Source organism: Burkholderia sp. Ax-1720 (assembly GCF_011753035.1).
Classification (GTDB): domain Bacteria; phylum Pseudomonadota; class Gammaproteobacteria; order Burkholderiales; family Burkholderiaceae; genus Burkholderia; species Burkholderia gladioli.
Genome location: NZ_VWWK01000008.1, coordinates 56989 through 103881 on the forward strand (window position 1 = coordinate 56989; position 46893 = coordinate 103881).

General features: G+C 69.1%; 45 protein-coding genes, 1 tRNA gene and 1 pseudogene (1 of these 47 only partly in view). 16 read left to right on the plus strand and 31 right to left on the minus strand.

Annotation, left to right across the window (positions count from 1 at the left end; genetic code table 11):
* Nucleotides 1–61 carry the start of a hypothetical protein gene (locus tag F3J18_RS04590; protein WP_166911616.1) on the minus strand. It extends 134 nt beyond the left edge of the window, so only the first 61 of its 195 coding nucleotides appear in the window; it begins with the start codon at nt 59–61; its stop codon lies off the left edge, out of view.
* 157 nt (nt 62–218) lie between these two features.
* On the opposite strand from F3J18_RS04590, the gene F3J18_RS04595 reads away from it, so the two are divergent.
* Nucleotides 219–389: a hypothetical protein gene (locus F3J18_RS04595; RefSeq protein ID WP_013697423.1), complete on the plus strand. Its 171-nt coding sequence runs from the start codon at nt 219–221 to the stop codon at nt 387–389.
* Nucleotides 390–508: 119 nt separating this feature from the next.
* Here F3J18_RS04595 and F3J18_RS04600 read toward each other — a convergent pair whose 3' ends face one another.
* Nucleotides 509–1312 carry a GNAT family N-acyltransferase gene (locus F3J18_RS04600; protein ID WP_025101580.1) on the minus strand — a complete coding sequence of 268 codons (804 nt, stop codon included), beginning with the start codon at nt 1310–1312 and terminating at the stop codon, nt 509–511.
* Between the two features lie 148 nt (nt 1313–1460).
* Nucleotides 1461–1919: a phosphohistidine phosphatase SixA gene (gene sixA, locus F3J18_RS04605; RefSeq protein WP_124093971.1), complete on the minus strand. Its 459-nt coding sequence runs from the start codon at nt 1917–1919 to the stop codon at nt 1461–1463.
* Between the two features lie 109 nt (nt 1920–2028).
* Here sixA and F3J18_RS04610 point away from each other — a divergent pair.
* A tRNA-Pro gene (locus F3J18_RS04610) sits at nt 2029–2105 on the plus strand.
* A 190-nt stretch (nt 2106–2295) separates the two neighbouring features.
* On the opposite strand, the gene F3J18_RS04615 is transcribed toward F3J18_RS04610, so the two are convergent.
* Together F3J18_RS04615 and F3J18_RS04620 are read right to left on the minus strand one after the other, a co-directional pair.
* Nucleotides 2296–2667 carry a DUF1493 family protein gene (locus tag F3J18_RS04615; RefSeq protein ID WP_166911618.1) on the minus strand — a complete coding sequence of 124 codons (372 nt, stop codon included), beginning with the start codon at nt 2665–2667 and terminating at the stop codon, nt 2296–2298.
* A 1-nt stretch (nt 2668) separates the two neighbouring features.
* A pseudogene (locus F3J18_RS04620) lies at nt 2669–3100 on the minus strand (STM2901 family protein).
* 567 nt (nt 3101–3667) lie between these two features.
* Between F3J18_RS04620 and F3J18_RS04625 the strand changes: the two are divergent.
* Nucleotides 3668–5830 (plus strand): TonB-dependent receptor, encoded by a 2163-nt coding sequence (locus F3J18_RS04625; protein WP_166911620.1) that lies wholly within the window; start codon nt 3668–3670, stop codon nt 5828–5830.
* Between the two features lie 341 nt (nt 5831–6171).
* Entirely contained in the window at nt 6172–7980 is a 1809-nt protein-coding gene (locus F3J18_RS04630) for an ABC transporter transmembrane domain-containing protein (RefSeq protein ID WP_166911622.1), read from the plus strand.
* Between the two features lie 27 nt (nt 7981–8007).
* On the opposite strand, the gene F3J18_RS04635 is transcribed toward F3J18_RS04630, so the two are convergent.
* The 5 genes from F3J18_RS04635 to F3J18_RS04655 form a co-directional block, all read right to left on the minus strand.
* A complete protein-coding gene (locus tag F3J18_RS04635) occupies nt 8008–8943 on the minus strand; it encodes an SMP-30/gluconolactonase/LRE family protein (protein WP_025101585.1) in 936 nt (311 codons plus the stop codon).
* Between the two features lie 8 nt (nt 8944–8951).
* Nucleotides 8952–9920 (minus strand): ABC transporter permease, encoded by a 969-nt coding sequence (locus F3J18_RS04640; RefSeq protein ID WP_166911624.1) that lies wholly within the window; start codon nt 9918–9920, stop codon nt 8952–8954.
* The gene (locus tag F3J18_RS04645) at nt 9917–10849 is read right to left on the minus strand and encodes an ABC transporter permease (RefSeq protein ID WP_025101587.1); all 933 of its coding nucleotides are present in this window, start codon (nt 10847–10849) and stop codon (nt 9917–9919) included. The genes F3J18_RS04640 and F3J18_RS04645 overlap by 4 nt, the downstream gene beginning before the upstream one ends.
* Nucleotides 10846–12321 (minus strand): sugar ABC transporter ATP-binding protein, encoded by a 1476-nt coding sequence (locus F3J18_RS04650; RefSeq protein ID WP_166911626.1) that lies wholly within the window; start codon nt 12319–12321, stop codon nt 10846–10848. Before F3J18_RS04650 ends, F3J18_RS04645 begins: the two co-directional genes overlap by 4 nt.
* 67 nt (nt 12322–12388) lie before the next feature.
* A complete protein-coding gene (locus tag F3J18_RS04655) occupies nt 12389–13423 on the minus strand; it encodes an ABC transporter substrate-binding protein (RefSeq protein WP_345791202.1) in 1035 nt (344 codons plus the stop codon).
* Between the two features lie 485 nt (nt 13424–13908).
* On the opposite strand from F3J18_RS04655, the gene F3J18_RS04660 reads away from it, so the two are divergent.
* Nucleotides 13909–15168 carry a divalent metal cation transporter gene (locus tag F3J18_RS04660; protein ID WP_166911628.1) on the plus strand — a complete coding sequence of 420 codons (1260 nt, stop codon included), beginning with the start codon at nt 13909–13911 and terminating at the stop codon, nt 15166–15168.
* A 48-nt stretch (nt 15169–15216) separates the two neighbouring features.
* Here the strand turns inward: F3J18_RS04660 and F3J18_RS04665 are convergent, their stop codons facing one another.
* Nucleotides 15217–16149 carry a LysR family transcriptional regulator gene (locus F3J18_RS04665; RefSeq protein WP_166911630.1) on the minus strand — a complete coding sequence of 311 codons (933 nt, stop codon included), beginning with the start codon at nt 16147–16149 and terminating at the stop codon, nt 15217–15219.
* Nucleotides 16150–16280: 131 nt separating this feature from the next.
* Between F3J18_RS04665 and F3J18_RS04670 the strand changes: the two genes are divergently transcribed.
* Entirely contained in the window at nt 16281–16556 is a 276-nt protein-coding gene (locus tag F3J18_RS04670) for a DUF2798 domain-containing protein (RefSeq protein ID WP_166911632.1), read from the plus strand.
* Nucleotides 16557–16619: 63 nt separating this feature from the next.
* On the opposite strand, the gene mmsB is transcribed toward F3J18_RS04670, so the two are convergent.
* From mmsB to F3J18_RS04685, 3 genes are all read right to left on the minus strand, one after another.
* Nucleotides 16620–17534, minus strand: coding sequence for a 3-hydroxyisobutyrate dehydrogenase (gene mmsB / locus F3J18_RS04675; protein WP_240156359.1), 915 nt, complete (start codon nt 17532–17534; stop codon nt 16620–16622).
* Nucleotides 17531–19057 carry a CoA-acylating methylmalonate-semialdehyde dehydrogenase gene (locus F3J18_RS04680; RefSeq protein WP_166911636.1) on the minus strand — a complete coding sequence of 509 codons (1527 nt, stop codon included), beginning with the start codon at nt 19055–19057 and terminating at the stop codon, nt 17531–17533. The genes mmsB and F3J18_RS04680 overlap by 4 nt, the downstream gene beginning before the upstream one ends.
* 83 nt (nt 19058–19140) lie before the next feature.
* Nucleotides 19141–20448 carry an MFS transporter gene (locus F3J18_RS04685; RefSeq protein ID WP_025099613.1) on the minus strand — a complete coding sequence of 436 codons (1308 nt, stop codon included), beginning with the start codon at nt 20446–20448 and terminating at the stop codon, nt 19141–19143.
* 122 nt (nt 20449–20570) lie between these two features.
* On the opposite strand from F3J18_RS04685, the gene F3J18_RS04690 reads away from it, so the two are divergent.
* Nucleotides 20571–21521, plus strand: coding sequence for a LysR family transcriptional regulator (locus tag F3J18_RS04690; RefSeq protein WP_166911638.1), 951 nt, complete (start codon nt 20571–20573; stop codon nt 21519–21521).
* Between the two features lie 7 nt (nt 21522–21528).
* Here the strand turns inward: F3J18_RS04690 and F3J18_RS04695 are convergent, their stop codons facing one another.
* Together F3J18_RS04695 and F3J18_RS04700 are read right to left on the minus strand one after the other, a co-directional pair.
* Nucleotides 21529–22590 carry a nitronate monooxygenase gene (locus F3J18_RS04695; protein ID WP_166911640.1) on the minus strand — a complete coding sequence of 354 codons (1062 nt, stop codon included), beginning with the start codon at nt 22588–22590 and terminating at the stop codon, nt 21529–21531.
* 2 nt (nt 22591–22592) lie between these two features.
* The gene (locus F3J18_RS04700; RefSeq protein ID WP_166911642.1) at nt 22593–23147 is read right to left on the minus strand and encodes a cytochrome b/b6 domain-containing protein; all 555 of its coding nucleotides are present in this window, start codon (nt 23145–23147) and stop codon (nt 22593–22595) included.
* A gap of 357 nt (nt 23148–23504) precedes the next feature.
* On the opposite strand from F3J18_RS04700, the gene F3J18_RS04705 reads away from it, so the two are divergent.
* The 3 genes from F3J18_RS04705 to F3J18_RS04715 all read left to right on the plus strand — a co-directional run bounded on the left by F3J18_RS04705 (nt 23505) and on the right by F3J18_RS04715 (nt 25375).
* Nucleotides 23505–23981, plus strand: coding sequence for a hypothetical protein (locus tag F3J18_RS04705; RefSeq protein ID WP_025099617.1), 477 nt, complete (start codon nt 23505–23507; stop codon nt 23979–23981).
* 63 nt (nt 23982–24044) lie between these two features.
* Nucleotides 24045–24665, plus strand: coding sequence for a superoxide dismutase (locus F3J18_RS04710; RefSeq protein ID WP_166911644.1), 621 nt, complete (start codon nt 24045–24047; stop codon nt 24663–24665).
* A 140-nt stretch (nt 24666–24805) separates the two neighbouring features.
* Nucleotides 24806–25375 carry a TetR/AcrR family transcriptional regulator gene (locus F3J18_RS04715; protein ID WP_166911646.1) on the plus strand — a complete coding sequence of 190 codons (570 nt, stop codon included), beginning with the start codon at nt 24806–24808 and terminating at the stop codon, nt 25373–25375.
* Nucleotides 25376–25391: 16 nt separating this feature from the next.
* Here the strand turns inward: F3J18_RS04715 and F3J18_RS04720 are convergent, their stop codons facing one another.
* The 5 genes from F3J18_RS04720 to F3J18_RS04740 form a co-directional block, all read right to left on the minus strand.
* Entirely contained in the window at nt 25392–27044 is a 1653-nt protein-coding gene (locus tag F3J18_RS04720) for an efflux transporter outer membrane subunit (RefSeq protein WP_240156358.1), read from the minus strand.
* Between the two features lie 8 nt (nt 27045–27052).
* Nucleotides 27053–30217 carry a multidrug efflux RND transporter permease subunit gene (locus tag F3J18_RS04725; RefSeq protein WP_025099621.1) on the minus strand — a complete coding sequence of 1055 codons (3165 nt, stop codon included), beginning with the start codon at nt 30215–30217 and terminating at the stop codon, nt 27053–27055.
* A gap of 15 nt (nt 30218–30232) precedes the next feature.
* Nucleotides 30233–31474, minus strand: coding sequence for an efflux RND transporter periplasmic adaptor subunit (locus F3J18_RS04730; RefSeq protein WP_166911650.1), 1242 nt, complete (start codon nt 31472–31474; stop codon nt 30233–30235).
* Nucleotides 31475–31830: 356 nt separating this feature from the next.
* A complete protein-coding gene (locus tag F3J18_RS04735) occupies nt 31831–32265 on the minus strand; it encodes an SRPBCC domain-containing protein (RefSeq protein WP_166911652.1) in 435 nt (144 codons plus the stop codon).
* Nucleotides 32262–32612, minus strand: coding sequence for a metalloregulator ArsR/SmtB family transcription factor (locus F3J18_RS04740; protein WP_166911654.1), 351 nt, complete (start codon nt 32610–32612; stop codon nt 32262–32264). Before F3J18_RS04740 ends, F3J18_RS04735 begins: the two co-directional genes overlap by 4 nt.
* Nucleotides 32613–32710: 98 nt before the next feature.
* On the opposite strand from F3J18_RS04740, the gene F3J18_RS04745 reads away from it, so the two are divergent.
* The gene (locus F3J18_RS04745) at nt 32711–33367 is read left to right on the plus strand and encodes an NAD(P)H-dependent oxidoreductase (RefSeq protein ID WP_166911656.1); all 657 of its coding nucleotides are present in this window, start codon (nt 32711–32713) and stop codon (nt 33365–33367) included.
* Between the two features lie 46 nt (nt 33368–33413).
* On the opposite strand, the gene F3J18_RS04750 is transcribed toward F3J18_RS04745, so the two are convergent.
* A complete protein-coding gene (locus F3J18_RS04750; RefSeq protein WP_205194236.1) occupies nt 33414–34634 on the minus strand; it encodes an MFS transporter in 1221 nt (406 codons plus the stop codon).
* Nucleotides 34635–34917: 283 nt separating this feature from the next.
* Between F3J18_RS04750 and F3J18_RS04755 the strand changes: the two genes are divergently transcribed.
* Both F3J18_RS04755 and F3J18_RS04760 read left to right on the plus strand, forming a co-directional pair.
* Nucleotides 34918–35826, plus strand: a complete 909-nt coding sequence (locus tag F3J18_RS04755; protein WP_025099627.1) for a LysR family transcriptional regulator — start codon at nt 34918–34920, stop codon at nt 35824–35826.
* Nucleotides 35827–35912: 86 nt separating this feature from the next.
* Nucleotides 35913–36794: a class I SAM-dependent methyltransferase gene (locus tag F3J18_RS04760; protein WP_166911658.1), complete on the plus strand. Its 882-nt coding sequence runs from the start codon at nt 35913–35915 to the stop codon at nt 36792–36794.
* Nucleotides 36795–36866: 72 nt separating this feature from the next.
* Here F3J18_RS04760 and F3J18_RS04765 read toward each other — a convergent pair whose 3' ends face one another.
* Complete coding sequence (locus tag F3J18_RS04765) at nt 36867–37028, minus strand: DUF1328 family protein (protein WP_013697398.1); 162 nt, start codon at nt 37026–37028, stop codon at nt 36867–36869.
* Between the two features lie 103 nt (nt 37029–37131).
* On the minus strand, nt 37132–38589 hold the full coding sequence (locus F3J18_RS04770; RefSeq protein ID WP_025099629.1) for an RNA polymerase factor sigma-54: 1458 nt from the start codon (nt 38587–38589) through the stop codon (nt 37132–37134).
* 511 nt (nt 38590–39100) lie between these two features.
* Here F3J18_RS04770 and F3J18_RS04775 point away from each other — a divergent pair.
* Entirely contained in the window at nt 39101–39877 is a 777-nt protein-coding gene (locus F3J18_RS04775; protein WP_025099630.1) for a DUF4397 domain-containing protein, read from the plus strand.
* 122 nt (nt 39878–39999) lie between these two features.
* Here F3J18_RS04775 and F3J18_RS04780 read toward each other — a convergent pair whose 3' ends face one another.
* The 3 genes from F3J18_RS04780 to F3J18_RS04790 all read right to left on the minus strand — a co-directional run bounded on the left by F3J18_RS04780 (nt 40000) and on the right by F3J18_RS04790 (nt 41859).
* Nucleotides 40000–40491: a DUF3005 domain-containing protein gene (locus F3J18_RS04780; RefSeq protein WP_166911660.1), complete on the minus strand. Its 492-nt coding sequence runs from the start codon at nt 40489–40491 to the stop codon at nt 40000–40002.
* A 92-nt stretch (nt 40492–40583) separates the two neighbouring features.
* Nucleotides 40584–41438, minus strand: coding sequence for a MipA/OmpV family protein (locus F3J18_RS04785; RefSeq protein WP_200873220.1), 855 nt, complete (start codon nt 41436–41438; stop codon nt 40584–40586).
* Nucleotides 41439–41631: 193 nt separating this feature from the next.
* Nucleotides 41632–41859, minus strand: a complete 228-nt coding sequence (locus tag F3J18_RS04790) for a hypothetical protein (RefSeq protein ID WP_166911662.1) — start codon at nt 41857–41859, stop codon at nt 41632–41634.
* A gap of 299 nt (nt 41860–42158) precedes the next feature.
* Between F3J18_RS04790 and F3J18_RS04795 the strand changes: the two genes are divergently transcribed.
* A complete protein-coding gene (locus tag F3J18_RS04795) occupies nt 42159–42437 on the plus strand; it encodes a hypothetical protein (RefSeq protein ID WP_166911534.1) in 279 nt (92 codons plus the stop codon).
* A gap of 47 nt (nt 42438–42484) precedes the next feature.
* Complete coding sequence (locus F3J18_RS04800) at nt 42485–43021, plus strand: PRC-barrel domain-containing protein (protein WP_017921074.1); 537 nt, start codon at nt 42485–42487, stop codon at nt 43019–43021.
* A gap of 13 nt (nt 43022–43034) precedes the next feature.
* On the opposite strand, the gene F3J18_RS04805 is transcribed toward F3J18_RS04800, so the two are convergent.
* The 4 genes from F3J18_RS04805 to F3J18_RS04820 form a co-directional block, all read right to left on the minus strand.
* Complete coding sequence (locus F3J18_RS04805; RefSeq protein ID WP_205195303.1) at nt 43035–43736, minus strand: hypothetical protein; 702 nt, start codon at nt 43734–43736, stop codon at nt 43035–43037.
* A gap of 63 nt (nt 43737–43799) precedes the next feature.
* Nucleotides 43800–44432, minus strand: coding sequence for a DUF4142 domain-containing protein (locus F3J18_RS04810; protein ID WP_166911664.1), 633 nt, complete (start codon nt 44430–44432; stop codon nt 43800–43802).
* A gap of 128 nt (nt 44433–44560) precedes the next feature.
* Nucleotides 44561–44962: a BON domain-containing protein gene (locus F3J18_RS04815; protein ID WP_036052021.1), complete on the minus strand. Its 402-nt coding sequence runs from the start codon at nt 44960–44962 to the stop codon at nt 44561–44563.
* Between the two features lie 259 nt (nt 44963–45221).
* Nucleotides 45222–46893: ATP-binding protein (locus F3J18_RS04820; protein ID WP_166911666.1), on the minus strand; the 1672-nt coding region annotated here is incomplete at its 5' end.

Below are 46893 nucleotides of genomic sequence, written 5' to 3' on the forward strand. Positions count from 1 at the left end.
GATCGCCCACGCAGCCGGCGAGCATCGCCGCGACCAGCGCGGCCAGAATGAAACGGGACATCCGTCACCTCGAAAAAGTCGGAACGGCACGATGCAGCCGCATCGCGCGATCGACGGAGTCTAGCGGAAAGCAGCGGCCGGCGTCGGACCCTGCCCGCCCGCGCCAGCGGATTGACTATCATGAAGACATGGCGCTGAGCATTTCCAGGAGGGCTGCCATGAACGTCGAATCGATCGCCGGCCTCGTCGGCCTGGGTATCGGCCTGATCATCCTGATCGGGCTGTCCATCTTCGAATCGCGCGAATACCGCCGCGAGCATCATGGCGAGGGCCGGATCCATCACTGGCTCGCCGCGCATCACCTGCTCGACTGGCGGCACCGCCACTGATCTAAATCGCGCCCGCCGCCCGGCAATCGGCGCACCACAAAAAACAACGGCACGACGATCGTCTCGTCGTGCCGTTGCTTGCGGCTTGCCGCCGCTCGCGCGGACCGGCTGGCGAACGCTCAGGCCAGGAAGTGGCGGGCGTAGCGCGCGTTGATGTCCGACAGGCGGAACAGCGTCAGGAAATCGGCGCAGTTGAAGTCGGGATCCCAGGCCGGCGCGCCGCAGATCTTCGCGCCCAGGCGCAGATAACCCTTGATCAGCGGAGGCGGTGCGACCTTGGTGCCGGTCTGCAGCTCGTCCACCGGCAGCGGCGTGTGCGCAAAGGCGTGGTACTCGGGCGCCGTCAGCGAACCGCCGAGCGACTGGTAGAGGTTGGCCGCGTAGTGGCCGCCGTCGGCCATCGACACGCTCGCGCAGCCGAGCATGGTCTCGTAGCCGTTCTGCATCATGTAGGTGCCCAGGCCGCCCCAGAGCGCCATGATCACGGCGCCGCTGCGGTAGTCGCGATGCACGCAGGAGCGGCCCACCTCGACCATCTTCGAGCGCAGGTGCGCCAGGCGCGACAGGTCGAACTCACCTTCGGCGTAGAGGCGGCCGATGCGAGCGGCCTGGTGCGGCGGCAGCACGCGATAGGTGCCCACCACCTTCAGCGTGTCCAGGTCGCGCACCAGCAGGTGGTCGCAGTAGGCATCGAAGGGATCGACGTCGAGACCGGCCGGGCCGCTGACCGCGGCGCCCATCTCGTCGGCGAACACGCTGTAGCGCAGGCGCTGCGCCTCGCGCAGTTCGTCCTCGGTACGCGCCCAGGCGGCGCGCAGGCGGAATTCGGAGGTGACCGTTTCGGCCGCGCGCGGCAAACGGCGACGCGACTGGTCAAGCGGGAGCGAAGCAAATGGGAGCGTAGGCGTCGGCAGATCTCGCATCAGGCTTTCCTGGTCGTAAGGAATGGAACGACATGGTCGCCAATGTAGTAACCGGCCGTGACGCTTGCGTGGCGAATCGGTGTCAATTGGGTGACATGTCGTCCAAATGACTTTAGCAGAAAGTCGGAAGAAAGATACTTTGGCTCTCTCAGACCAGCTCGGGCGATAGTGCGGCACGCAGGCTGGCCTGTCCGCCGCCCTCGCGGGAACGACTCTGCAGCCAGATCAGGCCGCCCTTTTTCAGCGACCAGCTGTCGTCGCTGCCGGCCAGCAGGCGCGCGGCGACCGCGCCTAGCGTCGGCTGGTGGCCGACCACCACCACCGTGGGCGCGATGCCTTCGGGCCAGCCGGCGGCGGCCAGCACTTCGGCCACGCCGCCGCCCGGCGCCAGCTCGCGCACGGTGCGGTACTGGTCGGTCAGCGCCTCGACCGTCTGCACGGTGCGCACGGCCGGGCTGGCCAGGATCACCGCGCTGCTCTCGAGCCGCAGCTTGAGCCATTTCGCGACCGCCTGCGCATCGCGGCGCCCGCGCGCGGTGAGCTGGCGTGCCAGGTCGCTGGCGGCGTAGTCCTCGGCTTCGGCATGACGCCACAGAATCAGGTGCATCGCGATGCCTCCTTGCGGGGTTGCCAAAGGTCCATGCTAGCGCGGCTTCGATGACATCTGTACGAGGGATTGACCCGAGTGCGCCGATGATGCACAATCTCTGGCTCGTCGGAGCGTAGCGCAGCCTGGTAGCGCATCTGATTTGGGATCAGAGGGTCGTAGGTTCGAATCCTATCGCTCCGACCAAAGGAATCAAGGGGTTACATGCCACAAGCGTGTAACCCCTTTTTCTTTTCCGACTTCGTGTAGGCGCTGTGTAGGCATTTCCATTCAACTCAAATGCACTCGCCACAACATCATCCCGCTGTAGCGTCGCGCGCGGTTTGACACCATTTGGCGCCGGATTTGGCACCGCGCCGACTGAACGCTTCGCAGGCTATTTGGCCCGCCCGGCTGCCGCCTCAATCTCCTCCGTATCCCAATGACCCCGTCGCATCGCCTCGGCCAGCATTCGAAGCGTCAGTGGCATCCGCTCGGGGCCGCGCGCACGCTTTGAGAACAGCCCGACGAAGAATCCAGCGACATCAAGGCTCTCCGGCCCAAAATATCGGCTGTAGGGGAACTCCTTGACCGAGATATCAAACCGCTCCACCCACTTATCGATAAATTCGACAGCATCCAGGCCAGTCATGCGCAGGTCCGCGTCGAGCGTCGTTTCGGGCCGAAGCGTCAGCTTCCCGCCTAAAAGCGGTCGCCCCAGCTCCTCGCGGGCGAAGTCTTCGAGTTGCTGCCAGTTGGGATCCACCATGTCAAAGCACCCGATCTTCCGGTTTCACAATGTGGTTATCGGTGGATACGGAACGCTCCATGATCAAAAACACGTCCCGAGCCAATAGGACAGTCCCGACGACCGGTACCGCTCAGCCGATGAATGCGCCGGCACTCCTCGTCATTGCAATGCGGACTCCAAGGGCTCCGCCCTTCGTCAACGTTGGCAAACGCCGCGCGAGCCGGAATGGGAGCAGTTTCCGCGCAGCGAGGGATGCGACTGACGTTCCTTCTACCGCGCCACCGACTTTCCCCGAGACGGGGACGTCGTTCTGGCCGAGCAAGATTGCCGCAGCCGACGCGAGATCGTCCAGCCCGAGTTGTTTGCGGGTTTCGTTCAACGCGATCCAGACGAATACTTCCGGGGGTGAAAGATTCTGTCGATGGTCGTATGTGTATCGGTTTTCGCTCATTGACCTTCTCTGAAACAGCGCGACGTTGCTCTCTCAACGTGTGCCAAAACTCCCGCGAAGCCGATACTTTAACGCACCGCCCAGAACAAACCGCCGCTGCAACCCGCATCCCAATTCGTGATCTTCTGCAGTGGCCTATCCTTTGCCGGCACGCGCCCACAAAGCGAATCGGCGAAAGCCTGGTCCTCTATGTCGACGAACGTCACCTCGACGGGCTCGTCGCGCAGTACGGCCACAACGGCCTCACGCCGGCAAGATAGGCGACCGAGTACCATCGCAGCATATCGGCGGTGACCTTGGCAGCAGACCCCAGCCGGCCGCTACCACGCCCTCTCATCGATCCGGTTTCATCCGAATCAATATTCGCCTTTCAAAACAGATGCGGATCGACTTCCGACATCCATCAATTTGAAAGAAAAAAACTTTCCAAATCGCCGCTGAAGCCCGCCGTTCCAAGCGCGAATATTATGTTTTTCATCTCGAATTGATACGTTATATCATCTCGATCCCGAACATTAAGAACTCGCTGCCGGTGCGCGCCGTGCCGCACACCAGTGCCCGCCATCCATGACCACACCGACTCCGATCTCGCGTGCCGTGCTGCTCGCTTTCCTTGCATTCGCCTCTCTCGATGCCAACGCGCAGAGCCCGACCGGCACCGTCGACAATGGCACGCCCGCGGACGCGGCAAACACGGCGCCGGCCACCGAGCAGAAACTCTCCGTCGTCAACGTGACGGCGAAGCGGCTCGACGATGCACGCAATGGCCTGCTACCGGAAACCGGCAGCAGCGTCTATCGCATCACGAGCGAGGACATCGATGCGATGCCGCAAGGCGCGGACACCCCGCTCAACCGCGTGCTGTTGCAGGCGCCGGGGGTGGCCAACGATTCATACGGACAACTGCACGTTCGCGGCGATCACGCGGACCTGCAGTACCGTATCAATGGCATCCTGATCCCTGAACCGATCAGTGGCTTCGGCCAGGCGCTCGACACACGCATCATCGACCACGTGAACCTGCTGACGGGCGCCCTGCCGGCTGAATACGGCTACCGCACCGCCGGCATCGTCGACATCCATACGAAATCGGGCGACGAGCTCGGCAATGGCGGGTCGATCGACGTGTTCGGCGGAAGCCACCAAACGCTGAAGACCAGCGCCGACGTGTACGGCACGAAGGGTGCTCTGAGCTATTACTTCACGGGCTCGCTGGGCGTGAACAATCTCGGCATCGAATCGCCCACCTCGTCATCCAGCCCGCTTCACGACCACACGCGCCAGGGCGATGCGTTCGGGTACCTGTCCTACGTGCTCACCCCACAAACGCGTTTGAGCCTGATGTTCGGCACCACCTCGAATCAGTTCGAGATTCCGAACACGCCCGGACTGACGCCCAATTTCTCGCTGGCAGGCAACTCGGGCTTCAATTCGGCCAACCTGAACGAAACGCAGTCCGAACTGAACAACTTCGCCGTGGTGGCCCTGCAAGGCACCAACGGCGCGGCGCTCGACTACCAGGTCGCATTCTTCACGCGCTACACACGCACCCAGTTCAACCCCGACCCGATCGGCGACTTGCTCTACAACGGGGTGGCCTCCCAGGATTTTCACAGTGACGTGGCCAACGGCATTCAGGCCGACACGACCTACCGCCTGAGCGATCACCATACGCTGCGCGCGGGCCTGTTCCTGCAGCAGGAGCACGCGCAGTTCCGCGACAATGTCTCGGTGTTCCCCGCCGACGACGACGGCAATCAAACCTCCGACGTACCCTTCTCCGTTGCCAACGCGAGCGGCAAGACCGGCTACCTGTATAGCGCGTACCTGCAGGACGAGTGGAAGATCAATTCGCGCCTGACGATCAACTACGGCGTGCGATACGACGGCATGGACCAGTACGTCACCGCCAACCAGTTGAGCCCGCGCATCGGCCTGGTGTTCAAGGTCGCCGATGGCACCACGCTGCACGCCGGGTATTCTCGCTACTTCACGCCCCCCTCGTTCGAACTCGTGTCGAGCTCGACGATCGGCAGCTACGCAGGCACCACCAATGCCAGCGCCGTCACACAAAACGACCCGGTGCAGCCGGAGCGCGACGATTATTTCGATCTTGGCGTGATCCAGCAGGTGGGTTCGGACCTCACGCTCGGTATCGACGGCTACTACAAGAAGGCCCACAACCTGCTGGACGAAGGACAGTTCGGCAGCGCGCTGATCTACACGCCGTTCAACTACGAGTACGGCCGCGTGTACGGACTCGAGCTCACGGCAAACTACAGGCATCGCAACCTGTCCGCCTATCTGAACGTGGCCTTGAGCCGTGCAATGGGCAAGAACGTCACGTCGGCGCAGTTCAATTTCGATCCCGACGAACTGGCTTACATCTCGAACCATTGGGTCAACCTCGATCACGACCAGCGTGTGACGATCTCGTTCGGCAGCGCCTATACATGGCACCAGACGACCTTTTCGTTCGACGGCATTGTCGGCAGCGGCCTGCGCGAGGGCTTCGCGAACACCGGCAAGCTGCCGTGGTACGAGCAAGTGGATCTGTCGGTGTTGCAGCGCATGAACCTGCCGTGGATCGGCAAGGTGGATGGACGTGTCGTGCTGGTCAATGCGTTCGGCGATTCGTATGCGTTGCGCGACGGGTCGGGCATCGGGGTCTTCGCGCCGCAGTACGGCCCGTACCGTGCCGTCTACGCAGGCTTCACCAAGTACTTCTGACGCGACAAGCCGGCCGTTTCGATGCGGCGGCATTCCTTGCGATTGTTCCGGGACGCAAGCTTCCCGGATCCGGTCCCATGCGAGCGGCGCTCGGCGTGATCGAGCGGGCTCGCTGACTCCAGCGCAGCCACCCGGCTGACCTGTCCTCAGGGCAGCGGTGCTGCTCCCGCCACGTCACGGGCCGTTGCGGCCCGCCTCCCCCCGCGGATCAGTTCGACCCTGTCGACGCTCGGCATGGCCAGGTCCGATTCGTTCGACCGACCGATTTAAGCGCTATGCTGTCACGCCGCCAGGAGCGCCGCCGCGCCCCGGCGCTTGATCCATGCCCCCCAGGACCTTCCATGCCGGACACCGCTCCCCGCGCCGCTCGCATCACCCCGCTGCTGGCCCTGCTCCCCTTCCTGCGCCCCTACGCGGGACGCTGGGCGCTGGCCTTCCTGGCCCTGGTGACCTCGGCCGGCGCGACGCTGGGGCTGCCGGTGGCGTTCCGCTACCTGATCGACCGCGGCTTCGCGAGCGGCGAGCGCGTGCATATCGACCGCTACTTCATCGCGCTGTTCGTGGTCTCGCTGATCCTCGCCGCCGCCACCGCCCTGCGCTTCTACTGGGTCTCCTGGCTCGGCGAGCGCGTCACGGCCGACCTGCGCCGCGCCGTGTACGACCACGTGATGCGCATGAGCCCGCAGTTCTTCGAGACCACCCAGACCGGCGAGGTGCTGTCGCGCCTCACCACCGACACCACCCTGATCCAGGCGGTAGTCGGCAGCAGCCTCTCGCTCGGCCTGCGCAACCTGCTGCTGGCGGTCGGCGGGGTGGCGATGCTGGTCACCACCAGCCCGGTGCTGTCGGCCTACATCATCGCCACCCTGGTCGTGGTGGTGGTGCCGATCGTCACCTTCGGGCGGCGCGTGCGCAAGCTCTCGCGCGCCAGCCAGGACAAGGTGGCCAATGCCAGCGCGCTGGCCGGCGAGGTACTCAACGCGATGCCGACGGTGCAGTCCTACACGCAGGAGGTCCACGAGGCGCAGCGCTTCGGCGCGGCGGTGGAGAGCGCCTTCGATACCGCGCTCACGCGGATCCGGGCGCGCGCCTCGCTGACCGCCGTGGTGATCGTGTTCGTGTTCGCCGCCATCGTGTTCGTGCTGTGGCTCGGCGCGCAGGCGGTGCTGGCCGGGCGCATGACGGCCGGCCAGCTCTCGCAGTTCATCCTCTATGCCGTGTTCACGGCCGGCGCGGTGGGTGCCATCGCCGAGGTATGGGGCGACCTGCAGCGCGCCGCCGGCGCCACCGAGCGGCTGCTGCAGTTGCTGGCGGCGCGCTCGCCGGTCGAGCAGGCGGCCGAGACGACGGCGCTGCCCGCGCGCGGCGCCGGCATCCGCTTCGACGCGATCGGCTTCTCCTATCCCTCGCGGCCGGGCACGACCACGCTGGCCGACTTCACGCTCGAGGTGCGTCCCGGCGAGCATGTCGCGCTGGTCGGGCCGTCGGGCGCGGGCAAGACCACCCTGTTCCAGTTGCTGCTGCGCTTCTACGATCCGCAGTCGGGCCGCATCCTGATCAACGGCGTGCCGACCAGCCAGGTGCCGCTGGTCGACTTGCGCCGGGCGATCGGCATCGTGCTGCAGGAATCGGTGATCTTCTCCGGCAGCGTGCTCGACAACATCCGCTACGGCCGGCCCGACGCGAGCCTGGCCGAGGTGCAGCGCGCCGCCGGCATGGCTGCCGCCGCCGGCTTCATCGAGCAGTTGCCGGAAGGCTATGACACCTTCCTCGGCGAGCGCGGCGTGCGCCTGTCCGGCGGGCAGCGCCAGCGCATCGCGATCGCGCGCGCGATCCTCAAGGATCCGCCGATCCTGCTGCTGGACGAGGCCACCAGCGCGCTCGACGCGGCCAGCGAGCGCCTGGTCCAGACCGCGCTGGACAACGCCGCGCAGAATCGCACCACCCTGGTGATCGCGCATCGGCTCGCCACGGTCCAGCAGGCCGACCGGATCGTGGTGCTCGACCACGGCCGCATCGTCGCCCAGGGCCGGCATGCCGAGCTGCTCCAGCACTCGCCGCTCTACGCGCAACTGGCGGCGCTGCAGTTCGGCGCGACGCCGCTGGACGAGAACCGCGAGCCGCCGCCGGCCGACACGGCGCCCGCGTGAATCCGCGGCGCCAACGCGCCCGGCGATTCAGGGCGTCTGGATCCCCCGCGCATTGACGCGGATCCGGTACAGCGAACTCGAGGCCGCGATGAACATCTCGTCGCGGTTCACGCCGCCGAAGGTCAGGTTGGCGACCTTCTCCGGCACCGGGATCAAGGCCAGCTTCGTACCATCCGGATGAAACACCTGGATGCCGATCGCGCTGCTGGTGAACACCCAGCCCCGGCTGTCCAGGCGGAAGCCGTCGGCGAGCCCCTCGCCCTCGGCGATGGTGGCGAAGATGCGCGGCCTGACCAGCGAGCGCCCGTTCACCACCTCGAACACGCGGATGTTGTGGAAGCCCTTGTCCTCGTAGGGAACCATCGAGGTGTCCGATACGTAGAGCAGCGACTCGTCCGGCGAGAAGGCCAGCCCGTTCGGGCAGATCAGCAGGTCGGTCATCACGTCGAGGGTGCCGTCGCGCGGATCGAAGCGGAACACGTAGCGGCCCGGCAGCTCCTGCTCGGCCTGGTGGCCCTCGTAGTCGGACAGGATGCCGTAGGGCGGATCGCTGAACCAGATGGTGCCGTCGCGCTTGACCACCACGTCGTTGGGCGAATTGAGGCGGCGGCCGTGATAGTTGTCCACCACGATCTCGTCGTGCGTCTCGCTCAGGTCGCGCCCGAAGCGCGTGCGCACCAGCGCGCGCTGGCCATGCGAGCAATGCAGCAGGCTGCCGTCGGCCTCGCGGAAATGGCCGTTGGTGTATTCGACCTGGTCGCGCCACACGCTCGCGCCCGTCTCGGGATGCCAGCGCATCATGCGGTTGTTGGGGATGTCGCTCCACAGCACCGAGCCGTCCTCGTGCATCCAGACCGCGCCCTCGGACCAGATGCAGCCGCTGGCCAGTTGCTCCAGCTCGGCGCCCGGCGCGAGCAGCTCGCGCGCACGTTCGTCGTAGATCTCAATGACTTCCTGTTTCATCGGCTTTCCTAGAGAGATTTGCGTTTTTCGGTCAGGGCCACCACCGCCACGATGATGATGCCGGTCAGCACGGTGCGCAGCCCGGCGCTGGCGCCGGCCGAATTCAGCAGCGCGACCAGCAGGAACATGAACAGCGCCGCGCCCCACACGCCGCCCAGCGAGGCGCGTCCGCCCGACACCGAGGTGCCGCCGATCACCACCACCGCCACCGTCAGCAGCAGGTACTCGTTGCCCTGGTCCAGCGAATTGCCGCCCGAGAAGGTCGCGATCAGGCAGCCGGTCAGCCCGGCCAGCGCGCCGCAGATCACGTAGGTCAGCCAGACGTGGAAATCGGTCCTGACGCCGGCCAGCCGCGCGGCATTGGTGTTCTGGCCGAGCGCGGCGAGCGCGCGGCCGTACAGCGTGCGCGTGAGCAGCAGCCAGGCCAGCAGCGTGAGCGCGATCGCGAAGATCGAGAACAGCGGCAGCCAGCCGATGCGCACCACCATCATCTGCGCCAGCAGCGCGGGCGGCGGCGTGCGCACGCCGCGCCCGTAGGCGATCGCGCAGGACAGCACGATCAGCGCGCTCGACAGCGTGGCGATGATGGGCGGAATCCGCAGGAAGCGGATCAGCACGAAGTTGAAGCCGCCCACCACCGCCCCCGACAGCAGCGCCACCGCGATGCCCGGCACGATCATGCCGTTGGCGCCGTTCATCACGCTCATCGACAGCGCCCCCGACAGCGCGATCACCGAGGGAATCGACAGGTCGATGTTGCCGGGGCCGCTGGTGATCACCAGCATCTGCCCCAGCGAGACCAGCACGGTGAAGGTCGAGAAGCTCAGCGCGGTGCTCAGCAGCGGGCCCAGGCTCGGGCCGCCCTTGCCGGCGTTGAACAGGGCGGTGGCGACCAGCACCAGCGCGGTGGCGATCCAGGCGCTGAGCCAGTGCCGGCCGCCCGGCGCGCGCGCCATCTTGCGTTGCACGGTATTCATGCCGGCCTCCCCGGGCGCGCGACCACGGTGCGCAGGCTCAGGGCGACGATCAGGATCACGCCCTGCATCGCCACCTGCCAGTCCGACGACACCTCGTAGAAGTTCAGGAACGAGGTGGCCAGGGTCATGCTGAGCGCGCCGAACACGCTGCCCAGCGCGAACACCTTGCCGCCGACGAATTCCCCGCCACCCAGGATCACGCCGGCGATCGAGATCAGCGTGAAGCCGGAAGCCTGGTTGGCGTCCGCCGAGGTGGTCTGGCCCAGCATCAGCAGGCCGGCGACGATGCCGAACAGGCCCGCCAGCGCATACACGCCCATCCGGATCGCCAGCGCCGAATGACCGCTGCGCTGGATCACGCGCGGATTGCCGCCGAGGCCGCGCACGATGGTGCCGAACACGCTGACGTTGAAGATGAAATAAGCGATCAGCGCGCCGACGATGGCTACCAGCACCGGCAGCGGAATCAGCGGCGAATGCCAGGACAGCAGGTCGACCAGGGCCTGGGGCGCCTCGCCGCCGGGGCTGGGCACCAGCAGCAGCGCGCAGCCGAGCCAGACGAAGGACATGCCGAGCGTCACCACGATCGCCGACAGCCGGCGCAGCTCGATCAGCGCGCCGCACAGCGCGTAGGCGGCGATCGCCAGCAGGTAGAGCAGGATCGCGAGCCAGGGCGAGGACGGCAGCACGATCGCGCCGATCGCCGCGTTCATCGACACGAAGGGGCCGATCGACAGGTCCAGGTCGCCGATCGAGATGAACATCATCTGCGCGAGCGTGGCGAAGATCAGCGGGATCGCCGAGCCCAGCAGCAGGGTCAGCCCCATGTAGGACAGCGACATCGGCTGGTTCCTGACGATCAGCGCCAGCAGCACCACGAAGGTCAGGGCCGACAGCAGCCGCGACGCGGGAAAGTGAATGCGTTTCATGCGGCCGCCTTGAAGGAAAGACGCAGCACCTCGGCCTCGCTCAGCTCGTCGGCCGAGATCTCGCCGACGATTTCGCCCTCGTTCATCACGTAGATGCGGTCGCAGTGGTACAGCTCCTCGAACTCGGTGGTGTACCAGAGGAAGGTGCGCCCCTCGTCGGCCTGCGCGCGGACGATGCCGTAGACCTCGTGCTTGGTGCCGATGTCGACGCCGCGCATCGGGTCGTCCATCAGGATCACCGAGGCGTCGGTGCCGAGCGCGCGCGCGAACAGGATCTTCTGCTGGTTGCCGCCCGACAGCGAGTCGATCGGCAGGCTCGTGTCGGGCGTCTTCACCTTCAGCGTGTTCACCCACCGCGCCACGCGCCGCTCCTCCTCGCGAAACGAGATCAGGCCGCCGCGCACGCAGTCGCCGAGCCAGGACAGGCTCATGTTGCGCGCGATCGACCACAGCCCGAACACGCCGTCGCCCTGCCGGTCGCCGGCCACGAAGGCCGTGCGCGCCTGCCGCCGGTTGCCCTGCCGGTCGGCGCGGCCTTCGCGCAGCGCGTGGATCAGCTTGAGCAGGCGTGTCTGGCCGTGCCCGGCCAGGCCGGCGAGGCCCACCACCTCGCCCTCGAAGGCCTCCAGCGCGGCGCCGCGTTCGCCGAGCCGCGCCTTGATGCGCGGCACGCCCGAGGCGGCCGCCGCGCGGCTCGCGCGGGCGCCGCGCTCGACATGCCCGAGCTCGTGCCCCATCGCCGCGACCAGCCGCTCCACGCTGGTGTCGGCGGTCGCGCTCTCGTAGACGAGCCTGCCCTCGCGCATCACCACCACGCGATCGCTGCGCTCCATCACCTCGTGCATCTTGTGCGAGATCAGGATGCAGATGCCGCCGCCCTGCACGAAGCTGCGCAGGTAGTCGAGCAGTTGCGTGGCCGAGTATTCGTCGAGCGAGGAGGTCGGCTCGTCGAGGATCACCAGCCTGAGCGGGTAGTCGCCCGGCGTGAAGGCCATCGCGATCTCCACCATCTGGCGCTTGGTGATCGGCAGCGATTCGATCAACTGGCCGGGCGCGAGACCATGGCGCGGGAAGATCCGGTCGAGCGTCTCGATCAACTGCCGGCCGGCGGCCACGCGCCAGCGCAGGCCCTTGCTGCGTGCCGCGCGCAGGCGCATGTTCTCGGCCAGGCTCAGGTTCGGGCACAGCGACAGCTCCTGGAACACGCAGCGGATGCCGTGCCGCATCGCCTCGTGGGTGTTCCATTGCGCTCCGATCTGCTGGCCGTCCACGTACAGCGTGCCCGCGTCGTTGCGGAACACGCCGGCCAGGATGTTCATCAGGGTCGACTTGCCGGCGCCGTTGTGCCCCATCACCCCGACGCACTCGCCGGGATGGAACGACAGCGTGGCGGCATCGAGCGCGCGCACCACGCCGAAGGTCTTTCCCAATGCCTCGGTGCGGATGAATGCCGTTTGCGCAAGGGAAACCATGCGTTCTCCATTCGCTGGACCGGCGCCGCGCGCGGCGCGCGCCGGCCGATCCTCGGTCGCGGACCGATCAGTTGGCGGCGTGCTGCCTGACGTAGTCGAGCACTTCCTGGCGCGTGAAGGTCTGGTCGTAGACGCCGCCCTTGGGCGTGGCCGCCAGCGATTTCTCCAGGTCGCCCTGCGAGACCACCGCGATCGGCAGGCTCACTTCCTTGGGCAGCTTGTTGCCGGCCAGCAGTTGCTGCGCGTACCAGAACGCGAAGGTCGCCACGCCCGGCACGATCGAGGCCGACTGCGTCTCGTAGCCGTTCTTGTCGTGCTCGCTCTTCCAGAGCGCCAGTTCGTCGTAGCGATTGCCCATGTAGATCACCGGCAGCTTGCGCCCCGCGTCGAGGAAAGCGCGCGCGGTGCCGGCGCCGTCGCCGCCCTGGGTGGTGACGGCCACCACCTCGGGCAGGGTCGGCAGCAGCCCGGCCACCGCCTTCTGCGCGACGGTCTGCGTGTAGTCGCCGTTGACCGAGCCCACCACCTTGAATTCAGGGTATTGCTTGAGGCCGTCCGTGACGCCTTCGTGGATCTGGTTGTCCACCACGAAGCCGGCCAGCCCGCGCACCTCGAGCAGGTTGCCCTTGAGCTTGCGATTGTGGAAGTAGTCGAGCTCCATGCGGCCCATGCGCTTGAAGTCGATGCTGATGCGATAGGCGCAGGGCTCGGTGACGGTGCCGTCGAACGAGACCACCACGATGCCGGCGCTGCAGGCCTGGCGGACCGCGCCGTTGACGGCGCTCGGCGAGGCCGCGTCGATCACGATCGCCTGGTAGCCCTGGAGGATCAGGTTGCGGATCTGCTGGGATTGCTCGGTGGCCTGGTTCTGCACCGTGGTGAAGCTCGGCGCGGCCGCCACCAGTTTGTCGGCCACTGCCTGCTTGCTGACCTTGTCCCAATCCTGCAGCATCTGCTGGCGCCACGAATTGCTCGCGAACGAGTTCGAGAAGGCGATCTTCATGCTGCCGGTCGGCTTGCTCTGGGCCAGCGCCGCGCCACCGAACAGCATTGCGCCCGCGCCGAACAGGCAGGCGACCCATCGAGTCCTGTTGATTCCCATCGTCCGTCTCCGATATGTCGGGAAACGTGCGCGGGCCCGATTCGATGCCCGCTCGTTTCCGCTTTGCTTGCGTTTCAGAACATGTTCAGCATCGCTCGTCATCGCCGGCCGACGAAGTCGGGTCGACATGACGATCATGGACAGGAAGGTCGTTTGCCGCTGTCTCCACCATTTGCCCTTCCTGTCACGGCCATTCACCGTGGGGCATCGCATCCGGCAGGCTTGCAATCGAATCCGCCTTCACGCGGATTCGATTGGACATCAACCGAGAATTAATCGGTTACCGGTATCCGATTCGGGTGAGCCGAATGTAGCATGGGGTCAATGTGCGGACAAGACGGGATTTGCATGGCGCCTGGAGAATCTTTCCGAAAGGTCGAAAGCCGGTGGGCGCAAGCTTTCGGACTGCTATGGACAGCACGCGGGATGCGGCTGTTGTCCGAGCTTGCCCGCGTCGCGGCGCTTCGCTCGGGGAGCGCGTCGCGATGATCGCGGACGCCGATCGACGCGACGAGACGGAACGGTCCGGCCCGGTGTCAGGCGCGGGCGAAAGCGGCCGGCGATGGCACGCGGCCACCGCCTGGGGCCCCGGCCTGCTGGCCGCGATCGCCGATACCGACGCGGGCAACATCGTCGTCGCCGCGCAATGCGGCATGCAATGGGGCTACCGGCTGCTGCCCGTGGTGCTGCTGTCGATCCCGGTGCTCCATGTCGTGCAGGAACTCGCGGCGCGGCTCGGCATCGCCACCGGCCACGGCCCTTGCGGGCTGATCGGCAAACACTTCGGGCGCGGCTGGGCGATCCTGGCAGCCGCCATGCTGGCGCTGGTCACCGCCGCCACGCTGATCACCGAGCTGACGGCCGTGGCCGGCATCGGCGAGATCCATGGCGTGGCGCGAGGGATCAGCGTGGCCATGGCCGCTGCCCTGATGACGCTGCTGGTGCTGTCGCGATCCTGGCGGCGCGTGGAGCGAATCGCCCTGGCGATCGGCTCGCTCGAGCTGGCGTTCTTCTACCTGGCCTGGCACAGCCATCCCGCGCTGGGCACGCTGGCCCGGCAGGCGATCGACTGGCATCCGGCCGGCCCCGGATTCGGCTGGGCGGCGGTGGCGCTGCTCGGCGCGATCTTCAGCCCGTCGATGCTCTTCTATCAACAATCGGCGATGAAGGGACGGTTCCGGCGCTGGGACGCCCTGCGCCAGCAGCGCCGGGAAACCCTCGTCGGCGCGGTGCTGACGCAATCGCTGACCGGCGCGGTGCTGGTGGCCAGCGCGGCCGTCGCGCAAGGCACGGGCGGCATTCGCCCGCTCGATTCGATCGCCGACATCAGCGCGATGCTGGCCTCGGCGCTGGGCCCGGTCGTCGGGCAGGCGGTGTTCGGCGCGGGCGTGCTGGCTGCCTCGATGGTGGCCGCGATCGTCGCCTCGCTGGCGATGCTGTCCGGTACCCGGGAATGTTTTGGACTCCACGGCAAACCGCGCAGCCCGGCGCCGGTCGCGCTGTACCTGGCCTGCCTCGCGGCCTGCGCCTGGTTCGTATGGCGTGCTCCCGATCTCGTCTCGCTGACGATGGACATCCAGGTCGCGACGGCCCTGACGCTGCCCCTGATCTTCGCCGTCCTCGCCCGGCTGGCGGTGACCGCCCTGCCGCCCGCGCTGCGCCTGTCGTGGCCGAGACGACTCGTGATCCTGACGATCCCCGCCCTGACCTGCCTGCTGGCCGTCATGGCCTGCCTGGCGCCCTGAGGCCGCGCATCGGCACGGCCCGCGTGCCGCGAACCCGATGCGGGTCGATCAGCGACGCCCCGGCGCGTGCTCCGCCAGCTCAGCCTCCACGAAATCGACGAAGGCCCGCACCTTGGCATTGAGCGCGGCGCGCTCGGCCACGCAGGCATAGATCTCCATCGGCTCGGATTCGGCCCAGGCGCGGCTGCGCGAGCGCGCCTCGAACAAGGGCAGCAGCTTGCCGGCGTCGATCAGCGGCTGCGCGACGAAGCTGGCGAGCCGCGCGATACCGCCGCCGCTGACGGCGATCTGCGCGAGCATGTCGATGTCGTCGCAGATGAAGGCCGGGTTCACGGTCGCCTCGAAACGCCGCCCGTCGCGCACGAAGCCCCATGGCAGGAAACGTCCGTCGGTCGGGTAGCGCAGCACCAGGCAGGCGTGTTCCTCGAGATCCTCGGGCGCGGCCGGCACGCCGGCGCGCGCCAGGTAGGCGGGCGAGGCGCAGAACACGAAGGGACGCGAGGCGATGCGCCGGGCCACCAGTCGCTCGTCGAGCTGCGCGGCGATCCGCAGGCTGAGATCGATGCCTTCGAGCCGGTGATCGATACGGCGGTCGGTGCTGATCAGCTCGACCGCGATGCGCGGATAGGCGGCCTGGAAGGCCGGCATCAGCGGCGCCAGCAGGTGGCGCCCGAAGGCGGCCGTGGTCGCCACGCAAAGCGGGCCGCGCGGCGCCAGCGCCTCGGTGGCCGCCGCCTGCGCCAGGTCGAGATCGCGCGGGATATGGCGGACCTTCTCGTAGTAGTGCGTGCCGCTTTCGGTCAGCGCCATGCTGCGCGTGGTGCGCGAGAGCAGGCGCACGCCGAGGTGGGCCTCGAGGCGCGCCAGGTTCTGGCTCACGGCCGCCGCGCTCATGCCGAGCGCGCGCGCCGCCGCCGCGATGCTGCCGTTCTCCACCACGCGGATGTAGCAATGGATCAGGCCGAGGAGATTGATCGCCATGCGCTTGTCGTTCCGGGAATCGATTCGTAATTTTCTCTTACGGATGAATCCGCTACAAGCCGGCTAGTGGCGCTGCCGCGCGCTTGCTACGCTGGCGCTTCCCTGAAACCCGACACGACGAGACCGCTTCGATGATTCCCGGCACGACTCCCGACATCGCACCCAAGACCTATCGTTTCCGCTTCCCCCGCCGTTCCACGCCCTACGTGTTCGCGCTCTACATGGCGACCATCATGGCCTTCCTGATGTGCCTGGTGATCACCTTCGCCGAATTCGGCCTGGACGCGCATTACATGGAAAACGTGAAGAATGCCTATCGGGTGGCGATGCCCTCGGCCTTCGTCTGCGTGCTGATCGTGAGGCCGCTGGTGGCGCGGCTGGTGGGCTGGACCGTGCATCCGCATTGAGGCGCGGCGCCGGCGCGGGCCGCGATGGTTTGCACGCCATCGCGGCCACCGCGACGCTCCCCCTCAGGCCTTGCCGCGATAGAGCCCGATGATCGAGGAGAAGTCCAACCCACCCGAGCCCGAGGCGCTATGCGCCTGGTACAACTGCTGCGCGAGCGAGCCGAGAAAGGCCGGCTGCCGCACCGACTTCGCGGCATCGGTGGCGAGCCCCAGGTCCTTCAGCATCAGGTCGGTGCCGAAACCGCCGGCATAAGCGCGCGAGGCCGGCGCCGTCTCCACCACGCCCGGGAACGGGTTGTAGGTGTCCGAGCTCCAGCAGCGCCCGGTCGAACGATCGACGATGCCGGCCAGCACCTTCGGATCGATGCCGAGCGCCTCGCCCAGCGCCATCGCCTCCGAGACGCCCGCCATGCTGATGCCGAGGATCAGGTTGTTGCAGATCTTCGCCACCTGCCCCATCGACACGCCGCCGCAATCGATGATGTTGCGGCCCATCGCCGCCAGCAGCGGCTTCAAGGCCTCGAACTGCGCCCCTTGCGCGCCGACCATGAAGGTCAGCGTGCCGGCCGCCGCGCCGCCCGTGCCGCCCGATACCGGCGCGTCGACGAAGCGGTTGCCGCGCGCCTCGGCCGCCTGCGCCATGGCCTTGACGGTGGCCGGGTCGATCGTGCTGCAGTCGACGATCGTCACGCCCGGCGCGATGCCGGCCAGCACCCCGTCCTCGGCGCCGATCACGTGCCGCACGTGGGCCGCCGCCGGCAGCATGGTGATCACGCATTCGACGTCGCCGGCCGCTTCGCGGGGCGAGCCCGCGGCGCGCGCGCCGGCATCGACCAGCGCCTGGACCGCCGCCGCGTCGAGGTCGAACACGCGCAGCGCGTGCCCGGCCTTCAGCAGGTTGCGCGCCATCGGCGCGCCCATGTTGCCGAGCCCGATGAATCCGATCTTCATGATGTGCCTTCCTCGTGCCGGGCTCAGCGCAGGCTGATGGTGGTGTTGACGCCGTCGTTGACGGTGGCGTCGTCGAACCAGCGCGCGGTGACGGTCTTGGTCTGCGTGTAGAACTGCACCACCTGCTTGCCGTAGGGGCCGAGGTCACCGAGCTTGGAGCCGCGCGAGCCGGTAAAGCTGAAGTACGGCACCGGCACCGGGATCGGGATGTTGATGCCGACCTGGCCGATGTCGATCTCGCTCTGGAACTTGCGCGCCGCCGCCCCGCTCTGCGTGAACAGGCCCACGCCGTTGCCGAACGGATTGGCGTTGACCAGGGCGATGGCCTCGTCGAGCGTGTCGACCGCGATCACCGCCAGCACCGGCCCGAAGATCTCCTCGGTATAGATGCGCATGTCGGTCTTCACGTCGGCGAACAGCGTCGGCCCGATGAAGTTGCCGGCCTCGTAGCCCGGCACCTTCACGTCGCGGCCGTCGAGCAGCAGGCTCGCGCCCTCGCTCAGGCCGGATTCGATCAGCTCCAGAATGCGCGCCTTGGCCGCCTTCGAGACCACCGGCCCGACATCGGTGCCGGCCTCGTGCCCGGCATTCACCTTCAGCGTGCGCGCCTTGGCGGCCAGGTCGTGCACCCAGTCGCGCGCCGCGCCCACCAGCACCACCACCGAGGTGGCCATGCAGCGCTGGCCGGCCGCGCCGAAGCCGGCGCCCACCAGCGCGTTGAGGGTCTGCTCGCGATTCGCGTCGGGCAGCACCACCGCGTGGTTCTTGGCGCCCATCATCGACTGCGCGCGCTTGCCGTGCTCGCTGGCGAGCCGGTAGACGTGCGTGCCCACGCCGGTCGAGCCGACGAAGGACACCGCCTTCACGTGCCGGTGCGTGCAGAGCGCATCGACCGCCTGCTTGCCGCCGTGCACCACGTTGAGCACGCCCTTGGGCACGCCGGCCTCGATCGCCAGCCGGACCAGCTCCATGGTCGACAGCGGATCCTGCTCGGAGGGCTTCAGCACGAAGGTGTTGCCGCAGACGATCGCCATCGGGAACATCCACAGCGGGATCATGGCCGGGAAGTTGAACGGCGTAATGCCGGCGCATACGCCGATCGGCTGGCGCAGCGTGTAGGTGTCGACGCTGCCGGCCACGTTCTCGGCGAACTCGCCCAGTTGCAGCGTGCCGATCGAGCAGGCGTGCTCGACCACCTCGAGACCGCGGAAGATGTCGCCCTCGGCATCGGGCAGGGTCTTGCCCTGCTCGGCCGTCAGCACCTTCGCGATGCGCGGCATGTGCTCGCGCACCAGCGCCTGGAAGCGCAGCATCACGCGCACGCGGGCGCCCAGCGGCGTGTTCTTCCAGCTCGCGAAGGCCGCCTGCGCGGCCTCGATCGCCGCGTCGATCTCCTCGGCCGTGGCGAAGGGCACGCGCGCCAGCACCTGCTGGGTGGCCGGGTTGACGATATCGCGCCATTGCGTGCTGCGCGATTCGACGAACTCGCCGTCGATCAGCAGGGGCACGGTCTGCACGGCTGCTACGGGTTCCTGAATGACTGCGTTCATGCTCGACTCTCTCGGGTTGTCGGCGCGTCGGTTCGCGCCGGATGAGGGTTGTGCCGGGCCGGTATGCGCCAGCCGCGGCACGCTTATTCCTTGCCGTCGCGCAGGCAGGCGGCGCAGGCCAGCGCGATCACGCCCAGCGCGATCATGTAGGCCACCACGTAGCGCGGGTCGCCCGCGCCCATCGCCAGCAGCGCGGTGGCGATCATCGGCGCGATGCCGCCGCCGAGCACGCCGGCGGCCTGCACGGACACCGAAATACCGCTGTAGCGCACCTGCGGCGGGAACTGCGCGGCGAAGAACTGCGATTCGGGCGCGTAGAGGATCGGGAACACCACGCCGACGCCGAGCACCATCGCCCACCAGACCGTCACCGCGTGGCGCGTTTCCAGCATCAGGAAGAACGGCGCCGAGAACAGGCACATCAGCACAAGGCCGATCATGAACAGGCGCTTCTGCCCGACGAAATCGCTGACATAGCCGGCCAGCGGCATGGTGACGATCGACAGCGCCGCGCCGGCCGTGATCGCGTGCAGGATCTGCGGCTTGGGAATCGCCAGCTGGTTGGCGGCATAGGACAGCGCGAAGGCCACCACCAGGTAGAACCAGGTGTTCTCGGCGGTGCGCGCGCCGATGATCGCCAGCAGCGCGCGCGGATGGCGCGCGATCACCGTGACCACCGGCGACTTCACGCGCGCGTCGTCCTGCTTGAGCCGCTCGAAATCGGGCGACTCGGGCACCCGCGCGCGGATGTACCAGCCCACCACCAGCAGCACGAAGCTGGCCAGGAAGGGCACGCGCCAGCCCCAGGACAGCAGTGCCGGCTCGGGCAGGGTCGCGACCACCGCCATCGCGCTGGACGAGAGGATCAGGCCGAAGCCCACGCCGGTCTGCGGCAGGCTGCCGAACAGGCCCTTCTTGCCCGGCGGCGCGTGCTCGACCGCCATCAGCGCCGCCCCGCCCCACTCGCCGCCCACCGCCATGCCCTGGATGAAGCGCATCGCCACCAGCAGCCCCGCCGCCCAGTAGCCGATGCTCTGGAACGAGGGGATCAGGCCGATCGCCATGCTGGGGATGCCCATCATCAGCAGGGTGGCCATCAGCATCGACTTGCGGCCGATGCGGTCGCCGAAATGCCCGAACACGATGCCGCCCATCGGTCGGCCGATGAAGCCCACGCCGTAGGTGGCGAAGGCGGCCATGGTGCCGAGCAGCGGGTCCAGCGTCGGGAAGAAGATCTTGTTGAACACCAGCGCGGCGGCGGTGCCGTAGAGGAAGAAGTCGTACCACTCGATGGTGGTACCCGCCATGCTGGCCCAGCCAGCCACGACGTAGTCCTTCGCGGTCCGGCGCGTGGCCGGTGGCGCCGCGACGGCGCTCGAATGCAGGTCCATGGTGTCTCCGGTCTTTTGTCCAATCAGGGGAATCCCTATTGGGCGTCGCGCTTGGCGGCGACGTCCGGCCGAGTATAGTTCTTTGATTTTCCACACGAAATAACGCTAAAAGCCCATCCGTTATGCAAAAATCCACAAGCGAAATGCGTCGGATCAATTGGGACGACCTGCGCTATTTCCTGGCGGTGGCGCGGCTGCAGACGGCCAGCGGCGCGGCCAGGCGGCTCGGCGTCGATCACACCACGGTGGCGCGCCGCGTGCGCGAGCTGGAAGCGTCGCTGGAGGCGGTGCTGTTCGAGAAGTCGCGCGCGGGGGGCTTCGTGCTGACCTCGGAAGGCCAGCGCCTGCTGGCCTATGCCGACGAGATCGAGACTGCCGTGCAGTCGGCCAGCGAGCAGTTCAAGGGCGGCGCGAACCTGCTCTCGGGGCATGTGCGGATCGGCTCGACCGAGGGTTTCGGCTCCTTCTTCCTGGCGCCGCAACTGGCCCACTTCGCGCGCGCGCATCCGGAGATCTCGATCGACCTGCTGCCGGTGCCGCACTTCGTCAGCCTGTCCAAGCGCGAGGCCGACATCGCGATCCTGCTGGAGCGGCCCGAGCGCGGCCAGTACGTGCACACCAAGCTGTGCGACTACCGGCTCCAGCTCTACGGCACGCGCGACTACCTGCGGCGCCACCCGGTCTCGCCGCGGCTGGCCGAGCTGCGCGAGCACGCCTTCCTCAACTACGTCACCGACCTGGTGTTCAGCCCCGAGCTGCTCTACCTGGAGCGGACCATCCCGGGCGCCGGGGCCAACCTGTCGACCACCAGCATCGTCGCGCAATACCACGCGGCCCTGCAGGGCACGGCACTGGCGATCCTGCCCTGCTTCATGGCCGCGACCGACGAGCGGCTGGTGCCGGTGTTCCCCGGCGAGGTGGCGATCACGCGCCACTTCTGGCTGTGCTGCCGCGAGGACATCCGCAACCTGCGGCGCATCTCGGCGCTGTGGGACTTCCTGCGCGAGTCGGCCGTGCTGAACCGCGAGTTCCTGCTCGGGGAGGCGCCGGCGATGCGCTTCGCGACGCTGTGAGCGGCCTTCAGCGGGTTGTGTGTGCCATCGGTCGGCTCGGCTGATGCAAGGCGGGCGCCATCGCATCGGCTGAGGCCACCGACGTCGCCGAAGCCATTGACTTCGCCTCGACGGCGGCCGCCGCCATCGCCTCGCGCGTCATCGACAGGCCCGCCACCAGCTCCGCCATGCGCTCGGCCGCCGACACCACGCCGTGGATCTTGCCGACGCCCTGCCCCGCATAGAGCGACAGCTTCTCGGCCATGCGCGGCTTGTCGATCGCGCGCGCGCCGCCGCCCATGAAACGCAGCAGGTTCCAGCGGTCGCGATTCGGGATCACGCGATGCGGCGTGCCGTATTTCCATCCGTAGGAGTAACCGGTGCGGTACTCGGTATCGTCGACGCCGGCCTCGACGATCTTCTGCCGGTACAGCGGATGCGCGTTCGATTCGTGGGTCGCCACGAAGGCCGTGCCGACCAGCACGCCGGCGGCGCCGAGATCCATCGCGGTACGCACGTCCTCGCGCGTGACGATGCCGCCGGCGGCCAGTACCGGCCGGCCGCCGGCGATCTCGACGATGGCCGGCAGCAGCGACAGCAGGCCGACCGTGCCGCGGTTGAGATGGCCGCCGCTCTCGCTGCCCTGCGCCACCAGGATGTCGGCGCCGTGCCGGATCGCCAGGCGCGCCAGCGCGACGGTGCCGACCTGCACCATCACCAGCATGCCGGCCGCCTTGGCGCGCTCGATCATGGCGGGATGGTCCTCGGCGTAGAACAGCGAGAGCAGGCGCGGCCGCTCCTCGAGCAGCACGCGGAACTGCGCCTCGAACACCTCGGGGCCGCCGAACGAGGGCACCAGGTTGACGCCGAACGGCGCGTCGCTCAGCGCGCGCGTCTCGCGGATCCACTGGCGCAGCAGGCGCGGCGGCAGGCGCAGGCCGCCCAGCGTGCCCATCCCGCCCGCCTTGGCCACCGCGGCCACCAGCGCGGGCCCGGAGATCGCCGCCATGCCAGCCAGGAACACCGGATGGGACACGCCGCAGAGATCGGCCAGGCGCGGGCCGGGAAGATTGGCTTCGAACGGAATCATGATCAGAGCTCCACGTGTTTGCCGAGCATGCGGCGCAAGGCGTCGTTGCGCAGTACGAAGTGATTCTTGAGGGCGCCGAACACATGCAGGGCCAGGCCGGCGAAAAAGGCGGTGGCCCCGATCATCAGCAGCCAGTCGAGCACCGCGTGGACGCCCGCGCTGGCGGCGAACGGCAGCGGCAGGGCCCAGCCGCCCGGCAGGACGCTCGCCTCGCCCGCCGCCGCGCGCGTCAGCCAGAGCGCGAGCGGCAGCAGCACCATCGCCAGCGCGAGCGCCACCGCCACGCCGCGGCTGGCGATCAGCTCGACCGGATTCGGCGTGCCCACCGGCAGCGGATGCCAGGCACCGAGGCGCTGCCGCAGACGGTAGATCGACACCAGGAACAGCAGCAGGCCGAGCAGGTTCTGCCAGCGCGCGAGTTCGCCCTGCAGCGACGCGTCGATGGCTTGCCAGCGCGCCAGGCCGAGCAGCACGATCGCCAGCAGCAGCGCGACGACCAGCCAGTGCAGGACCAGGGTGATGGGTGAAAAGGCGAGGCCGTTGTCGCGAATCTGCATGTGCGTCTCCTGAGGGGATGACGATGCCGGCACACGGCCGGCGCGCTCGGATGCGAGGCTCGGCGCCGCGGCGGGGGATCTCGTCTCCATGCTCGTCTGCGTTCGATGCGGAAGGGAATCTCACGGTCCGACGCGGGCGCGGCCACGGTGGCAGGACACGCCGATGGCATCGGTATCCAGACGATAGGTCGATCGCGCTGCCGCTACAAACGATCGTTTCTGATAGCGGCAATCGAATCTGGAGATAGCGCGCGGCCGGGCGCCACCCCACCCGTCATGGGGTTTTTCCACTTTTCAAATAAAAATAATTATCATTTGCATCTACGAACGAAAACGCCACCTGGCGAGGAGAGCGCCATGCAGACCACCATCGTCGAAGCCGAACCGTCCCGCCCCGACCACGACGCGCTGGCGCGCTGGCGCCGCTCGATCACCTGGGGCAACCGCGCCTTCGACGAGCGCGACTATCCGACCGCGATCGCCCATTACGACGCGGCGGTCTCGACGGCCGAATCGATGTACGGCCGCCTCGACGACGCCGAGGCCGGCACGGCCGCCTGGGTGGTGGCCCATCACAACCTCGCGGATACCTACGAGCGGCTGGGGCGCGACTGCGACCAATGCCGCCATCTGTGCGCCGCGCATGCGCGCCTGTGCGACACCATGAACCGCGGCGGCCTGCCGATCCGCTGGCAAGCCGCCGCCCAGCGGCATTGCCGCCGCACCTATGCCGAGCTCACCCATTTCGCGGCGCGCCATCCCGATGACGAGGCCGCCCGCGAAGCCTGCCAGCTCGGCGCGGCCGGCGCCATCCAGGGGCTGCCGCGCCAATGACCTTCCCGCGGCGCGCCGTGCGCGGCCGCGCCGCCGTCCCGCATCCATCCAACGGAGCCTTCGATGCCCTACGCCCTGCCCCCGCTGCCCTATGCCTATGACGCGCTCGAGCCGCATATCGACGCGCAGACCATGGAGATCCACTACACCCGGCATCACCAGACCTACGTGAACAACGTCAACGCCGCGCTGGAAGGCGCGGGCCTGCCCTTCCCGCCGGTCGAGGAACTGGTCGCCGGCATCGAATCGCTGCCCGAGGCGGTGCGCGGCGCGGTGCGCAACAACGGCGGCGGCCATGCCAACCACAGCCTGTTCTGGAGCGTGATGACGCCCGGCGGCGGCGGCCAGCCGCAAGGCCGGCTCGGCACCGCGATCGACGCCGACCTGGGCAGTTTCGACTCGTTCAAGGACGCCTTCACCAAGGCCGCGCTGACGCGCTTCGGCAGCGGCTGGGCCTGGCTCAGCGTGACCCCGCAGCAGAAGCTGGTGGTGGAGAGCAGCGGCAACCAGGACAGCCCGCTGATGCACGGCAATACGCCGATCCTCGGCCTCGACGTCTGGGAGCACGCCTACTACCTGAAGTACCAGAACCGCCGGCCGGAATACATCGCGGCCTTCTACCAGGTGATCAACTGGCCCGAGGTCGCGCGCCGCCACGAAGCGGCGCTGGCCGCGCTGGGCTGATCACGCGCCGCTGGCGCCTGGTACCTGGCACCCGGCGCCGGTGCGCGCCGCCGCGCTCCGGTTCGCGACCGGGACGCGGCGCTTGCCATGCCTGGCTGGATGTTGTATGTAATCCAAATCATCCAGACAGCATCGCGCCCATGAGAAAGTCCAGACAGGAAGCGGCCGAAACCCGCCAGCGCATCGTCGAGGCCGCCTCGCGGCGGTTTCGCGAGAACGGCATCGAGAACACCGCGCTGGCCGACCTGATGGCCGAGGCCGGCCTCACCCACGGCGGCTTCTACAAGCACTTCGCCTCGAAGGACCAGGTGGTGGTGGAGTCGCTGCAACTGGCCACCGAGAACGCCCGCAACACCATGTCGGCCACCCTGGAGGGCGCGCCCGGCAAGCGCGGCGTGAACGCCACCATCGACAGCTACCTGTCCAGGACGCATCTGGGCAATGCCTGCGACGACTGCGCCTTCGTCTCGCTGGCCAGCGAGCTCGCGCGCGGCAGCGAGGAAGTGCGCGAGGCCACCTCGGCCGGGGTGGTCGCGCTGATCGAGCTGTTCGCGCGCCACCTCACCGACCTGACGCCGGCCGCGGCCCGCAAGCGAGCCTCGGTGATCGTCTCGACCATGATCGGCGCGCTGACGGTCGCGCGCCTCGTCAACGACGAGGCGCTCGCGACATCGGTGCTGCGGGAGGCGCGCAAGGCGCTCCAGCAGTAGGCAGGCCGCCGGCCGTTCAGCCGGCCGGCTTCGCGGCCGGGGCCAGCGCGTTGGTCGACACCGGCGCCAGCTTCGCGGCCGGCGGCAACGAGGCCGCGGCAGCCGCCGACGCGGCAGCCGGCGATGCCGCCGTGCTCGCCGCCCCGGCAGCCCCCGTCGCCCATCCCCCGCCCAGGGCACGGAACACCGACACGGCCGCCCGCGCCGAATCGGCACGCGTGGCGTCGAGATCGTCGCGTGCGCCAAGCAGTTGCCGGTCGGCGTCGAGCACGTCGGTCAACGTGATCGCGCCGGCCTTGTAGGCCCGCTCCGACAGATCCCGCGCCCGCGTGAGCGACTTCACCTCGGCATCGAGCTCGGCCTGCCGCAACTGCGTCTGGCTCAGCGCCACGAAGGCGTTCTCGACATCCTCGGCGGCCTTCAGCACGGTCTGCCGATAACTGGCCAGCGCCTCGGCATTCGCGCCGCGCGCCGAGGCCACCTCGGCGTCCACCTTGCCGAAATCGAACAGCCGCCAGCGCAGCCCGGCCGTCACGCCCGGCTGGAACGCGCGCGCCGTGAACAACTGCCCCGCGCTGATGCTGTCGAAGCCGAGCAGGCCCGAGATCGACAGCTTCGGGTAGTAGTCCGACAGCGCCGCGCCGATGCGCTCGTTGGAAGCCGCCAGGCGTCGCTCGGCCGCGATCACGTCGGGGCGACGGCGCAGCACGTCGGTGGGCGTGGCGCTCGCGTCCACCGAGGGAATCCCCGGGATCTCGCCGGGCAGCGCCAACTGGCTCGCATAGGTGCCCGGCTGCGCGCCCATCAGGATGTCGAGCCGGTTCAACTGCGCGACCAGGTTGGTCTGCAAGGTCGGCACCAGCGCGCGGGCCTGCCGCAGCAAGGCATCGGCCTGCGCGATCTCGCGCTCGTCGGCGGCCCCCGCGCGACGGCGCGCCTTCACCAGTTCGAGCAGGTGCGCATCGGTCTGCACCTGGTCGTTGGCGACCGCAAGCCGGGCCTGGTAGCCACGCACCTGCAGGTAGGCATCGGCCGCGTCGGCGGCCACCGTCACGCGCGTGCCGAGCCGATCCGCCTCGGCCGCCTGTGCCTCGTTGGCGGCCGCGGCCGCGTTGCGGCGCAGCCCGCCCGCGAGATCGATCTCCCAGCTCGCCGCCGCGCCCAGCGTGTATTCGCGCTGGTTGCGGTCGTAGCCGGGGAAGGCCTTGGCCAGCGAGCCGGTCGGGCTCAGCTCGCTCTGGTGCTGCTCGCTGGCCGAGCCGTCCAGGTCGAAGGTCGGCAGCAGCGCGGCGCCGGCCGCCGAGGCGGCGGCGCGCGCCTGACGAACCCGCGCGAAGGCGGCAGCCAGGTCGAGGTTCTGCGCCAGCGCGCGATCGACGATCGACACCAGCATCGGATCCTGGAATCCGGTCCACCAGGTATCGAGCGAGGGCGCCGGTGCGGCGGCCGCGCCCGGCGCTTGCGACGCCGCCGATGTCGAAGCCGGCACGTGCTGGAACGGCGCCAACTCGGCCGCGGGCGGCTTGTAGTCGGGGCCGACCGCGCAGCCGGCCAGCGCGAACACGAAGGCGCAGGCCGCGGCGAGTGCCGGGAAACTGGCCGAAAGACGGGCCGGAAGGCGCGCGACGCCGACGCTCGTGCGTGCGCCCGCCTCGGCGGAGGATGTCATCGACTTCATCATGCTTGCTCCTCGCGACCTTGCCAGGCCTCTTTCTTCTTCAGGCCGAAGCGGCGGATGAACACATAGAACGCCGGGGTGAACAACAGGCCGAAGCCCGTCACGCCCAGCATGCCGAACAGCACGGCAGTGCCCAGCGACTGCCGCATCTCGGCGCCCGCGCCGCTGGCCACCGCCAGCGGCGCGACGCCGAGGATGAAGGCGAACGAGGTCATCAGGATCGGGCGCAGGCGCGTGCGGGCCGCGTGCACGGCGGCCTCGGCCGCGTCGGAACCTTCCTCCTCCTTCTGCCGCGCGAACTCGACGATCAGGATCGCGTTCTTGGCGGCAAGCCCGACCAGCACCACGAAGCCGATCTGCGCCAGGATGTCGATCGGCATGCCGCGCAGCGACAGCCCCGTGACCGAGGCCAGGATGCACATCGGCACGATCAGCACGATCGCCAGCGGCAGCTTCCAGCTCTCGTACTGGGCGACCAGCACCAGGAACACGAACAGCGCGGCGGCGCCGAACACCACCAGGGTGGGCGTGCCCTTTTGCTGCTGCTGGTAGGCCAGGTCGGTCCACTCGAAGGAAATGCCCTGCGGCAGCACCTCGTGGGCGAGCTCCTCCATGCGATGCAGCGCGGTGCCGGTGGCCACGCCCGGCGCGGCGGCACCCTGCACCTCGGCGGCCGGATAGAGGTCGTAGCGTGGCACGCGATACGGGATCGTGCGGTCCTCGAAGGTCGCCACCGAGCCGATCGGCACCATCTCGCCGGCCTGGTTGCGGGTCTTCAGGCGCGAGATGTCCTCCCCGCTGCGGCGGAAGCTGTCGTCGGCCTGCACGATCACCTCGTAGGTCCGGCCCAGGTAGTTGAAGTCGTTCACGTACTGCGAGCCCAGGTAGACCTGCAGCGTCGAGAACACGTCGGTGGGCGTGACGCCCAGCTTCTGCGCCTTGACGCGGTCGATGTCGGCGAACACCGAGGGCGAACCCGCGTTGTAGAGCGTGAACACGCCGGCGAAATGCGGATCCTTGTTGGCCGCCGCCACCAGCGACTTGGCCGCCTTGACCAGCGCGTCCGGCCCCAGGCCCGCGCGATCCTCCAGCATCAGCTTGAAGCCGCCCGCGCTGCCCAGGCCCTGCACCGGCGGCGGCGGGATGGTCAGCACATAAGCGTCCTTGATCACCGACAAACGCTTGCGCAGGTCGGCCAGCACGGTCTCGGCGGTCACGCCCGGCAGCGAGTGGTTGTAGAGCGAGGGCAGGCCCGTGAACACCGTGCCCGAGTTCGAGGCGACCGTCAGCGTGGTCGCGTCGAGCCCGACGAAGGGCGCGGCGTGTTCGATGCCGCGCGTGGACAGCGCGATGTCGGTGACCTGGCGCACCACCTGCTCGGTGCGCTCCAGCGACGCGCCTGGCGGCAACTGGATCACGGTGATCAGGTAGCCCTGGTCCTGCTCGGGGATGAAGCCGGTGGGGGTGCGGGAGAACTCGATGCCCGCCACCGCGATCAGCGCGACGTAGACCGCCAGCACCACGGCCAGGCCGCGCACCAGGCGGCGCGTGACGTTGCCGTAGCCGAACGAGATCCGTTCGAAGCCGCGATTGAAGCGCGCGAAACCGGCATCCAGGAAGCGCGCGACGCGTCCGCCACCGCCAGCCTCGTGGCCGTGGTGCGACTTGAACAGCACCGCGCACAGCGCCGGGCTCAGCGTCAGCGAGACGAAGCAGGAGATCACCGTCGAGGCCGCGATGGTCACCGCGAACTGCCGGAAGAACAGGCCCGAGATGCCGCTCAGGAAGGCCGAGGGCACGAACACCGCGCACAGCGTCAGCGCGATCGACAGCAGCGCGCCGCCCACCTCGTCCATGGTGCGGTGCGCCGCCTCGACGGCCGACATGCCGGCGCGCATGTTGCGCTCGACGTTCTCCACCACCACGATCGCGTCGTCGACCACGATCCCCACCGCCAGCACCAACCCGAACAGCGAGAGGTTGTTCAGCGAGATGCCGAAGGTGGCCAGCACGATGAAGGAGCCCAGCAGCGAGACCGGGATCGCCACCACCGGGATGATGGTGGCGCGCCAGTTCTGCAGGAACACGAACACCACGCCCACCACCAGCAGGATCGCCACGAAGATGGTGGTGATCACCTCGTCCACCGACTTGCCGATGAAGATGGTCGGGTCGTAGATGATCTGGTAGTCGACGCCGGCCGGGAACTCCTTCTTGAGCCCTTCCATGGCCGCCAGCACCTCGTGCTCGACGGCCAGCGAGTTCGCGCCGGGCTCGGCGTAGATCAGCATCGCGGTGGCGTCGTCGCGGTCCTTGAACGAGGTCGCGCCGTAGTCGGCCGCGCCCACCTCGACGCGCCCGATATCGCGCAGGTGCGTGACCCGCCCCTGCGGGTCCGACTTCAGCACGATGTCGCCGAACTGCTCGGGCGTGGCCAGCCGGCCCAGTGCCTCGACGTTGATCTGGTAGGCGGCGCCGCGCGCCACCGGCGGCTGGTTCAGGATCCCGGCCGAGACCTGCACGTTCTGCGCGCGCAGCGCGGCCAATATCTCGCTGGCGGTCAGGTCGTGCGCGGCGGCGCGATCGGGGTCGATCCAGATGCGCATCGCGTATTCGCGCGCGCCCTGGATCTGCACGTCGCCCACGCCCTGCAGGCGCGCCAGCGTGTCCTTCACGTGCAGGGTCGCGTAGTTCGACAGGTAGAGCGTGTCGTGCGAGTGGTTCGGCGAGTACAGGTGCACCGCCAGCAGGATGCTCGGCGTCGACTTGCGCACCTGCACGCCCAGCCGCTGCACGTCCTCGGGCAGGCGCGGCAGCGCGTCCTGCACACGGTTCTGGGTGAGCATCTGCGCGACGTTCAGGTCGGTGCCGATGCGGAACGTGACGGTCACCGTGAGCTGGCCGTTGCCGGTCGACTGGCTGCTCATGTAGAGCATGTTCTCGACGCCGTTGATCTGCTGCTCGAGCGGCGTGGCCACGGTGCGCGCGATGGTGTCGGCCGAGGCGCCGGGATAGGAGGTCGTGACCTGCACGGTGGGCGGCACGATCTCCGGATACTGCGCGACCGGCAGCACGAACATCGCACCCAGGCCGATCAGCGTCAGGAAGGCGCTGACCACCGTGGCGAAGCGTGGGCGGTCGATGAAGAAATGAGCGATACGCATGGAATCGGCGCTCCCTTATTGCGGCTGCGCCGCGTAGCGGATCGTGCCGTCGTGGGTCTTCACCTTCGAGCCGGGCGCCGCGAACGGCAGGCCGTCGATGATCACGCGGTCGCTGTCGGCCAGGCCCGAGCGGATCACGCGCAGGCCGCCGCGCACGTCGCCGGTCTCCACCTGCTTGGGCACCACGGTGCCGTCGGCGGCCACCGTCAGCACCAGGTGCTCGGACTGGTTGGGCAGCACCGAGGCATCGGGCACCAGCAGGGTGGGCGCCGGATGCGTGACGGCCACCCGCACGCGGGAGAACTCGCCGGGCGTGAAATGGCCGTCGGCATTGGGCACCGTGGCGCGCGCGTGGATCGTGCCGCTGGAGCGGTCGAGCACGTTGTCGACGAAGTCGAGCGTGCCCTGCCGGTCGTAGGCGGTCGAGCCACCCGAGGCCAGCTCGACGCGGTCGGCCGGCAGGCCCGAAACCTTGCCGCGATAGCGCTGGAAGGCCTCGTAGTCGGACTCGCTCATGTCGAAGTCGAGGTAGATCGGGTCGAGCGAGACGATGGTGGTCAACAGCGTGGTCGGGCTGGTCGCGTAGCGGCTGCCGGCGATCAGGTTGCCCACCGAGACCTGGTGCCGCCCGATGCGGCCAGTGAAGGGCGCGACGATGCGGCAATGGTCGAGATCGAAGCGCGCGTCGCGCACCTGGGCGTCGGCGTCGTCGAGCGCGGCCTGCGCGGCGTGCAGCTCGGAGGTGCGCTGCTCGGTGTTCTGGCGCGTGCCCGCCTCGCTGTGCTCCAGGTCCTGCGCGCGCGTGAGCTCCTGTTTGGCCAGCACCAGCCGCGCGGCGGCGCTCTGCTGCTGCGCCTTGGCCTGGCTGTAGCGGATTTCGTAGGGAACCGAATCGATGGTGAACAGCAGGTCGCCCTTGTGCACCACGTCGCCGTCGCGAAAGTGAATGCCGGTCAGGGTGCCGCCCACCTGGGCGCGCAGCTCGACCTGGTCGACCGCCGAGAACTGGCCGAGGAAACCGAGCCGCGTATCGAGATCGCGCACCAGCGGCCGGCTCACCGTCACCTCGTGCGGCGGCATCGGCGCCGCGGCGGCGGTGCCGGCACTGCCCGTCTGCGCGTGATGGAACCAGAGCCCGCCGCCGATCACCACGATCCCGGCGGCGATCGCCAGGGCCCTGGCGCGCCCCTTCGGCCCGCCGTTGCGGCCGCCGCGCAGGCTCGTGCCGTCTTCGTCCAGTCTTGTCTTCGTATCCACTGCTTCACCCTGGAAAGCGTTGCGCCCGGTCGGTCCCGCAAGCGGGACGAACCGGGCGATGTCGGCGCCTCTTACCCTCACCCGGCTGCCGGCCTGAATGGATGTCTATCGACATCCAAGGATCGTTAGATTACCGATATCATCTAAATGATCAAGCCTGCCAGAATCACCGCTGGCCGCGCGGCGCCCGTCGATCGGGCGCAATCGCTTGCGGGATGGGGCTTTCGGGGATTGTTGGCGCCTGTCGGCTACTGAATTCAGGCGCAACGCATAGAGTGGATCGGGCAAAAACGCCCGGATTCCGTAAGGAAAATCGAAGCTTCGCGCGGCAAGCAGTGATCGATCGAAGCGGCGGCCTAAGCGCCCGGCGCCTGCAACGCCAGCGCCAGCTTCTTGAGCATCTGCTGCCAGCCGACGCCCAGCCCTTCCTTAGACAGATCGAGCGGCACGCGCTCGTGGGTGAGCACCAGTTCGCATTGCGCGTCGCGTTCGAACAGCTCGATGGTGACGAGCGTTTCCTGCTGCGCCATGTACGAGGACGTCCAGGTGAAGACCAGCTTCGATGGACGCTCGATGATCCGGTATTCGCCGGTGTGCACGTAATCCAGGCGCGCGGAGCGCATGAAGATGGCGAAGCGCCCGCCGACCCGCGGGTCCAGCATCACCTCGCAATGCCTGACCGTGCCGGGCAGCATCCAGCGGCACATGCCGTCGGCATCGAGCCAGGCGTCGAAGACCGCCTCGCGCGAGGCAGCCAGCGTGCGCCGCACGGTGACCGTTGCCCCGCTCACTTGCCGCCCCGCCGGGACCCGCTCGCGAGGTGTTGCTCGAGTGCGTCGAGCCGATCGTTCCAGAAGCCGGCGTAGTGATTGATCCAGTCCTGGGCTTCCTGCAGGTTGGTCGCGTCGAGCTGGCAGGAATGCTCGCGTCCATTCACCTCGCGCCGGATCAGTCCGGCCTTTTCCAGCGTCTTGATGTGCTTGGAAATGGCATTGAGGCTCATCTCGTAAGGCTCGGCGAGTTCGCCGACGAGCAGGCTGCCATGCCGCAATCGTTCGAGGATCGAGCGGCGCGTCGGATCGGCCAGCGCGCCGAAGACGGCATCGAGACGCTGGGGGGAAGGCTCGGGTCGGTTCATGGGAAGCAAATCATCGAGACGATATATATTCAACCGATTGGTTGACCATCAACCATCGGGTTGAATATACTCCAAACCACATTCGAAGGAGAACGCCGATGCCCACTTTGCTGCAAGTCGATTCCAGCCCGATGGGCGATGCGTCCATGTCGCGACGCCTGAAGCAGGCGTATGTCCGCAGCTGGCAGCGCGCGCACCCCGGCGGCCGGGTTCGTTGCCGCGATCTGGCGCGTACCGCGATGCCGGTGGTCGATGCCGCCTGGGTGGCGGCGAACTTCACGCCGAAGGCGCTGCGCAGCCCGCAGCAGGAAGCGCTGCTGGCCTTGTCGACGACCCTGACGACGGAATTGCTCGATGCCGACGAATACGTGCTCGGCATTCCGATGCACAACTGGGGACCGTCCGCGAGCTTCAAGCTCTGGGTCGACCAGATCGTCAGGCAGGAAGAGACGCTGAAGGCGACGCCGCAAGGGCCGACCGGGGCGCTCGCCGGCAAGCGCGCGACCTTCATCATCGCGGCGGGGGCGTCGTACCGGCCGGACCTGCCGGCCGCCTCGGGCGATTTCATCGAGCCCTGGCTGCGCCGGCTGTTCGCCTACCTGGGTATCGAGGACATGCGCTTCGTGATGGCGGACCGGGTGGTGGGCGTGATCCGGGGCGAGGTCGATCCGGACACGTTCCTGGCGCCGCATCTCGAGACCGTGCGCGCCCTGTTCGAGCCGGCCGAGGAGCCGCTGCCGGGCCGGGATCGCTGACGGGAAGGATTCGCACGACGGCCCTCCCCTCGCGAGGCGGCAAGGCCTAGCGCCTGCGCATCGCGACCACCACCACCAGCCCGGCCAGCACGAAGCCCGCGGCGACGCCGGGAATCGGCGCCGGCCCGAGCCGGTTGACGAGCACGCCGCCGATCAGCGCGCCGAGCCCGACTCCCGCGTTGAACACCGCGACATTGGCCGGCGTGGCCGCCTCGGCGCCGCCCTCGATGCGCGCGGCCTGCTCGAACACCGAGGTCTGCAGCAGCACCGGCAGCCCGCCATAGGCCGCGCCCCAGCCCGCCAGCAAGACGATGACGGCGGCCTCGCTGGCCACCGCCAGGTGCATGGCGGCCAGGCTCGCGGCCAGCAGGGACGTCACCAGCACGAGGCCGGTGCGCGGCGCGCGCCGCGCCAGCGGCCCCACCGCGAAGTTGCCGAGCACGCCGGCGGCGCCATATACCAGCAGCATCATGCCGACGCGGCCCGGCGCGAGATGCGCGGCCTGCTCGAGATAGGGCGTGACATAGGTGTAGCCGAGGAAGTTGCCGGTCACGATCAGCCCGGTGCTGGCCAGCAGGCCGAGCAGCGGGCCGTCGCGCAGCACCGCCGGCATCGCGCCGCGGATCGAGGCCTTCGCGACCCGCAGGCGCGGCACCGAGCCCAGCACGGCGAGGAACACCACGAGGCTCAGGATCGTCAGCGCGGCGAACACCGCGCGCCAGCCGGCATGCTCGCCGAGCAGGGTGCCGGCGGGGATGCCGAGCACGGTCGCGAGCGACACGCCGCCGAACACGATCGAGGTGGCGCGCACCGCGTGCTTCGGCGCGACCAGCTGCACCGCGGTGACCACCGCCGTCGACCAGAACACGGCGATCGCGGCGGCCACCAGGATCCGCCCGGCCAGCACGACCGGATAACCGGGCGCGAGATAGGTGAGCAGGTTGCCGGCCGCGCAGACCGCCAGCAGCGCGGCCATCAGCAGCTTGCGGTCGAGCCCGCCCAGCAGGCCCGTGAGCGGCATGGCCACCAGCGCCACCACGAAGGCGAAGCAACTGACCAGGTAGCCGGCCTCGCCGAGCGAGACGCCCAGGCCCGCCGCCATCGCGGGCAGCACGCCGACCGGCATCAGCTCGGTACTGACGAGGCAGAAGCAGCCGAGGCCCAGCGCCAGCACCGCGACGGCGGCGCGTGCCGGCGACAGGCGCGCGGCCTGGGACGAAGCCGGCGGCGCGCCGCCGGGCAATGAATGCGCGGATGAGGAGTCCAAGGGGATGATCCGATGAAAGACGGTTGAAGTGGGCGCCACGGCCGGCGGCCCGCCGATCCTTCAGTGATCCGAATCGTCGAGAAACGGGTTGGAGCGGGACGAAAGCCCGATATCGCGGCCAGGCGTCGTGACGGGAGCCATTGTGGAACCTCGGGCAGCGTGCTGACGAGCCCATGCGACTCACAAGACTTGTGAGTCCAGCGGAACAATCCCGGCTCGGCACGGGCCGCCGCTTGCGATAGCATCGGGGCTCCCCCACCCGCCCCGACCACGGAGGTTCCTCATGAGCGCAATCGATCCCCGGCTGCTGGAAGGCGTGGACGTGCTGGCCGCGGTGGTCGACACGCGCAGCTTCGGCGCCGCCGCCGAGGTGCTCGACGTGTCGAAGTCGGTGGTCAGCCGCGCGATCGTGCGCCTCGAGAAGCGGCTCGGCATCCGCGTGTTCGAGCGCACCACCCGCTCGATCCGGCTCACCGACGAGGGCCGCGAGTTCTACGAGCAGGTGATGCCGCTGGTGGGCAGCCTGGCCGAGATCACGCGCAGCGCGGCCGGCAACGCGGGCAAGGTGCGCGGCCGGCTGCGCGTCAATATCGATCCGCTGTTCGCGCGCTTCGTGGTGGGCCCGCGCCTGGGCCCCTTCTTCGATGCGCATCCGGAACTCGAGCTGGAGCTGCACAGCCGCGAGGACCTCGGCGACCTGATCGCCGACGGCTTCGACCTGGCGCTGCGCTTCGGCCATCCGCAGCCCTCCTCGCTGGTGGCGCGCAAGCTGTTCGACACGCGCGTGTTCGCGATGGCCTCGCCGGCCTACCTGCAGCGCTTCGGCCATCCCGCCGAGCCGCGCGAGCTCGAGAGCGGCGAGCACCGCTGCATCCTCTATCGCGAGCCGGTGACGGGGCGGCCGTTTCCCTGGGAATTCCACCAGCGCCGCAAGAAGCTGGTGATCAAGCCGCGCGGCGTGCTCACGCTCAACGATCCGGGCACGCTCTACAGCACCTGCCTGGCCGGGCTAGGCATCGGCCAGTTGTTCGAGCTCGGGGTGGAGGACAGCATCGCCGCCGGCCGGCTGGTGCCGCTCTTTCCCGCTTGGTCGGACTACCGCTTCCCGCTTCATGCCTATTACCCGTCGCGGCATCATGTGCCGGCCAAGACGCGCGCCCTGCTCGACTTCGTGGCGGGCCTGACCGGCTGAAGCGGGCTGCCCGCTTGACTTCAAGTCGACTTGAGGCGCCATAGTGCATCGCTTCGCGCCATCCGGCGCTCCGCGAGGACAGCGTCATGCCCACTTCTTCCCCTCCCAGCCAGGCCGAACTCTGGAACGGCAGCTCGGGCCTTGCCTGGGTCGATACCCAGCCGATCCTCGACGCGATGTTCGAGCCGCTCGAACAGCGGCTCACCGAGGCGGCCGCGGCCGATGCGTCGGCGCGCCCGCGCCGCGTGCTCGACGTCGGCTGCGGCACCGGCGCCACCACGCTGGCGCTGGCCGCGATGGCCGAAACCGGCGCCGAAGGCGACCGGGACGGCGCCTTCGGCGACTGCCTCGGCATCGACATCTCAGCGCCGATGCTGGCCCTGGCCCGCGCACGCGCCGACCAGCGCGGCCTGCGCGCCGCCCGCTTCGTGCAGGCCGACGCGCAGACCCACGATTTCGCGCCGGCCGGCTTCGAGCTGATCCAGTCGCGCTTCGGCGTGATGTTCTTCGACGATCCGCGCGCGGCCTTCGCGAACCTGCGCCGCGCGGCGGCACCCGGCGCGCGGCTGCGCTTCATCGCCTGGCGCCCGGCCGACGAGAATCCCTTCATGACCACCGCCGAGAGCGCGGCCGCGCGGCTGCTGCCGGCGCTGCCCGCGCGCGATCCGGCCCGGCCGGGGCAGTTCGCGTTCGGCGACCCCGAGCGGATGATCGGCATCCTGCATGGCGCGGGCTGGGAACGCATCGAGATCGCGCCGCTCGACGCCGCCTGCACCCTGCCCGAACGCGACCTGCCCACCTATGCGCTACGGCTAGGGCCGGTCGGCCAGCAGTTGCGCGAGGCCGATGCGCGAACCCGCGCGCAGGTGATCGAGACGGTGTGCGCGGCCTTCGCGCCCTTCCTCGACGGCGCCATGCTGCGCTACCAGGCGGCGTGCTGGTGGGTCGAGGCGCGCGCCCCGCGCTGAACCCGGCGCGTCGGCGCGCGCAAGGAAAACGGCCGCCCGAAGGCGGCCGTTCGACTCGACACCCACGCTCACCTATCGTCGGATCACGCCCAGCAACAGCGTGACGATGAAGATGATCACGAAGATGAAGAACAGGATCTTCGCGATCTCGGCGGCCCCGGCCGCAATACCGCCGAAGCCGAACACCGCCGCGATGATGGCGATGATGAAAAAGATCACTGCGTAACGAAGCATGTCTACCTCCGGATTGGACTGCGAATAAGCCATGTCGCGCACGGCCGGGCCGTGGCGATCCCGTTCGATGATGCCGGCGCGCCGGTGCCGCGCGCCGCGCCGCTCAGATCGGCACGCGCCGGCGCAGCTCGGCCGGCAGGATCTTCATGCCCTGCCGGTACTTGGTCACGGTGCGCCGCGCCAGCACCACGCCGCGCCCGGCCAGGCGCTGCGCCAGCGCCACGTCGGAGAGCGGCTCGCCGGCCGGCTCGGTCGAGATCATTTCGCGGATCAGCACCTTGGCCGCCGCCGCCGAGCAGGCACCGCGCCCCGCCGCCTCGAGCTTGCGCGGGAAGAAGTGCTTGAACTCGAACACGCCGTGCGGGGTGGCCATGTACTTGTTGCCGGTGGCGCGCGAGATGGTCGATTCGTGCAGGTCGAGCTCCTCGGCGATATCGCGCAGCACCAGCGGCTTGAGCGCGATCGCGCCGTAGCGGAAGAAATCGCGCTGCCGCGCGACGATGCACTCGCCCACGCGCTGGATCGTGTCGAAGCGCTTCTGCGCGTTGCGGATCAGCCAGCGCGCTTCCTGCAACTGCTGCCCCAGCGGCGACTGGGTCGACTCGCTGGACTTGGCGAACAGCTCGGCATAGAGCTTGTGGATCCGCGCGCGCGGCATCACCGCGGGGTTCACCGTCACCACCCAGCGGCCGCTCACCTGGCGCACGATCACGTCGGGCACCACGTAGTCGCCGCTCGCGCCGCCGAAATGGTTGCCGGGGCGCGGATCGAGCTTGCGCACCAGCGCGCAGGCCGCGCGCAGCGTGCGCGTATCGCAGCCCAGGCGTCGCTGGATCTCGGCGGTCTCGCGGCGCGCGAGCCGCTCCAGATGATGCTCGGCGATCGCCTTGGCGCATTCGACGTCGGGGCGCCCGGCCGGCATCGCGGCGAGCTGCAGCGTCAGGCATTCCGACAGCGAACGCGCGGCCAGCCCCGGCTTGTCGAGCGACTGCACGCAGCGCAGCGCGATCGACAGGTCCTGCTCGTTGAAGCAGTTCTCCGAGTCGGCGATGGTCTCGGCCAGTTCGGCGAGCGACTGGCGCAGGTAACCGTCGTCGTCGAGCGCGTCGATGATGATGCGCGCCGCCGCGCGATCGCGCGGATTGAGCGGATACAGGCACAGCGCCTCGTGCAGGTGCTCGTGCAGCGAAGGCTCGACCACCAGCCGCTCCGAGGGCTCGAGATCGAAGGCCTCGCCCGAGCGGCGCAGCGAGCTGCCGCGCATCGAGGGCTCGGCCGTGTAGGAAGGCTCGCCGTCGGGCGGCCCCGCCTCGGCCGCGATCAGGGTCGGCGGCTCGGTGGTTTCCGCCGACTCGGCCGCCTGGGTGGCGTCGTCGAAAGGCGTGCGCGTATCCTCGTCGCCCGAAACCTGGACGTCCTCGAGAAACGGGTTGGTGTCCAGCGCTTGACGCAGTTCCTGCTGGAATTCGAGCGACGACAGTTGCAGCAACCGCAGCGACTGTTGCAGCCGCGGCGTCAGTGTCAGGTGTTGTCGCATCTGTAGCGCGAGCGTTGCGGGCATCCGGATGCTCCTCGTCGTTGATTGGGACTGTCCCGACTTTTGCAACATCCGTACCAGGCTGGCGAAGCCTTGTGCCACGGGGCTCGGGCACGCGCAAGGGCGGCCCTCGCCGCGCGGCCGGAGCATTTTTTACAAGCAGCTTCGCAAGATTTGGTCCGGACGAATCGTCCCCGGGCACGGGCTTCGCTGCCCTTCGCGGTCTTTTCGCGCGCTGCGCACCGAAGGCATCCTCTAGACGCGGCCGGGAGCCCGCGAGCCCCTGCCCTCGGTCGATACGGCGTCATGCGATGCCCCGGCCGCCCCCCCGAATCGCCTCCGCCACGCGCCTTCCAGATACCGCCGGGTACGCATCCTGCTCATTCCCATCGCCCGCCGGCGCATCGTGCGGGACCGGCGAGGGGGGCGCCAATCAGGCCGCATTCGCCGTGCAAGTCACCACTGGTCGCGCAAGCTCGTGCCGGACCGTGCACGCAGCGCAGCTCATATGAACGACAGAATCAGAGAGGAAAGTATGAAAGGACTACGTACCCTGGCCGTGATGGTGTCCGCGGTGGCCATGCTCAGCGCATGCGGCGGCGATGACGGCAACGACGTCGGCACCATCATCGGCGTCTCGAAGCCGCAGGCGCGCTTCATCAACGCGGTGCCGCTCGGCCCCAATCTCGACTACTACCTGAACGGCCAAGTCAACACCGCCAACATCGCCTACAAGGGCGTGACGCGCTACGCCGACCTCGGCACCGGCAACCAGACCGCCTCGTACGACGCCAACGGCACCACCGTCACGCTGGGTTCGCAGGGCTTCTCGACCGCCAACGGCCATCACTACACCACCATCGCGCTGCCGAGCACCTCGGCGCCGATCTCGGTGATCGACGATCCCTACGCCAAGGGTTTGCTGTCGGACAAGGCGCGCGTGCGCGGCTTCAATGCCTCGCCGAACGCGCAGAACGTCGACGTCTACGTGGTGCCGGCCGGCAAGACCGACATCAGCGCGATCGCCCCGACCATGCCGGGCCTGGCCTACCAGGGCGCGGTGCCGGCCAGCGGGCAGGATTCGATCTACATCGAGGGCGCCAGCGTCCAGGTGGTGGTCACCTCCACCGGCTCGAAGACGCCGATCCTGACCACCGCGCCGGTCACGCTCTCCGACAACGCCGACTGGCTGGTGCTGACGATTCCGGCGGGCGGCATCAAGGACGTGGTGCCGAACGACATCCACGTGCTGGTGGCGCAGGGCAACGATGCCGATACCTCGGCGCAGGAACTGGGTCCGCAAGGGCAATAAGCCTCGCCGCCGCGCGTCGCGCCACGCGACGCGCGCAGCGCAATACGACGACGCCCCGCTTCGAGCGGGGCGTCGTGCCATTGGGAGTGGTACCGCGGGAGTGAGCCGCGCCGGCGCCGGTCTCAGCTCGAGGGCGGGCTCGCGGGTTCGAGCCGGATCACGCGCTCGGTGCGCGCGCCGTAGGTGCGGCCCGCATCGACGATGCCGGCCTGGCTGACCTGCCAGCCGAGCCGCGTCTCGACGGCCGGCTGCGAGCCGCCGCGACGGCTGGCGAAACCGGCCAGGCCGTCGTCGGGCGTGCTCACGCTGTCGTCGAGCGAGGCGTTCGAATGGATCACGTTATCGCGCCAGTGCGGCGCGTCGCGATGGGCGTCGAAGCTCTTGCCGTCGACGTCGACGCAACTGTCGGAGGCGCCCATGTTGGCGTTGTCGAGCGTCGCGATGCGGCTCGCGGCGCGACGCACCGGATCGCCGTGCTCGAGCAGCGCATAACGCGCGCGATCGATCGGCGGCAGCCCGGTCGGCATCTTCGAGGCGATCCGCTCGGGCGTGAGCCTGCGATCGGCCGCCGCCGGCTTGCCGGCTGCTTCGGTTTCCGAATGATTCTGTTCCATCGTCTCCTCCAGGTCGAAACACCGGGCGAGCGCCGGGCACGAAGCCCGGCGCTCGCCAATCGAACCGCCCGACGCGCGAGGACGCGGCCGGACTAGAACTGGTAATTGATCGACAGGTCGAACGTGGCGTTTGCCGAGCTCTGCGTGACGGGACTGTGGCGCGCGCTGCCGACCAACTGCTGGATCGCGCCGTCCGCGGTCATGAACCAGTGCTTGCGGAAGTACCAGACCATCGTGATGCCGCCGCCGTAGGACCTCAGGCCTGCCTTGGCAGAATACTCCGGAATACCCGAGCGCGCCGAGGCGGCGGGGTTCACGCCGAACCAGCTGTTCATGTAGCGCGAGTCGGCGAAGGTCACGTTCGGCCCGGCGAACCAGAAGAAGTGCTCGGAGCTGCCCGGCAGCGGCATGTAGGCGGCGAAGTCGGCCACCCAGCCGTTCGCGCCGCCGATGCTGCGCTGCACATCGCCGCGCAGCACCAGCGGGAAGCGCTTGGAGAGCACGTAGTCGGCCGACAGCTTGATCTTGGCCGCCGGATTGATGTTGTCGAGGCCGTGCAGGTGGCCGAGGTCGTCGGCCGAGCGCCGCCCGAGGTCGTAGCCGATCGACAGCGTGGCGCGCCAGTTCTGGCCGCGCAGGAAGTTCACGCCGAGCCCCTCGCCGGTCGACAGGAAGAACAGGTCGCGGTAGCGGATGTCGATGCTCGGGCCCGCCATCGCGCGGTACTGGTCCGAGCCGTCGTAGCGCGGCCGGAAGGTCGAGGCGATGCCGATGCTGGTCTGCCAGGTGTCCTTCGGATTCGGATTGAACAGCTTCTCGAGCGGCACGCCGGCCGAGTACTGCCATTCGCTCAGGGGGCCCGGCGTCTGCGCGCGGGCCGTGACGCTGGCCGCGCAGCACAAGGCCAGCAGGGTGAGCCGTGAGGGCACGATCGCGCGGCGCGGCATCGGGCGGGCGCGGCGCGGGGGAACGGAAACGGCACGGCATCGAATCATCAGCTCATCCTCTTGGTGTTGTCAGTTCTACTGGAAGAGTCCCGACGCAAGCCCGCGCACGCCGTGCATCGCCGCGTCAGGAACGCGGCGCGGCGCGCGCAAGCCGGCGGTCGCACCGCGGCTGCGCATGTTGCCCTCGCTCATGTTACCCGCGCCGCATGCATCCTGCCTCGCGAAGCCGGGCCACCCGCTCGGGCGGCTCGCGCGAGGGCGGATCGCCCGCCGGCGGATGCTGCGGCGTCGGCGGATCGGGCGGCCCGTCGTCGCCCTCGTCGGGCTGCGGATCGGGATCGTCGATCTTGGGATACGGCGGCTCGGGTCGATGCAGCGAGATGCCGGTTGGCCAGCCGGCGAAGCCCGATGCACCGGACATGGCGAACCCGGGCGGCGAAGCTGACACAGGCTCCACGGTCGGTCCTCCTAATGCGAGTCAGCGGCAAATACTGCAATTCGTATGCCAGGCGCCCCGGCGACGACCCGGCCCGGCCGCCGCCGCGCCGGAACCGGGTCCGGCCGCCGTTCATCGCGCGCCCTGGGCATTCCTTACATCCGGCACTGAAAATTTTTCAGACGCCCGGCGCGCGCCACGGCCCGCCGCGCCGCCCGCGGCGGACGGCACGGATCGGCACGCGGCTTGCTCGATCGACAGCATGACCACCCGGAGGGCAAGCGATGCGATCCTTTACCCGATCCCCATTCCCGAGCTCGGCCGAAGTCGAGCACCGGCCGCCGCAGCGGGTTCACGACCATGGACAAGTCCAGGCCGCCGGCAAGGACCAGCCACCGCCGCGCCAGCAGCCCGCGCGTCCCGCCGAGGAGCGGCGCATCGACCGCGCGCTCGAGGACACCTTCCCGGCCAGCGACCCGCCGGCCACCGGCGGCGTGACCCGCATCGATCCGGCCACGCCCGCCCACCAGCCGCCTGATCGCGGCGAACCGGGCTCGCCCTGAACGGGCGAGCGCTCATTGCAGCAGTTCCTTGCACCAGGAGGTCGAAGATGAACCTGCATCCCGAGACCCAGGGCGCCACCCGCGCCCCCGAGCGCATCATCGGCCGGCCCGCCGATTCCAGCGGCCCCGGCCCCGAGGTGATGGCCGCCTCGACGCTGGACGGCAATCGCGTCTATGCCACCGACGGCGTCCAGGTCGGCCATATCAAGGACATCATGCTGGACGTGCGCGGCGGCCGCATCGCCTACGCAGTGCTGTCGAGCGGCGGCCTGCTCGGCATCGGCGACAAGCTGCTGGCCGTGCCCTGGCACGAGCTGACGCTCGACACCGATCGCAAGTGCTTCGTGCTGCCGGTCACCTCGCAGCAGGTACGCGAGGCGCCGGGCTTCGATCGCCATCACTGGCCGAGCTTCGCCGATGCCGAATGGGTGCGCACCCGCGAGCCGGCCGGCGCCGCGGCCACCGGCTGGGATCCCGCCGATCTCGGCCGCTTCGACGTCGATACCGGCCTGGACGAACCTCCGCACGAAAGCTCGCCGAACCGGCCCGAATCGCGATCCGAACCACGCGACGACCGCCATTGATCTGCTACGGTCGTCACGTTTTCAGGAGCGTCCAGCCAGGACGCTCTCTTTTTTTGGTGCTCAGTTTTTTCGCATCGGGACGGCGTTCGGCGGCTGCGGCATCAATGCGCCAGCCCGCCTCGCGCCGGCCGCCGTGGCTGGCGACGGCCTCGCCCGCCACGGCGGCCGGCGCGACTTCCTCGGGCGGCGGCAGCACGGCCGCGAGCCCGAGCGCATCGATCCACAGCTCGCGCGACCAGCCCAGCGTGTGCAGGGCCAGCGGATCGGCCTGCGCCTCGATCGCCTCGACGGCGTCCTTCAGCACCTGCGCGACCGGCCCGGTGACACGCTCGGCCGCGATCGCCAGCAGCTTGCGATGCAACTGGTCGCGCGTCTCGACCAGCAGCACGCACTCGGTCGCGACCCGCTCGGCGGCCGCGCGATCCCCGCCCTGCACCGCGTAGGCGATCACCTCGAGCAGGGACTTGCCGAGCGCGGCGGCGGCGGTGCGCACGCGCGAGCTGGCCTCGACGTCGAGGCCCAGCGCGTCGAAGACATCGGCCAGCACCTGGGCGCGGCGATGCGCGGCCTCGCGATGCAGCCGCCATTCGGCGGCCAGTTCCTCGTGCGTGGTAGCGGCCAGCGCGGCGTCGTAGACGGCCATCGCGCGCAGCGTGGTTTCATGCGCCTGATCCAGCAGTTGATGCAATCCCTCGCGATCGACACGCGTCGTCATCCCATGTCCTCCCTTCCAGTCCATCGAGCGCCGCCGGCCCGGCCGGCGGCATGAACGGCACCCTCAGCGCCCCACCTCGCGCGCCAGCGTGCGCGCCGCCGCCAGATGCTTGCGCAGCATCGGCAGGCTGTCCTGCGCGAAGCCGCGCAACTCGGTCGAATGGCCGCCGCGCGCCTCGGCCGAGAACAGCCGGATCGCCTGGCGGTGCGCGGCCGGCCCCGCGATCGCCAGGTAGGCGACATCGAAATCGTGGCCGCGCTTGTTGCGCAGCGCGTCGATGTCGGGATCGACGATCATCGCCGCCTGCGCGGGCACGCCGACCTTCGCGGCGATCGTGCGCAGCGCCTCGTTGGCGCGGCCGTGGTCGTCCAGCATCATCTTGGCGAACTCGCGCACCGCGGGCGACGCCGATTGCTCGATCGCCAACTGGCTGGCCTGCACCTCGCGCTTGCCGGCGATCGCGGCCTTGTCGACGAATTCCGGATCGATGCCTTGCGGGCGCTTGGCGATCTCGCTGTCGCCAACCGGCGAGGCCGGCTTGACGATCTCCGCGCCGACACGCGGATCGGCGGCGGGCGGCTCGTGCGGCGCCGGGTTCGGGTTGGTCTGCGCCGACGCCGCGCAGGCCGCGCCCAGCGCGATGGCGAGCGCCACCATTCGCCGGCCCTGGCGGCCGGCTGTCCTGGTTCGTTTCATCCTCGCTCTCCTCGATGAGATGGGATCGGCCCTGCCTGCCGCCTCGGGGGCCGCACGCAGCCCGCTCCGGCCCGCAGCGGAACCGGCCGCTACCGCTGACTTACTTCGGCCGGCTCACTTCGGCTGGCTTACTTCGGGTGGATGGTCAGTTGGTCCTGCACCGAGCGCACGCCGTCCACGCTCTTCACCGCGGCCACCGCGAGCGGGCGCTGCGATTCGTCGGGCACGCTGCCGGTGAGCGTCACGTGGCCCTGGCGCGTGCTGACGTGCACGTCGTCCGAGGACAGCCCGCTGGCCTGCACCAGCGCGGCCTTGGCCTTGGTGGTGACGGCCATGTCGCGCATCTTGGCCCCCGCCGAATGGGTGGCCGAGGCGACCGTGTCGCCCGTGTCCGCGCCGGCGTCGAACGGCACGCTCGCGCAGAACGCGGTGGCGGCCGTCAGCGCGACGGCCAGCAAGCCGCGCGGTCCGCGCGAACGCGCGAGACGACGCGGGGTCGACGAGATCCTGTCTGCGTTGCGGTGCTTCATGCCTGGGCTCCTTGCATCGAGCCGGCCCGGTGCCGGCGACAAGGCAGGAGCCGCAAGCACCATGCCCGGGCCGCGCGCCTTGTCGCGCAAGGCGCGCGCGGCGACGCGGCACTTTTCGTCAAGCCGTTTGAAAGATTTACGAACTCGTCGGGCCGATCGGCAAGCCCGGCTCGAGAGATCGATGCGGCGCCCCCGATATCAATCGCAGTGCGAAGCAAAAAGGCGACAGACGATGTGAACGATGAAAGGCGCGCCGCGCTCAGTCGCGCGAAGGCGAGGTCAGCGAACGCTCCGGCGCCTGGGTGGCGCGCAGGATCTCGCGCGCCAGGACCTGGATGTCGACCGGCTTGCACAGATAGCCGTTGAAGCCGGCCGCCAGCACGCGGCGCTCGTCGGCCTGCCCGGCATGCGCGGTCACCGCCAGCATCGGCGCGTTGATGGCGGTGCGCGCGCCGCCGCGCAACGCATCGAGCAGCCAGAAGCCGTCGCCGTCGGGCATCGCCAGGTCGGACAGCACCACGGTCGGCCGCGCGCCGTCGATCTTGGCCAGCGCGTCGCGCCCCGAGGAGGCCACCACCACCGCCGCGCCGAGCGTGGCCAGCGCCGCGGCCAGGCTGGTGCGCGAGGTCTCGTCGTCGTCGACCAGCATCACGCGCTGGCCGTCCAGGTTGATGCGCTCGCGCGACAGCACGTCGTCGTCGCGCCGGCCGCTCCAGGCGATCGCGCCCGAGGGCTGCCAGCCGGCCGGCAGCGCGACCTCGAAGGTGGTGCCGAGGTCGCGCCCGGCGCTGGCGACGCGCACCGCGCCGCCGTGCAGCTCGGCGATGTGGCGCACGATCGACAGCCCGAGCCCGAGCCCGCGCTTGGGCGAGGCCGGCGAGTTCTCGGCGCGGCGGAACGCCTCGAACACATGCGGCAGGAAATCCGCGACCACGCCCTGCCCGGTGTCGGCCACCGTCAGCAGCACGCGCGACTCGTCGCGGGTCAAGCCGATCGTCACGCGACCGCCGCGCGGCGTGAACTTGAAGGCGTTGGACAGCAGGTTGGAGAGCATCTGCTTGAGACGCTCGGCGTCGCCCGAGACCACGCAGGCCTCCAGCGCGCAGTGGGTCTCCAGCGTGATGCCGTCATGGCCGGCGGTGGTGTCGAACGAGCCGGCCACGTCGCCGACCACGCGTACCAGGTCGACCGGCATCGGCTCGAGCCGCAGCTTGCCGGTGGCCAGCGAGGAGGCATCGAGGATATCGGCCACCATGCGCGACAGCGAGCGGGCGCTGCGGTCGATCGCGTCGATCGCCTGCCGCTGCAGCGCGCCGTCGATCGGGTTGCGCATCACCTCGACCCAGCCGTAGATCACGTTCAGCGGCGTGCGCAGCTCGTGCGAGACGATCGCCAGCAGTTCGTCCTTGAGGCGGTTCGAGGTGTCGGCCTGGCGTCGCGCGTCGCGCGCGCCGCGCAGCCGGTGATGGCTGCGCTGCTCGCGGCGGCGCTGCACGCGCGTGTCGCGCAGCGTCAGCGACAGCGCCACACAGCGCTGCTCTTCGTCGAATACCGGCGAGGCGGCCAGCGTCGCGCGAAACCGCTTGCCGTCGACGCGCAGGCACAGCAGGTCGAGGCCGCCGATCGCCTCGCGCACCTCGCCCACCTCGGCGGCGATCGGGTGCAGGCCCAGCCAGCGCGGCGCGACCAGCATGTCGATATCGTGGCCGAGCGCGTCGGCCTCGGGATACCCGAACATGCGTTGCGCGGCCGGGTTCCAGCTGGTGATGCGCCGATCGGCGCCGACGCCGATGATGGCGTCGGGCGAGGCGTCCACCAGCCGGCGCAGCATGCCGTTGGCCAGTGCCCGCTCGTGCTCGGCGCTGACGTCGCGCAGCACCGCCACCGCGCCGCCGCGCCCGCCGTCCGGATCGCGCAGCGGCGAGACCACC

Bases quoted from the DNA above. Each gene is read 5' to 3' on its own strand.
- F3J18_RS04595 (WP_013697423.1), top strand. From the start codon at position 219: ATGAACGTCGAATCGATCGCCGGCCTCGTCGGCCTGGGTATCGGCCTG.
- F3J18_RS04600 (WP_025101580.1), bottom strand. From the start codon at position 1,312: ATGCGAGATCTGCCGACGCCTACGCTCCCATTTGCTTCGCTCCCGCTT.
- sixA (WP_124093971.1), bottom strand. From the start codon at position 1,919: ATGCACCTGATTCTGTGGCGTCATGCCGAAGCCGAGGACTACGCCGCC.
- F3J18_RS04615 (WP_166911618.1), bottom strand. From the start codon at position 2,667: ATGGTGGATCCCAACTGGCAGCAACTCGAAGACTTCGCCCGCGAGGAG.
- F3J18_RS04625 (WP_166911620.1), top strand. From the start codon at position 3,668: ATGACCACACCGACTCCGATCTCGCGTGCCGTGCTGCTCGCTTTCCTT.
- F3J18_RS04630 (WP_166911622.1), top strand. From the start codon at position 6,172: ATGCCGGACACCGCTCCCCGCGCCGCTCGCATCACCCCGCTGCTGGCC.
- F3J18_RS04635 (WP_025101585.1), bottom strand. From the start codon at position 8,943: ATGAAACAGGAAGTCATTGAGATCTACGACGAACGTGCGCGCGAGCTG.
- F3J18_RS04640 (WP_166911624.1), bottom strand. From the start codon at position 9,920: ATGAATACCGTGCAACGCAAGATGGCGCGCGCGCCGGGCGGCCGGCAC.
- F3J18_RS04645 (WP_025101587.1), bottom strand. From the start codon at position 10,849: ATGAAACGCATTCACTTTCCCGCGTCGCGGCTGCTGTCGGCCCTGACC.
- F3J18_RS04650 (WP_166911626.1), bottom strand. From the start codon at position 12,321: ATGGTTTCCCTTGCGCAAACGGCATTCATCCGCACCGAGGCATTGGGA.
- F3J18_RS04655 (WP_345791202.1), bottom strand. From the start codon at position 13,423: ATGGGAATCAACAGGACTCGATGGGTCGCCTGCCTGTTCGGCGCGGGC.
- F3J18_RS04660 (WP_166911628.1), top strand. From the start codon at position 13,909: ATGATCGCGGACGCCGATCGACGCGACGAGACGGAACGGTCCGGCCCG.
- F3J18_RS04665 (WP_166911630.1), bottom strand. From the start codon at position 16,149: ATGGCGATCAATCTCCTCGGCCTGATCCATTGCTACATCCGCGTGGTG.
- F3J18_RS04670 (WP_166911632.1), top strand. From the start codon at position 16,281: ATGATTCCCGGCACGACTCCCGACATCGCACCCAAGACCTATCGTTTC.
- F3J18_RS04680 (WP_166911636.1), bottom strand. From the start codon at position 19,057: ATGAACGCAGTCATTCAGGAACCCGTAGCAGCCGTGCAGACCGTGCCC.
- F3J18_RS04685 (WP_025099613.1), bottom strand. From the start codon at position 20,448: ATGGACCTGCATTCGAGCGCCGTCGCGGCGCCACCGGCCACGCGCCGG.
- F3J18_RS04690 (WP_166911638.1), top strand. From the start codon at position 20,571: ATGCAAAAATCCACAAGCGAAATGCGTCGGATCAATTGGGACGACCTG.
- F3J18_RS04695 (WP_166911640.1), bottom strand. From the start codon at position 22,590: ATGATTCCGTTCGAAGCCAATCTTCCCGGCCCGCGCCTGGCCGATCTC.
- F3J18_RS04700 (WP_166911642.1), bottom strand. From the start codon at position 23,147: ATGCAGATTCGCGACAACGGCCTCGCCTTTTCACCCATCACCCTGGTC.
- F3J18_RS04705 (WP_025099617.1), top strand. From the start codon at position 23,505: ATGCAGACCACCATCGTCGAAGCCGAACCGTCCCGCCCCGACCACGAC.
- F3J18_RS04710 (WP_166911644.1), top strand. From the start codon at position 24,045: ATGCCCTACGCCCTGCCCCCGCTGCCCTATGCCTATGACGCGCTCGAG.
- F3J18_RS04715 (WP_166911646.1), top strand. From the start codon at position 24,806: ATGAGAAAGTCCAGACAGGAAGCGGCCGAAACCCGCCAGCGCATCGTC.
- F3J18_RS04720 (WP_240156358.1), bottom strand. From the start codon at position 27,044: ATGACATCCTCCGCCGAGGCGGGCGCACGCACGAGCGTCGGCGTCGCG.
- F3J18_RS04725 (WP_025099621.1), bottom strand. From the start codon at position 30,217: ATGCGTATCGCTCATTTCTTCATCGACCGCCCACGCTTCGCCACGGTG.
- F3J18_RS04740 (WP_166911654.1), bottom strand. From the start codon at position 32,612: ATGAACCGACCCGAGCCTTCCCCCCAGCGTCTCGATGCCGTCTTCGGC.
- F3J18_RS04745 (WP_166911656.1), top strand. From the start codon at position 32,711: ATGCCCACTTTGCTGCAAGTCGATTCCAGCCCGATGGGCGATGCGTCC.
- F3J18_RS04755 (WP_025099627.1), top strand. From the start codon at position 34,918: ATGAGCGCAATCGATCCCCGGCTGCTGGAAGGCGTGGACGTGCTGGCC.
- F3J18_RS04760 (WP_166911658.1), top strand. From the start codon at position 35,913: ATGCCCACTTCTTCCCCTCCCAGCCAGGCCGAACTCTGGAACGGCAGC.
- F3J18_RS04765 (WP_013697398.1), bottom strand. From the start codon at position 37,028: ATGCTTCGTTACGCAGTGATCTTTTTCATCATCGCCATCATCGCGGCG.
- F3J18_RS04770 (WP_025099629.1), bottom strand. From the start codon at position 38,589: ATGCCCGCAACGCTCGCGCTACAGATGCGACAACACCTGACACTGACG.
- F3J18_RS04775 (WP_025099630.1), top strand. From the start codon at position 39,101: ATGAAAGGACTACGTACCCTGGCCGTGATGGTGTCCGCGGTGGCCATG.
- F3J18_RS04780 (WP_166911660.1), bottom strand. From the start codon at position 40,491: ATGGAACAGAATCATTCGGAAACCGAAGCAGCCGGCAAGCCGGCGGCG.
- F3J18_RS04785 (WP_200873220.1), bottom strand. From the start codon at position 41,438: ATGCCGCGCCGCGCGATCGTGCCCTCACGGCTCACCCTGCTGGCCTTG.
- F3J18_RS04790 (WP_166911662.1), bottom strand. From the start codon at position 41,859: ATGTCCGGTGCATCGGGCTTCGCCGGCTGGCCAACCGGCATCTCGCTG.
- F3J18_RS04795 (WP_166911534.1), top strand. From the start codon at position 42,159: ATGCGATCCTTTACCCGATCCCCATTCCCGAGCTCGGCCGAAGTCGAG.
- F3J18_RS04800 (WP_017921074.1), top strand. From the start codon at position 42,485: ATGAACCTGCATCCCGAGACCCAGGGCGCCACCCGCGCCCCCGAGCGC.
- F3J18_RS04805 (WP_205195303.1), bottom strand. From the start codon at position 43,736: ATGACGACGCGTGTCGATCGCGAGGGATTGCATCAACTGCTGGATCAG.
- F3J18_RS04810 (WP_166911664.1), bottom strand. From the start codon at position 44,432: ATGAAACGAACCAGGACAGCCGGCCGCCAGGGCCGGCGAATGGTGGCG.
- F3J18_RS04815 (WP_036052021.1), bottom strand. From the start codon at position 44,962: ATGAAGCACCGCAACGCAGACAGGATCTCGTCGACCCCGCGTCGTCTC.